Raw genomic sequence first — 57,377 nt, 5'->3', positions numbered from 1 at the left:
GTTCTGGAAGCGGCTGGTCCGCAGCGGCGCGGCGTCGATCGCGGTGTTCGTCGTCGTGTTCGCGGCGTGCTCGTTCGCCGCCGGGGTCGGCCTCGGCTGGCTGCCCGCGCTGAACGCGCCGTCGATGATCGTCAACTGGCTCTCGGCCTCGACCGCGGTCGGGCAAGCGGTGCACGGCGTCGTCGGGATGTTCGCGACGCTGCCCGAGATGGCTTTCGTCAACGTCACGCGGGTGATCGGGGCCGCGCTGCTGGTGGTGCTGTTCGTCCGCTACTGGTGGACCGCCCGCGAGGGCGGTGCGACCGCGATCCGCAACGCCGGGATCGTGCTGGCGCTGGCCGCCGTCCTGTCCCCGGCGACGCTGCCGTGGTACCTGAGCTGGGGCTTCTGCCTGCTCGCCATGATCGCCTGGAGCACCCGCGGGCTGCAGTGGATCGTCTTCGGCTCGATCTGGCTGATGGTGGCCTACTACCCCAACGGCGAGACCGCGCTCTACAACTGGGGCTTCCTGGCCGTCTGCGCGGTGTTCGGGATCCTCGCCGCGATGTCGCTGACCCGCACCGACCCGCTGCGCCTGCGGGCCCGTCGCGCGGCCCGCCGCACCCCCACCCCGGTCGCCCCGGTGGACGGGCCCGGTCCCGTCCCCGCGACCCCCGAGACCCTTGTCGACGGTGCCGGTCAACGCACGGGCTGAGGTCGCCGAGCTCGACGCCGCGGGTATCACCGACCCCGGCCTCCGGGCGGCCTACCGCGAATGCCGTGCCCTGCACGCCGCGTACGGCCGTACCTACTTCCTAGCCACCCGCCTCCTGCCGCCCGAGCGTCGCGTGGACGTGCACGCCCTCTACGGCTTCGCCCGCTACGCCGACGAGATCGTCGACGACCCCGCCGGCGCCGGCGGCGGCACACCCGAGGCCCGTCTCGACACGCTCACCGCGGCCCTGCACGACGGGCTGCGGGGCGCGGGCACCGACATCCCGGTGGTCCGCGCCGTCGTCCACACCGCGGGCCGCCACGGGCTCGACCCGGCGCTGTTCACCGACTTCCTCGACTCCATGCGGATGGACCTGACGGTCACCGGCTACGCGAACGACGCGGAGCTGGCCCGCTACGTGCACGGGTCGGCCGCCGTGATCGGGCTGCAGATGGTGCCGGTGCTGGGCACCGTCGGGCCGCGCGCGGAGGCCGAGCCCGCCGCGGCGATGCTCGGCGTCGCGTTCCAGATGACGAACTTCCTGCGCGACGTCGGCGAGGACATCGACCGCGGACGCGTCTACCTGCCGGCCGACGAGCTGGCCGCGTTCGGCGTCGACCGCGAGCTGCTGACCTGGTGCCGCCGTCAGCGCCGCACCGACCCGCGGGTGCGCCGGGCCATGGCCCACCTCGTCGCGCGCACGCACGGGACCTACCGGCGGGCCGAGGCCGGGATCGCGCTGCTGGAGCCGGCGTCACGGGCCTGCGTCGACGCCGCCCGGCAGCTCTACGAGGGCATCCTGGGACAGATCGAGGACGCCGACTACGACGTGCTCGGGCACCGGGTCACGGTGCCCAACCGGCGCCGCGCCGCGGTCGCCCTGCCCGCCCTGGGACGGGCGCTGGTGGCGAGGTCCCGCTCCTAGCGGGCCCGCTCCCGGCGCTTCTGATCCCGGCGGCTCCGGGCGGTCAGAACGCCATCGCCTGAGCGCGGCGCTTGACCGCGCGGTGGCGACCCTCCCGGATCATCGCGATCGGGACCCCGGGCAACAGGTCGTCGTGGGTGAACAGCCAGCGCAGGATGTCGTCGTCGTCGTAGCCGCCGTCGCGCATCACCACGATGGTGCCCGGCAGCCCCCGCACGACCTCGGAGCCGTCGAGGAAGTCCGCCGGGACGACGACCTCGCCGTCGACGCGGTAGGACAGCAGCTTTCCCTCGCGCACCAGCTGGTGGACGCTGGACTTCGGGATCGACAGCCGCTCGGCGACGTCGGGGACAGCCAGGGTCTCCGCGTCGGTGACGACGTCGGGGAGACCGGACACCTCACTCACGGTCGACACTGTGCCACAGCACGGATTCCTGCTGCGACGGCCTTGCGCGGAGGGCACCGGAACGGACGCTAAGGTCGGGTCGTGAGCGCCCCGTCCGGTCCGGCAGACACCCTGCTGGACAGGCGTTACCGGCTCGGCCCGGTGATCGCCCGCGGCGGCATGTCCACCGTGTACCGCGGTGTGGACACCCGGCTCGACCGGGCGGTCGCGATCAAGGTGATGGACCCCCGCATGGCGGGTGACCAGGCGTTCCGTACCCGGTTCGAGCGCGAGGCGCGCCTCGCCGCGCGGATCGACCACCCGGCCGTCGTCGGGGTGCACGACCAGGGCCGGATCTCCGGGTCCGACGGCTTCGGCGAGCCGACGCTGTTCCTGGTGCTCGAGCTCGTCGAGGGCGGGACGCTGCGCGACGTCCTGCGCTCGCGCGGCCCGATCGGCCTGCCCGCCGCGGTCCGGGTGCTGGAGCCGGTGCTGGCCGGGCTCGCGCAGGCCCACCGGCTCGGCATGGTGCACCGCGACGTGAAACCGGAGAACGTGCTGATCTCCCGGTCCGGCGAGGTGAAGGTCGCCGACTTCGGGCTGCTCACCGCGGCCGCGCAGGCCGGCGTCAGCCACGCCGGGATGATCCTGGGCACGATGGCCTACCTGTCCCCGGAACAGGTCGAGACCGGTCGCGCGGACGCCCGCAGCGACGTCTACGCCGCCGGGATCCTGCTCTACGAGCTGCTCACCGGCCGTCCGCCCTACGAGGCCGACAACCCGCTGTCGATCGCCTACCGCCACGTCAACGACGACGTCCCGCCGCCGTCGGCGACGGTGCCCGGCCTGCCGCCGGAGGTCGACCGGCTCGTCGCCCGCGCCACCGCCCGCGACCCGGGCGAGCGCCCCGCCGACGCCGACGCGTTCCTCGCGGAGCTGGGCGGGGTCGCCGAGCGGCTCGGCCTGCCGCGGGTGCCGGTCCCCCGCCCGCCGGAGAACCCCGACGCCCACGACACGGTCCCCGCGACGCCGCGACGCATCCGCCCCGACGACCTCGCGCGGCAGGAGCCCGGTCCGGGCGGCACCCGCGCGGTCACCGGGCTCGCCCCGTCCGGCCTCGCCCCGTCGGGCCTCGCACCGTCCGGCACCGCCGCGACCCCGGCCGGTGAGCCCGAGGGCATGACCCGCGCCGAGCTGCGCGGGGCGCGACGGCACAGCCGCCGGGTGTTCGCCGTCTGGATCACGGTGCTGCTGGTGCTCGGCCTGCTCGTCGGGACGGGCGCATGGTGGCTGGGCTCGGGCCGCTGGACGGCGATGCCGCAGGTGGCCGGGCTGGAGCGCGACCGGGCCGCGGCGCTGGTCGCCGAGGCCGACCTCACGCCGTCGATCACCGAGCGGGCCGACGACGACGTCGCCACCGGCACCGTCGTCGTCGCGGACCCGCAGCCGGAGACCCGGGTGCTGCGCGGCAGCACGGTCACGCTCACGGTCTCCACCGGGCGCCCGGTCGTGCCGGAGGTGCCGTCCGGGGCCACCGTCGCCGCCGCCGAGGACATCGTCCGCCGCGCGGGACTCGCCCCGGTCCGGTCGACGACAGCCGAGGACTACAGCGACACCGTGCCGCAGGGCGCGGTGATCCGCACCGACCCGGCCGCCGGCACCCCGGTGCCCGGCGGGTCGGCGGTGACGCTGGTGCTCAGCCGCGGCTCCGAGCCGGAACCCGCCCCGGAGCCCACGCCCGAGCCGGTGATCGTCGAGGGACCGGTGCCGTTCGTGATCGGTAAGGACGTCGACGAGGCCACCGAGGAGCTGCGCGCGGCCGGGTTCTCGGTGCAGGTGGAGAGCTCGTTCCCGTTCACCCGGCGCAACCCGAAGGTCGTCGGCCAGGACCCCGGGGCCGGCGACGAGGCCGACCCCGGGACCACGGTCACGCTGAACGTCCTGTGAGCCCCGGGGCTCAGCCCCGCAGCATCTCCGCGACGAGGAACGCCAGCTCCAGGCTCTGCTGGGTGTTCAGGCGCGGGTCGCACGCCGTCTCGTAGCGCCCGGCCAGGTCGGTGTCGGAGATCCGCTGTGCCCCGCCGAGGCACTCGGTGACGTCCTCGCCGGTGACCTCGACGTGGATGCCGCCCGGGTGCGTGCCCAGGCCGCGGTGCACCTCGAAGAAGCCCTGCACCTCGTCGACGATCCGGTCGAAGTGCCGGGTCTTGTAGCCCGTCGTCGCCTCGTGGGTGTTGCCGTGCATCGGGTCGCACTGCCAGACGACGGTGTGCCCGGACGCGGTGACCTTCTCCACGATCGCCGGGAGCACGTCGCGGACCTTGCCGTTGCCCATCCGGCTGATCAGCGACAGCCGCCCGGGCTGGTTGCGCGGGTCGAGACGCTCGACGTACTCGACGGCCTGGTCCGGCGTCGTCGTCGGGCCGATCTTGAGCCCGATCGGGTTCGCCAGCAGCTCCGCGAACGCGATGTGCGCGCCGTCGAGCTGGCGGGTGCGCTCCCCGATCCAGACCATGTGCGTCGACAGGTCGTAGAGGCGCGGCGTGCCGCCGGCGTCCGGGTCGCGCTCGAGGTCCAGGCGCAGCATCGCGCGCTCGTAGTCGAGCAGCAGGGCCTCGTGGCTGGCGTAGAACTCGACCTGGTGCAGGTTGTGGTCCTGGACCCCGCAGGCCTCCATGAACCGGACCGCGCGATCGATCTCGGCCGCGACCGTCTCGTACCGCACGCCCGCCGCGGACGTCCGGACGAAGTCCTTGTTCCAGTCGTGGACCTTGGTCAGGTCGGCCAGGCCGGTCGCGGTCAGCCCGCGGACCAGGTTCATCGCCGCGCTCGCGTTGGCGTAGGCGCGCACCATCCGCGACGGGTCCGGGATCCGGCCGGCCGGGTCCGGGGCCAGCCCGTTGACGATGTCGCCGCGGTAGGACGGCAGGCCCATCGCGTCGATGTCCGAGCTGCGCGGCTTGGCGTACTGCCCGGCGATCCGGCCGACCTTCACCACCGGCATCGACGCGCCGTAGGTCAGCACGACGGCCATCTGCAGCAGCGTGCGGATGGTGGCGCGGATGTGCGGCTCGGTGTTGTCGACGAACGTCTCGGCGCAGTCCCCGCCCTGCAGCAGGAAGGCCTTGCCCTGCGCGACGTCGGCGAGGCGCGAGGACAGCCGGTCCACCTCCGGCGGGAGGACGACCGGGGGCACGCTCTCCAGCACCGTCCGGACCTGCGAGACCTGCTCGGGGTCGGGCCAGGCGGGCTGCTGTGCGGCGGGGCGGGCGAGGGCGTCGTCCAGCCCGGAGCGCAGGTCCGCGGGCAGCGGCGGCAGCTCCGGAAGGACGTCGATCGGAGCGTCGACGGACCAGTTCACGACCCCCAGCCTAGGCCGTGCCGTTCTCCCGTGGCCGAGCCGGTGGCCGCCGGTATCCGGGCGGTGGCGGCCGGCGTACGAGCGGTCGCGGCCTACGTACCGGCGGGAGCGCCCAGCGGTCCGATGGGCCCGACGGCGGCCTCGATCGCCTCCCAGCGGCGCAGGTTGTGCCGCGCGTCGGCGAGGGCGTCGTGGGCCTCGGTCGGCGGCGAGGGCAGCGTCGGGCGTCCGGCGTCCTCCCAGCGCTGGCGCAGCTCCCGGGTGAAGCGGGGCAGCGCGCGCGGCAGGGCGGGCATCGCGCCCCAGAGCTGGCAGAGCACGACGTGGTCGTAGGCCGCGATCCAGGCCCACAGCTCCACCTCACCGGGTGCGCCGGTCACGAACTCCAGCAGGTCGCGCCGGATCGCGTCACGGGACCGCCAGGCCCCGTCCGCCGGCGACGGGAGCTTGGGCAGCACGTTCGCCCGCACCCACTTGCCGGCCCGGGACGGGTCGAACTCGGTGGACACGGCGTAGAACTCACGCCCGTCCTGGCCGACGATCCCGATCGAGACGAGCTCGATCGTCGTGCCGTCCTCGATGAACTCGCAGTCGTAGAAGAAACGCATTCCCGTCCTGTCCGCGCCGTGCCTGTCCGCGCCGCCCTGCCCGCGCCGACCTGTCGGCGCCGCCCCCGCTCACGCCGCTCCCGGTGGCGTCCCCGGCCAGGAGACCGTACGTGCCCGGGTCCCGCACTCCGGGGTCCGGCCGCCGGTGCCGTCGTCAGCGCTGCCGGGTGCCCAGGTGCTCGTGCTGCAGGATCCCCATCCGCAGCGCGTCGCGGTAACGGCCGTCGGCGAAGAACTCCTCGCGCAGCTCGCCCTCCACCACGAACCCGGCCTTGCGGTAGATGTGGATCGCCTTCTCGTTCTCGGTGCTGACGATGAGGAACACCTTGTGCAGGTTGAGCACGCCGAAGGCGTAGTCCAGGGCCAGCCGGGTGGCCGTCCCGGCGATCCCGCGTCCCTGCTGGGCGGGGTCGACGATGATCTGGAACTCGGCGCCGCGGTGGATGTAGTCGATCTCCACCAGCTCGACGATCCCCGACCGGACGGTCTCGTCCGGACTGCCGGACTCGATGACGAAGCGCCGCTCGCGGGTGTCGTGGACGTGCCGGTCGTAGATGTCGGTGAGCTCGACGAGCGCCTCGTAGGGCTCCTCGAACCAGTAGGACATGATCTTGGAGTCGTTCGACAGGCGGTGGACGTAGCCCAGGTCGTCGCGTTCGAGGGCCCGGAGGCGGACGGTCACGGCGCTCAGCTCGCGCGGGAGTCCGGGATGCGCGGGTCCGGCTTCTTCGCCGCCTTCTCCTTGACCGACGTCGCGTAGAGGTCGACGTAGGTCTGACCGGAGAGCTCCATCAGGTCGTACATGATCTCGTCGGTCATCGAGCGCTCGATGAACCGGTCACCGGCCATGCCCTCGTAGCGGCTGAAGTCGATCGGTTCACCGATCCGGATCCGGATCTTGCGCGGCCGCCACATGCGGGAGCCGATCGGGTTGACGCGGTCGGTGCCGACCATCGCGACCGGGATGACGGGCACGGCGGCCTCGAGCGCCATCCGCGCGACGCCGGTCTTGCCCTTGTAGAGCTTGCCGTCCGGCGAGCGGGTGCCCTCGGGGTAGATGCCGAGCAGCTTGCCCTCGCGCAGCAGACGGGTCGCGGTGTCCATCGCCGCCCGCGCCGCCGACCCGCCGGAGCGGTCCACCGGGACCTGCCCGACGCCGGTGAAGAACTGCTTCTTGAGGAACCCGACGATGCCGGGCTGGGTGAAGTACTCGCGCTTGGCGAGGAACGTGATCCGGCGCGGGACCAGCAGCGGCAGGAAGAACGAGTCGGCCACCGCCAGGTGGTTGCTCGCCAGGATCGCGCCGCCGCGATCCGGGACGTTGTCCAGGCCCTCGATCGTCGGCCGGCAGAACAACCGCATCAGCGGACCCAGCAGCACGAACTTGGACCACCAGTACAGCACCGCGCGCTGCCTCCTCGCCGACGTGGAGCCCAAGCCTACGGACGGCCTCCCGATCCCGACAACGGGGCAGGTGATCATGGGTGTCACCGGACGCGCGCACGGGCGTCGCGGTGGTGGTGCACCCTCCGCCCGCGCCGTGTCAGGATGTGGCGGCGGTCCGTGGAGAACCAGGAGTCGCGCATCGCCGGGAGGGGTCAGTCATGGACGTCGCGCACGCCCGGTCCCGGGGACCCGTCCCCGCGCCGTGGGGCGAGCGGTGAGCCGCGAACCCGACGACACCGGGGACACCACCCCCGACCGTGCCGACTCGTCCGGCGACGCCTTCGACCGGATCGTCGCGAGCTGGCGGGACGAGGGCTCGGTCCCGTCGTGGCCGGACGCCGGTCCCCCGTCGTCCCCCGTCGCTCCCGCCTCCACCGACGACGCGCCCGCTCCGGCCGTGACGCCTCCGGCCGCGGCACCCCCGGCTGTGACGCCCCCCGCCACTCCACCGGCCGCGGTGCACCGTCCCGGCCCCGAGCAGCCGATCGACGACGACCACTTCCACCCGCCCGAGCCCCCGCCGCTCCCCCGGCCGGGACCTCCCGCGCTGGTGGGAGCCGTCCTGATCGGGATCGGGCTCCTCCTGGTCGCGGTGCCGGAGACCCTGGGACTGTCCAGTCTCTACGGCCTCCCACTGGGCCTGGTCGGGATCGCCGCCGGTCTGACGTGGCTGGTGATGCGGATGTGGCCGTCGGACGACGCCGACGACCACTACACCGACGACGGCGACGACGGCGCGGTGCTCTGAGCCCGGTCCTGTGCCAACACCGTTCGGTCCTGCGCTTCTCGCCTGGCCCCTCGATCGGACGGCGCGCCGAGGCATCACGGTGACGGACGCCGCGGTCCCGGTCGCTCTCCGAGATTGTCAGGGGTCGAATGTACGTTCGATCCATGGTTCTTGGACAGACGGTTCCGGAGGGGTTGGCGGCGATGCCGCCCGGCCCGGATCTGGCCTGTCTGCTCGGGGTCCTGACCCCGGCCCTGATCCCCAACGACGACATCGACGACGTCCTGGTCGCCCAGTCCCGTCAGCTCGCCCACGAACAGGCCCGGATGCTCGCCCTGCTGGCCGAGGTCGTGTGTCGGCGCCCGTTCGCCGGGCCGGGTGAGGTCCGCCGCGGGGTGGACCCGGTGCCGTACGCGGCGGACGAGGTCCGCGCTGCGCTGGTGTGGACCCGGCGTGCCGCCGAGACCGAGACCGACTTCGCCTGGGCCCTGGTCCACCGCCTGCCGCTGGTCTTCGCCGCTCTCGACGCCGGGGACGTCGACCGTGCGCGGGCGTGGGTGTTCGTCCACCACGTCGGTGACCTGACCGACGCACAGATCCACACCGTCTGCACCGCGCTGCTCCCGATCGCCGGGCGGCTGACCACCGGGCAGCTCGGCGAACGCCTGCGCCGCATGGTCCTCGAGCTCGACCCGGAGTACTACGAGCGCCGCTACCGCAGATCCGTCCGCGAGCGCCGGGTGATCTGCTACCTCGACGCCGACGGCACCGCCACCATCACCGCCTCCGGCCTGCCCGCCGAGGAGGCCGCCGCCGCGATCGAACGCCTGGACTCCCTGTCCCGCGCCGCCCGACGCCACGGCCACCCCGGCACCCTGGACCAGATCCGCGCCGACCTGATCCTCGGCCTGATGGACGGGTCCCTGCACACCCTGACCCGAGACCGGATCATCGACGCCCTCGTCGCCCGCTACGCCGGCGGCACCTGCGACCCCACCGACGACGTGACGAGCGACATCGCGACGGTCCACCGGGGACGTGGCGCCGCGAACAGCGGTGTGGCCCACGCCAACGCGGAGCGAGCCGGATCGAGCGGAGGAGCAGCAGCCGGCAGCGGCACGGCGAGCAGCGCCACAGGGACGAGGACCGCCGGTACGAACGTCGTCTCCCGGACGGGCGACGGAGAGACGTCCGTCGACCATGTCGAACCCGGCGGCCGCGGCGATGTAGGCAGCGCAGACCCGGCGGACCACACCGTCGGCATCCCGGCCCGGACCGGACCCGTCACTCACCGGCCACCGGAGGACCAGCGCGTCGGAGTCGAGATCCGTGTCCCGCTCCCCACCCTGCTCGGACACGACGAGCGAGCCGGTGAGCTCCCCGGCCTCGGACCTGTCACCGCCGACACCGCACGCCGCACCGTCGCCCGGCAACGACGCGCCACCTGGCGGTGGGTCGTCGTGGACACCGACGGCCATCTGATCTCGGAGGGCATCACCCGGCGCCGCCCGCACGGCATGGCCCGCAACGGGCCCCGCGGCGGCGTCGTCGAGCTCCAGATCCGCGAGACCGACCTCGACCGGCTGGCCGCCGACCCCGACGCCTGCGGCGACTGGGCCGGTGTCGTCACCGACATCGCCACCCGGCACCGGGACCGCGCCGCACACGTCCCCGACCTCGACGCCGACCCCGGACGCCGCTTCCCCACCGCGGCGCAACGACGCCACGTCGAGATCCGGGACCGTGCCTGCACCTTCCCCGGCTGCCGCGCCCCGGCACGGCGCTCCGACGCCGACCACACCGTCGACCACCACCACGGCGGCCCCACCGTCGTCGACGACCTGTCCCCACTGTGCCGCCACGACCACATGCTCAAGCACGAAGGTGGCTGGCAACTCCGTCAACCCGAACCCGGACGGTTCGTCTGGCGCAGCCCACTCGGCCGGGAACACCCCGTCGCCCCGGAACCGATCCTGCCGCCACCGATCGACCACACACCCCGCGACCCGGAGCCCTACTTCGACGAACCCGCCGACGACACCGACCATCCACTCGAACCACCGAAGCCCGGCCGGGCGCCTCCACACGACCCGCACGACGGACCACGGCTCGCATCCGACCAGGACGACGGGCAACCCCGGCGCGGGCGCAGGGGGCAACCCCGGCGCGGGCGCAGCCGAGTGGCGCGCACAGACCCCGCGGACGACCCACCGCCCTTCTGACCGGGCTTCGGCCGCCCTCCGTCCCGGAGTCGGATCGGCGGCACCGGCGACACCGCGTCGACCCCGTCGGCGAGGCGGCGGTCCGGGCGGAGGCAGGGTCTGAACGGAGGCAGGGGTCCGAACGGAACCAGCGATCCGAACGATGACAGGAGTCCGAACGGTGACAGGAGTCCGAACGAAGCCAGGGGTCCGGAGCATCGGGGCGCCAGCCTGACCCCCATTACCGACCCGCAACGGCTGCGGCGGACACAGCACGCCGGGTGACCGGCTGACTCCGTCAGGCCAGGACACTCTCGCGGGCCAGGGTGGCCGCCCCGACCACGGCCGAGGCGGCGCCGAGCTGTGCCGTGCGGATGCGGGCCAGGGGCCGGTTGCCGGAGCCGGTCACGACCCGTGCGTAGTGCTCACGCGCCTCGTCGAGGAACAGGGGCGCCGACGCCGACACCCCACCGCCGACGATCACCAGATCCGGGTCGAACACGTCCGCGACCAGGGCGAGGCCCTCCCCCAGCCAGCGGCCCATGTCCTGCACGGCGCGGCGGGCCAGCGGGTCGCCCTCCCGCGCCGCGGCCGCCACGCGCTGACCGGTGACCCGTCCGGGGTCCTGCGCGGACTCGCGCGCCAGCATCGACGGCGTCGACCCCGCGGAGATCATCTCCAGGGCGGTGGCGGCCAGGGCCGTCCCACTGCAGTAGCGCTCCCAGCAGCCGCGCTTGCCGCACGGGCAGGACCTGCCCTCCGGCACCACCCGCAGGTGCCCCAGCTCCGGTGCGACACCGTGCGCACCGCGGAACAACGTCCCGTCCAGCAGCAGCGCGCCACCGATGCCGGTGCCCAGCGCGATCAGCACGCACACCGACGACCCGGCGGCGGCGCCGTAGCGGCGCTCGGCGAGCGCGGCGGCGTTGGCGTCGTGCTCGACGACTACCGGCAGACCCAGCCGGGCGGAGACCCGCTCGGCGACCGGGGCGTCGCGCCAGGACAGGTGCGGGGCGTAGCGGACGAGGCCGCGCGGGGCGTCGACGAAACCGGCCAGCGCCAGCCCGACCGCGTCGACCCGGTGCCGGGTGCGCAGCTCGTCGACGGCGGAGGCGATCGCCTCCTCGAGCGCGTCGTCGGTGCGCGGGGTGGGGGCGCGGGCGGTGTCGAGGACCTCGCCGTTCTCGTCGACGACCCCGGCGCGCACGCTCGTGCCGCCGACGTCGACCCCGACCGTCAGCGTGGAGGGCGGGGTCACCGGCGGTGCACCACGATCCGCTGCACCGGGCGGCCGGACGGCCGGTGCGGTCCGGGGCGTCGCGTGCCGGACTCCGGCCGGGCACCGGACGCCGTGTGTGCGTGGTCGGCACGGCCCGAGTGTGCGTGGTCGGCGCGGCCCGTGGGCGGGTGGGCGTTCTCGCCGCCACCGCGCTCCCGCGCCGCGTCCGCCTCGAGGACGGCCTTCAGCACCGCGAGCAGGCCGGTCGCGTGCTCGGCGAGACGCGTCGCCAGCTCGGAGCGCTCACCGCGCAGCATCGCGATCACGGCACAGACCGGGCACGCCTGACAGGCACCGGCCGATCCCGGGGCCGGGGCCGAGTCCGGATCCGGGGCCGGACCGCCGCTCTCGCCGAGCGGCTCGACCACCTCGCGCACCCGGTCGAGCAGGTGCAGCGCCGTACCCCGCAGGTCCGCGCCGATCCCGGCGTGCGCGCCGCAGGAGCCCGAGGAGGAGCCCGGCGAGGGGCCCGGGCCGTCCTCGTGCCACGGACCGTGCTCGTCGCGGGCTCCGGTACCAGCGGTCACGTCATCCACGTCCCCGGGTCGGGCCGGAACGTCACCGTCAGGTGCGCGTCCGCACCGGAGCCCTCCAGCTGGGCGTCGACCGCCTCGCAGCGGCGCAGCACCGACGGCAGGACGATCACCCGCCGGGTCATGCCGAGCCCGATCGCGAGCTCGTCGCCCACCCGGGCCAGGTCCAGGGGCGCGTCCTCGGACCCGGGCAGCGCCACCACCAGCTCGAACTCGGTGTCCTTCGACACCCCGTGCCCGGCCGTGCGGCGCAGCTCCAGCAGCGGCCGCTCCTCGCCCTCGACCGGGGGCGGAAGCGGGTCGTCGTCCCCGTAGAGCGACTCCGCCAGCTCGCGCAGCGAGGCGACACCGGTCGGCTCGGCCGCGGTGTAGCGCACCGCGTGCACCGGGATCCCCGCGCCGAGGCCGGCCAGGTCGTCGAGCACCGCGGACTGTTCCTGGTGACGCTCGCGCAGCCAGCGCGCGGCCGGTCCGCGCAGCGACGGCGGTGGCGCGGGCATCACCCGGTTCGCCACCAGCGCGTCCACCCGCAGCTCGTGCAGGGCCAGCGCGGTCAGCGTGCGGCGGGTCTCGGCGGCCACCACCCGCTCCGGGGTCAGCACCAGCCGGATGCTGGTCCGGGAGCGGTCGGCGAGCATCGCGCGCAGCCCGGCAAGGCGCTCGGCCAGCTCCCCGAGGGCCTCGACCGTGCGCTCCCAGCCGCTGCCGTCGCCGCGGGTGCCGGCCAGGTTCGCGACCAGGCCTCGCACGGCCCGGCGGTGCGCCGGGAACAGCCGTTCCAGGTAGCCCGACAGCGCCTCGGGCAGGGTGAGCAGCCGCAGCGTCTCCGCGGTCGGGCCGCAGTCGACGACGAGGACGTCGTACTCGCCGGAGTCGGCCAGGCGCTGCACCTCGGCCAGCGCCAGCAGGTCCTCGACGCCGGGCAGGACGGTCAGCTCGTCGGCGACCAGCTCGTCGACCCCGGCGCCGGCGAGCATCGTGCGCAGGTGGTCCTGCAGGTCGCCCCAGGCGCCCTCGAGCAGGGCGCGGGCGTCGATGTGCGCGGCGTGGAGAGGGCCCTCGATCTGCGTCGGCTCGGCCCCGAGCTCGACGTCGAGGGCGTCACCGAGGGAGTGCGCCGGGTCGGTGGACACGACCAGCGCGGTCCGGCCGGAGGCGGCCACCTGCGCGGCGGTCGCGGCGGCCAGGGTCGTCTTGCCGACCCCGCCCTTGCCGGTGAACAGCACCACACGCACGGCGGGAGCCTAACGATCCAACCCGGACCGGCCGACCGGCACCCACTGCGGAGCCGATCACCGCCCCGCCCGCGGAGGGTCAGCCCTTCTCGACGCGGCGCTTGAGCCCCTTCAACGCGGTGTCGATGATCACCTTCTCGGCCTTGCGCCGCAACATCCCGATCATCGGCACGTTCACCTCGACCGAGAGGCGGTAGGTGACCGTGGTGGAGGCCGCGTCGCCGACCAGCTCGTAGGTGCCGTCCTGGACCTTCTGGATCTGACCCTTCACCAGCGACCAGCTCACCGAGCGGTCGTCGGCGGCCCAGTCGTAGTCCAGCGTGTAGGTGTCCTTGATGACGCCGGCGTCCATCGTGAACCGGACCTGCCCGGCCCGTCCGTCGCTACCGGGGTCGACGACCTCGACCGCGTTGATCTGGTCGGCCCACTCGGGGTAGGACTCGAAGTCCGCGATCACCGCCATGACCGTCTCCGGCGGCGCGCTGATGGTGATGGAGGAGGTCGTCGCGTCGGCCATGACGCGCACGTTACCGGCACCTAGAACCGCAGGACGTAAGGCCGTTCGGTGTGGCGGAAGTGGCCGACGTTGACGCACTCGGTGCGCCCCAGCCGCGTCCGTGCGGACAGGGGCTGGTGCACGTGCCCGAACAGCGCGTGCGTGGGCTGCTCGGCGCGGATCCTCTCGACGAGTGCCGGGCTGGAGGCCTCGGACCGCCGGGCGACGACGTCGTAGGTCAGGTCGGGCACCTGCGGCGGGGCGTGGGTGCACAGCACGTCGAACGGGCCGAGCCCGGCCAGGTCGGCCTCGAACCGTTCCGAGGTCAGGAAGTAGGGCTGCCAGGGCCCGGAACGGCGCGGGTCGACCGCCGGCGGCAGCGGGACTCCCCCGGCGAAGCCGACGCGGACCCCGCCGATCGACACCACCGTCCCGTCGACGGCGTGCACCCCTCCCGAGGTCCGCGGCCACAGCTCGGGCATGTCGACGTTGCCGGGGATCGCCCAGACCGGCACGTCCAGCTTCTCCAGCACCCCGAATATCTCGTCGTAGTGCTCGCCGACGGCCTCGGAGACGACGGCCCGCGGGTCGTCGAACCGCGCCCAGCTGCGGCCGAGCAGGTCGAGCATCCCGGCCCGGTCGCTGTTCGCGCGGAAGCGCCCGAACGCCGCGCTGACCTCGGCGCCGAGCAGACGGCCCATGATCCCGCGCTCGGGACGGTGGTAGTCCACGAACTCCAGCAGGTCACCGAGGACGATGAGCCCGTCGGCGCCGTCCGCGGCCCGGGCGAGTGCCGCGGTGTTCCCGTGGACGTCGGAGACGACGTGGACGCGCATCGTGGCGACGCTACCCGGGCGGGACCCCGGCGGGGCGGCCCTGCTCCAGGCGGCGCTTGAGCCCGAACGCCACGGCCTTCGCGTCCCGCTGGCGGGCCACCGTCCGTGCCCGGTCCCGGCGCGCGGCCCGGGCACCGGCCTTCCCCACCGGTTCCGCGGCGGGCTCGGCGCGCAGGAAGTAGTGCAGAACCGTGCCGTCGAGGACCCGCTCCAGCCAGACCTCCATGCTGCCGACCAGGGCGCCGGTCACCGTCCAGCGGATCCCCTGCACGCCACGGTCGGTCATCACCTCCAGGTCGAGGTCCGGCCAGAGGTGACGCCACAGTGCGGGGTCGGCGAACTCCGTCGCGACCCGCTCGGGGGGCACGGCGAGGAACGTCTCGTCCACGACGTCGATCGAGGGCACGGTCCTTACCTACCAGAGGTCACGATGTCGTGTCCGACATGCCCGGATCCGTGTTCACGCGGGGCCGCGCGCGGTAGCGTTACTACCGGTAACCTGCCGACGATCGCCAGGAGGTCGATTCCGTGCGTGAGTACTCCGTGCCCGCTGTGGTGTCCGTGGGCGCCGAGGACAACCTCGCCGCCGCGGTCTTCGACAATGCGAGCGCCCACCCCGATGTGACGCTGTTCCGCCGCCGTGACGCCTCCGGTGGCTGGTCCGAGGTGTCCGCCGCCGAGTTCGCGACCCAGGTCGTGAACGTGGCCCGCGGCCTCGTCGCCGCCGGCGTGCAGGCCGGCGACCGGGTCGCGCTGCTGTCGAGGACGCGCTTCGAGTGGACCCTGTTCGACTACGCGATCCTCGCCGCCGGCGCGGTGACCGTGCCGATCTACGAGACCTCGTCCCCGGACCAGATCGCCTGGATCGTCTCCGACTCCGGCGCCGTCGGGATCGTGGTCGAGACCGACGAGCACGTCGCCTCGGTGGACAAGGTGCGCGACCAGCTCGACGGGCTGCGCACGGTCTGGCAGATCGAGGCCTCCGGCGCCTCCCCCGACGCGCCGGGTGCGGTCGAGCAGCTGACCGGGCTGGGCTCGAACATCTCCGAGGAGGAGGTGCACGCCCGCCGCAACGCCGTCGCTGCCGACGACCTCGCCACGCTGATCTACACCTCCGGCACCACCGGGCGTCCCAAGGGTTGCGAGCTCACCCACCGCAACCTGGTCACCGAGTGCCGCACGGTCGGGCGGATCTTCCCCGAGCTGCTCTCCGAGGACGGCTCGGTGCTGCTGTTCCTGCCGCTCGCGCACGTGTTCGGCAAGGCCATCCAGTGCGCGGCGATGATCAACCGGACGGTCATCGGCCACTCCCCCGACGTCAAGAACCTCCTGCCCGACCTGGGCGAGTTCCAGCCGACGTTCCTGCTCGCGGTCCCCCGCGTGTTCGAGAAGGTCTACAACGGCGCGCGCCTCAAGGCCCACGGCGAGGGCAAGGGCAAGATCTTCGACGCGGCCGCGGACACCGCGATCGCCTACAGCCGCGCCCTCGACTCGGGCGGGGCGAACCTGCTGCTCAAGGCCCGGCACGCGCTGTTCGACAAGCTCGTCTACGGCAAGCTGCGCGCGGCCGTCGGCGGCAAGGTCGTCGCCGCGGTGTCCGGCAGCGCCCCGCTGGGCGACCGTCTCGGGCACTTCTTCCGCGGCATCGGCCTGCCGGTGCTCGAGGGCTACGGCCTCACCGAGACCTCGGCCGGGATCACGATCAACACCCTCGACGCCCAGCGCGTCGGCTCGGTCGGGCGCCCCTTCCCGGGCACGGCGGTGCGGATCGCCGACGACGGCGAGATCCTGCTGTCGGGCGACATCGTCTTCCGCGGCTACTGGCACAACGAGAAGGCCACCGGTGAGGCGATCACCGACGGCTGGTTCCACTCCGGCGACATCGGCGAGCTCGACGACGCCGGCTTCCTCAAGATCACTGGCCGGAAGAAGGAGCTGATCGTCACCGCCGGCGGCAAGAACGTCGCCCCGGCCGTGCTGGAGGACCGGCTGCGCGCCCACCCGCTGGTCGGGCAGTGCATCGTCATCGGCGACCAGAAGCCGTTCATCGCGGCCCTGGTCACGATCGACCCGGAGGCCCTGCCGGGCTGGCGCGAGCGCAACGGCAAGCCGGTCGGCGAGGCGAGCTCGGCGGCGGACCTGATCGACGACCCGGAGCTGCGCGGCGAGATCGCGGCCGCGGTGGAGGAGGCCAACCAGGCCGTGTCGCGGGCCGAGCAGATCCGCAAGTTCCGGATCCTGCCCGGCGACTTCACCGAGGCCGGCGGGGAGATCACCCCGACGCTGAAGGTCAAGCGCAACGTCGTCGTCGACAAGTACTCCGACGACATCGAGGCCATCTACGACAACGCCTCGCAGAAGGGCTGAGCGCCGCTCCTCCCGACCATCCGGCCCGGCACCCCTCTCCCGGGGTGCCGGGCCGGTGTCGTCCGAGGCCTACGGCCGCCGCGCGGTCTCGCCGCCCAGGAACCCCCGGAGCCGCTCGGCCTGGGTCGGGCCGCTCCAGTCCCGCACGATCCGCTCGCGGCCGGCCGCGCCCATCCGCCGGGCCCGGTCCGGGTCGCGCAGCAGCGTGACCAGCCGGTCGGCCAGGGCGTCGCGGTCGCGGCCGCCGACCACGAACCCCGTCTCGCCCTCGGCGACGGTCTCCGGCGCGCCCCCGGAGTCCCCCGCCACCACCGGCAGCCCGCACGCGGCGGCCTCGAGCAGCACGATGCCCAGTCCCTCGACGTCGAGGCCGCCGCCGCGGGTCCGGCAGGGCAGCGCGAACACGTCACCCACGGCGTGGTGGGCGGCCAGCTCGTCCGAGGGCACCCCGCCGGTGAACACCACGTGGTCGGCGACGCCGTGCTCGTGCGCGAGGCGGGTCAGCCGCTCCCGGTACGGCCCACCGCCGACCAGCAGCAGGCGGGTGCCGGGCACCCGGGCGCGGACCCGGTCCAGAACCGAGACCAGCATGTCCTGGCCCTTGCGCGGGACCAGCCGGGACACGCAGGTGACCACCGGCGCGTCCCCGAGTCCGTAGCGCTCGCGCAGCCGTGCCCGCGCGGCCGGGTCCGGGGCGAACACCGACGTGTCGACGCCCGGGGGCAGGTGCTCCAGCGCGGCGCGCGGGCCGAAGGCGGCGGCGAACCGGGACCGGGTGTAGCGGGAGACGACGGTGACGACGTCGGCGTCGTCACCGATGCGCCGCAGCGCCTGGCGGGCACCGGGGAGCATCGACCAGCCCACCTCGTGCCCGTGCGTGCTGGCCACGACCCGGTCGATCCCGGCGCGGCGGCGCAGCACCGGCCCGAGCAGCGCCAGCGGCGCCGCGGCGCCGAACCAGACGGTCGACGCCTCGTACTCGCGGGCCAGCGCGACGGCGCGACAGGCCACGTCGGGGCCGGGGAGCATCAGCGACGTCGGGTGGCGGTGCACCGGGTGGCGCAGGGCGGCGTCGAACCCGTCCGCGCCGCGCCAGGAGGGGGCGTAGACGACGAGCTCGCCGGCGGGCAGCGCGTCGGCCAGGGAGTGCAGGTAGTTCTGGATCCCTCCGGCACGCGGCGGGAAGTCGTTCGTCACCAGGAGCGTGCGGGCCACGGGCCGGAACGCTAGTGCCCTCCCGCGCCGGGGGCTCCGGGGGACCCGGACGGCGGCCACCGCACGCGCTCTCGCGCGTCGGGGAGCGGGGCCGCCGTCCGGTCTCCTCTTGGGGGAGCGGACGATTCCGCGCCACCCACCGTTCGTTGCGCCGTCCGAGTGGTGGGGACCACTGCGCCGCGACTCCCGGTGAGCGGGTGTTGCTGTTCAGGTGAACGAGTGCGGCCATCGGCGGTTACGGATCGGCAACGAACGATTTCGGCGGAAACCGAAGGATTCCGCCGCGGACCCCGTCCGACCTGCGCGGACGCGTTTTTGTCGGTGCCCACCTCTACCGTCCGCGTCGAACGCACGAGCACTTCCCCGGGGCCGCTCCCCGAGCGGCCGGGGGACGTGACGCGGGACGTGACGAGGAGGCGGAATGATCATCGACTGTGACACCTGCGAGGTCCGCGGTACGGCCTGCGGCGACTGCGTGATCGGCGTGCTGATGGGCACCCCGGAGATCGACCGGCCGGTGCCCTACCTTCCGGTGGACGTGCCCGACCACCGGCCCGGCGCGGTGCACCTGGCCGAGCCGGCCCACCCGTCGGAGCCCCAGCGGCTCTCGGAGCCGATGTACCTGGCCGAGCCGGAGCGGCGCGCGCTGGAGGTGCTGGCCGACCAGGGACTGATCCCGCGGCTGCGGCTGGTCCAGGCGGGACGCCCGGCGCCCCCGACGACGCCCGGGTACGTGCGGGACGCGGGCTGAGGGCCGGGGCTGCCGGAGAGGCCCGAGGGCTCAGCCGTGCAGGCGCTGGAGCAGGACCGCCGAGGGCACGGTGTGCGCGCCGCGGCGGCGGACCGAGGTGACCACCTCACGATCCGACGTCGCGACCAGCAGCGGACGACCGCGCGGCTCGGCGGCGACCAGGTCGCGGACGACGTCGTCGGCCAGGACCCCGGGGTCGCTGAACAGCACCCGGACCCCGCGGGTGCCGCGCAGCGGCGCCGCGGTCACCGCGGCCCCGTCGAACACCACGGTGACCTCGATACCGGTCCGGGAGCCGAGCGCGGCCAGCTGACGTGTCAGACGGGTGCGCTGGTCGGCCAGGGTCAGGTCCGGGTAGCCGGTCTTGCTCACGTTGTAGCCGTCGACGACCAGGTGCAGAGCCGGCAGCCCGAGCATCGCGTCGAGCGCGGCGAGGTCGTCCACCGGGGCTCCCCCGGAGTCGCCCCCGACGGCGCCGCTGCGGGTACCGGCGACGGTGTCGGCCGGTCGCGGTCCGCCCCCGCCCAGAGACAGCTCGCGGCGCAGCCCGTTGACCGCCCCGCCGAGGGTGTCGAGCAGCAGTCCGAGGCGCACCTCGTCGCCCTGTCGTGCCTCGCGTGCGGCCTGGCGGGCCGCGGCGACCTCACGGGCCGCGCGTTCGGCGCGCCTGCGCTCGGAGTCGGCGCGCTCGCGCTCGCGGTCGCGCTCGGCCACCGCCTCGTCGAGACGCTGGTCCACCCCGGAACGCAGCTGCGCGACCGTGTGCTCCAGCTCGGCGCAGGTGTCGGTCGCGGTCCGCAGCCGGCTGCCCTGCTCGCTGACCCGGCGGCGCAGCTGCTGGTACTCGGTGTCGCGGTGCTGGGCGGCCGTCCGGGCCTGTTCGCGCGCCTCGGTCAGCTCACCGCGCAGCCGCTCCATCTCCACGGTCAGCTTGTCCACCCGGGAGAGCGCCTCGTCGCGTTCGGCGCGCACCTCGCCCAGCTCGCCGTGCCGCTCCGCCGCGGCCACCAGCTGCGCCGTCGACGGGTGCGCGGTGAGCAGGGCCGCCGCGGCCGCGTTCAGGCGGTCGTCGGCACGGGTCTCGAGCTCACCCGGCCGGTGCTCGGACCACCAGGCGAGGACGGCCGTCCGGAACGGCGCGCTGCCCTCCAGCTCGGCGCACAGCACCGGCCCGGCCAGACGGGCCCGCTTGGCCGGGGTGAACCGCGCGAAGCGCCGCAACGGCTGCGGGACCTCGGCCGCGGGCATCCCCCCGACCGCGGCCGCCGCGATCTCGGCGAGACGGCCCCGCAACGGATCGGGCAGGCGCGACCACAGCTCGGCGATCGACGGTTCGCCCGGCTCAGTGGGCGCCGAGTCCGTGGGCGCCGGCTCGGTGAGAGCCGGCTCGGTGAGCGCCGGCTCACCGGACGTCGCGTCCACGGGGGCCGGCTCGGTGGATCGCGGTCCGGCGGCTTCCGGCTCCCCGTCCCCGGACAGCGCCCCGTCCCCGGGCACCACGGCGTGACCGGGCTGCTCCGGTCCGCGCGTGCCGTCGGGGTACATCGGGCAAGGCTATCCGCCCTGTCGCGCACCGGCCATCGTTTCACCCGTGGGCCGCGCGTCGGGGTGAGACGGGACCCGTGCCCGCCCGGAGCCGTGGCCGGACCGAAACTGTCGGTGCCCACCCCTACTGTCCGCGACCGTGCCCGCACGACTGCCCGACGGACCCGCTCCCCAACTGTCGTTCGACGAGCTCGGCACCCCTTTACGGGAGGTGACGTTCGTCGTCCTGGACCTGGAGACCACCGGCGGCAGCAGCCGTCAGCACGCGATCACCGAGGTGGGGGCGGTGAAGGTGCGCGGCGGCGAGCGCATCGGCGAGCTCGGCACGCTGGTCGACCCGGGCATCGCGATCCCGCCCGACATCGCCCGGCTGACCGGGATCACCACCTCGATGGTCGGCGGCGCTCCCCCGCTGCCGGTCGTGCTGCCCTCGGTCCTGGAGTTCCTGTCCGGCTCGGTGCTGGTCGCGCACAACGCACCGTTCGACGCCGGGTTCCTGCGTGCCGCCTGCGAGCAGCTCGGCCAGGCGTGGCCGCGGCCCCCGGTGCTGTGCACGGCCCGGCTGGCCCGCGCGGTACTCCCCCGCACCGAGTGCCCGAGCGTCCGGCTGGGCGCGCTGGCCGCGCACTTCGGCTGCACCACCGAGCCGAACCACCGCGCGCTGACCGACGCCCGCGCCACCGTCGAGGTGCTGCACCACCTGCTCGAACGGATCGGCAACCTGGGTGTGCAGAGCCTGGAGGAGCTGCTCGCCCTGGCCAAGACGGCGTCGGCACACCGGCCGACCCAGCGCCAGCGCCAGCAGCGCCACCTGGCCCGCGACGTGCCGTCCGCGCCGGGGGTCTACCTGTTCCGCGGGACCGGCGACGAGGTGCTCTACGTCGGCACGAGCGGTGACCTGCACCGCCGCGTCCGCAGCTACTTCACCGCCGGGGAACGACGGCGGCGGATCCGGGACATGGTCGCGCAGGCGGAGCGGGTGGACACCGTGGTCTGCGCGCACGCCCTGGAGGCGGGCGTGCGGGAGCTGCGGCTGATCTCCGCGCACCGCCCCCGCTACAACCGCCGCTCGCGCAACCCGGGCCGGGTCTGGTGGGTGGCCCCGACCGCCGAGGCGTTCCCCCGGCTCTCGATCGTGGCCACCCCGCGCGAGGGCGCGCTGGGCCCGTTCGGCTCGCAGCGCGTCGCGAGCGACGCGGTGGACGTGCTGCTCGACGCCGTCCCGCTGCGCCGCTGCTCGCAGCGGATCCCGGCGCGGAACCCGACCGCGTCGCCGTGCGCGCTGCACGAGCTGGGCCACTGCGCCGCGCCGTGCGCCGGGCACCAGGCCGTCGAGGAGTACGCGCCGGCGGTGCACGCCTGGCACGACCTGGTCTCCGGCGCCGACGACGCCCCGCTGCACACGCTGGCCGCCACGGTGGCCGAGCGGTCGGCCGACGAGCGCTACGAGAGCGCCGCACGGGCCCGGGACCGGCTGGCCGGGCTGGTCGGTGGCCTGGACCGGGCCCAGACCCTGGCGACGTTCGCGGCGCTGGAGGAGGTCGTCGGCGCCCGTCCGGACGGTCGCGGCGGCTGGGAGCTGGCCGTGGTGCGGTTCGGCCGCCTGGCCGGCGCCGGGGTCGCCCCGCGCGGGGTGCGCCCGATGCCGGTGGTGGAGTCCCTGTGCGCGAGCGCGCAGACCGTGCTGCCCGGTCCGGGCCCGCTGCGCGGCGCGCCGCCGGAGGAGGTGCGGCTGGTCTACCGCTGGCTCACCACCGGCGGCACCCGGCTGGTGCGGTGCGACCCGTCGTGGTCCGAGCCGGCCCACGGCGCCGGGAGCTGGCGGGAGTGGGCGGAGAGGGCCCGCGCGGCGGCGGGCACGGACGGGGCGGCGGCGCCGTCGGAGCAGTCCCTGGGACGGGCCTGACCCCAGATCTGGACTAGCCTCGCGCGGGTCAGCGCCGGTGCTCGCCGGCCGCACCCGACCGAGGGAGACCGTCACACCATGATCACCGCGATCGTCCTGGTGCACACCGCCGTCGACCGGATCCCGGAGACCGCGCAGGCGATCGCCGACCTGGACGGCGTCACCGAGGTCTACTCCTGCGCCGGCGACGTGGACCTGGTCGCGATCGTCAAGGTCCGCGAGCACGAGCAGCTCGCCGAGGTCATCGCCGGGCAGCTCAGCAAGATCGAGGGCGTGCGGAGCACCGACACCCACATCGCGTTCCGCTCGTACTCCCGCGCCGACACCGACGCGGCGTTCTCGATCGGGCTCGACTGACGGACTAACCGCCGGCGGCCAGGCGCCTCGACAGCTCCGCCCAGCGGGCGAGCAGGTCCGCCGCCGCGCCGGAGTCCACCGCGTCCGCCGCGCGGGCCATCCCGGCCGACACCGACGCCGTCAGGTCCGGCCCCGGACGGTCGTAGGCCGCGAGCGCCCCGGCCGCATTGAGCAGCACGGCGTCGCGCACCGGTCCGGGCTTGCCGCCGACCAGCTCGCGCACCACCTCGGCGTTGACGGCCGGGCTCCCGCCGCGCAGGTCGGCCGGCGTGGCCACCGGGACGCCCAGGGCCGACGGGTCGAGCGTCTCCTCGCGGACGGTGCCGCCCTCGGCGACCCAGACCGTGCTGGTGGTGGTTGTCGTCAGCTCGTCGAGGCCGTCGTCGCCGCGCACGACCAGCACCGACATGGCGTGCGAGGCGAAGACCTGCGCCATCATCGGCGCCATCCGCCGGTCCGCGCAGCCGACCAGACCCGCCGCCGGCTGGGCCGGGTTGATCAGCGGGCCGAGCACGTTCATCGCGGTCGGGACGCCAAGCTCGCGGCGCACCCCGCCGACGTAGCGCATCGCCGGGTGGAACGCCGGGGCGAAGCAGAACCCGATCCCGATCTCGCGCACGCAGCGGGCCACCGCGTCCGGGCTCAGCTCGATCGCGACGCCGAGGGCCTCCAGCACGTCCGCCGTCCCGGCCTGCGACGACGCCGCGCGGTTGCCGTGCTTGACCACCGGCGCGCCGGCCGCGGCCGTCACCAGCGCCGCCATCGTGGAGATGTTGACGGTGTGGGCCTGGTCACCACCGGTGCCGACGACGTCCACCGCGCGCCCGGGGACGTCCACCCGCCGGGCGTGGGCGAGCATCGCCTCGGACAGGCCGAGGATCTCCTCCGACGTCTCTCCCTTGGACCGCAGCGCCACCAGGAACCCGGCCAGCTGGGCCGGGGTCGCCTCGGCCGAGAGCACCTGGTCCATCACCCAGTTCGTCTGGGCGGCGCCGACGTCGCGTCCGGCGATCAGGTGCCCGAGGATCGAGGGCCAGGTGAACTCGGGCACACCGGCGGCAGCGCTCATGCCCCGGCTCAGCCGCGCACGACGGCGCGGGCCTGGGCCTCGCGCAGCACCTGGGCGACCACCTCGGCGGTCTCCAGCGGGTCGAGCGGGTGCACCAGCACCGCGTCGGCCTGCGACCAGGTCGCCAGCCAGCGATCGTCGCGGCGGCGCACGGTCAGGATCATCGGCGGGCAGTCCTTCACGATCTCGTGCCGGAGCTGGCGGGCCAGCCCCATCCCGCCGGTGGGCTGGGCCTCCCCGTCGAGGATCGCGAGGTCGACCTCGCCGGCGTCGCACGCGGCCAGGACCTCGGCCACGCCACCCGCCTCCAGGAAGGTCACCCGCCCGACGTCGGGCGCGGGCCGCCGTCCGACCGCGTTGACGATGCCCTCGCGCACCTCCGGACGGTGGCTGTAGACCAGCACCGTCGATGTCCGCGTCGATCGGGGGGCCGCTCCGCCGCCGCCGATCTGTTCCGCCGTTCCGCTCGCCACGCGCGGAATACTAGTGCGCTCACCGCCGGCGGGAACTCACGCCCGGGATCACACGTTGACTTCACACGAGTGCCGCCGACGGGGACCGTCGGCCGCTCGTGACGTACCGATCGGTATCCCGACAGGCTGTAGAAGTTCGCGTGGGGTCATAATGCCCCGGTGACGACAGCGGCACCGAACATCAGCGCGCGGATCCACTCGCTGAACCGACCCAACCTGGTCAGCATCGGCACGATCGTCTGGCTCTCCAGCGAGCTGATGTTCTTCGCCGGGCTGTTCGCGATGTACTTCACCGCGCGGGCCCAGAACCCTCCGGGCGAGACGTGGCCACCGGCCCCGTTCGAGCTCGACGTGCCCTACGCCCTGGTGGTGACGATCGTCCTCGTGGCGTCCTCGTTCACCTGCCAGTTCGGCGTGTTCGCGGCCGAACGCGGCGACGTGTTCGGCCTGCGGCGCTGGTACGTGGTGACCCTCGTGATGGGCGCGATCTTCGTGATCGGCCAGGCGAACGAGTACCGGACCCTGATCGAGGAGGGTCTGACCATCCCGTCCGGTGCCTACGGCACCGTCTTCTACCTCGCCACCGGCTTCCACGGCCTGCACGTCGTCGGCGGTCTCATCGCCTTCGTCTACCTGCTGATCCGTACCAAGCTGAGCAAGTTCACCCCGGCCCAGGCCACGGCCGCGATCGTCGTGTCCTACTACTGGCACTTCGTCGACGTCGTCTGGATCGGGCTGTTCTCCGTCATCTACTTCATCCGGTAGCTGACGCGCACCCGATCCCGTCCGGCCCGGACAGACCGCCACGACCCGTGAAGGTTGGAAGACCCCCGCGATGACCGAGAGTCCTAGTACCAAGACCAGACCGCACGGCAAGCTGCGGCGCCGGATGGCCGGCATCCTCGCCCTGGGGGTGGCCCTGCTCGCGGTCGGCGGCGCCTACGCCGCGTTCGCGCCGGAACCACAGACCGCGAACGCGCAGCCCGACGCCGCCCTGATCGCCAAGGGCCAAGAGCTCTACAACAACACCTGCATCACCTGCCACGGCTCCAACCTGCAGGGCGTGACGAACCGCGGGCCCAGCCTGATCGGCGTCGGCGACGCGGCGGTCTACTTCCAGGTGTCCTCCGGCCGGATGCCGATGGCCCGCCAGGAGGCGCAGGCCGAGCGCAAGAACCCGCTGCCGGAGTTCGACCCCGCCAAGCCCGAGGGCCAGGCGAACCTCGAGGCGCTCGGGGCCTACATCCAGGCCAACGGCGGCGGCCCGCAGACCCCGGCCGTCACCGGTGCCGCACTGCGCGGCGACGACCCGGGCCGCGGCGGCCAGCTGTTCCGCCTCAACTGCGCGTCGTGCCACAACTTCACCGGTGTCGGCGGCGCGCTGTCGTCCGGCAAGTACGCGCCCGCGCTCGCCCCGGCGAGCGAGGAGCAGATCTACACCGCGATGCTCAGCGGCCCGCAGAACATGCCGCGCTTCTCCGACCAGCAGCTCACGCCGCAGGAGAAGCAGGACATCATCGCCTACGTCAAGTCCGTCTCCGACGGAGGCAACAACGTCGGCGGGTACGCCGCCGGAGGCATCGGGCCGACGTCCGAGGGCATCCTCGTGTTCATCGTCGGCATGGCGGGCCTGATCGGGTTCGCGATGTGGTTGGGAGCGAAGAGTTGAGCACCACCGAGTCGACGGGGGGCGGCGGACGCCCCACCAGCGAAGAGCTCGACCGGATGACGCCGGAGCAGCTGGCCCGCCTGGCCGGTGAGCTCGACGAGGTCGAGGTCGTCCACAACGCGCCCAAGTTCCCGATCCCGGGGACCCGGGCGGAGAAGCGGGCCGAGCGCTCGGTCGCCCTCTGGTTCGTCATCTCGGCGCTGTCGGGGCTGGCGTTCATCCTGGGCTTCCTGTTCTGGCCGCACGAGTACGTGGCCCCGGACCAGCCCGGCTACTTCGAGTACTCGCTCTACACCCCGGTCATCGGCTTCACGTTCGGCCTTGCCGTGCTCGCACTGGGCATCGCGGTCATCCAGTACGTGAAGAAGCTGTTCCCGGACGAGGTCTCGGTCCAGCAGCGCCACGACGGCAGCTCCGACGAGGTCGACCGCCGCACGGTCATGGCCCAGCTCGCCGCCGCCGGCAAGGACACCACCATCGGGCGCCGCAAGCTGATCCAGCGCACCGCCGGTGCCGCGGCCGGGATCTTCGGTCTCGGCCTGGGCATCGCCGCGCTCGGGCCGCTGGTCCGCAACCCGTGGAAGGGCGGCGACGACGCGGCGCTCTGGCACACCGGCTGGCGCCCCGAGGGCGACGAGACGGTCTACCTGCGCACCGACACCGGCATCCTCTCCGAGATCGCCCGGATCCGGCCCGAGGACATGGAGCCCGGCTCGATGCAGACGGTGTTCCCGTTCCGTGAGGCCGAGCGGGGCAACGAGGAGGAGCTGCTGCACGCGCAGCGCGCCTCCGACGCCCCGGTGATGCTGATCCGCCTGCGTCCCGGAACCCAGGTCAACGTCCGCCCGGGCCAGGAGGACTTCAACTACGGCGACTACTACGCCTACTCCAAGGTCTGCACCCACCTGGGCTGCCCGACCTCGCTGTACCAGGCGCAGGACAACCGGATCCTCTGCCCGTGCCACCAGTCGCAGTTCCTGGCCACGGAGAACGCGGAGCCGGTGTTCGGTCCCGCTGCTCGCCCACTCCCCCAACTGCCGATTACAGTGGACGCGCAGGGCTATTTCGTGGCACGAAGCGACTTCATCGAGCCGGTCGGCCCCGGCTTCTGGGAGCGGAAGAAGACGACATGAGTGCGATCACGACGAAGACGACGTCCTCCGGCGGGCTGGAGGCGAAGGCGGCCGAGGGCCTGGACCAGCTGGACCAGCGTTACCACCCGGCCGCCGGTCTGCGTAAACAGTTCAACAAGGTCTTCCCGACCCACTGGTCGTTCATGCTCGGGGAGGTCGCGCTCTACAGCTTCATCATCATCCTGCTGTCGGGCACCTACCTGGCGCTGTTCTTCGACCCGTCGATGGCCGAGGTCGTCTACAACGGCCCGTTCGACAACCTCCGCGGCGTGCACATGTCGCGCGCCTACGAGTCGACCCTGGAGATCTCGCTCGAGGTCCGGGGCGGGCTGTTCGTCCGCCAGGTGCACCACTGGGCGGCGCTGCTGTTCATCGCCTCGATGATCGTGCACATGATGCGGGTGTACTTCACCGGTGCGTTCCGCAAGCCCCGTGAGGCGAACTGGATCATCGGCATCCTGCTGATCTTCCTGGGCGTCTTCGAGGGCTTCTCGGGCTACTCGCTGCCCGACGACCTGCTCTCCGGCGTCGGCCTGCGGATCGCCTCGGGCATCACGCTGACCGTCCCGGTCATGGGCACCTGGGTGCACTGGGCGCTGTTCGGCGGCGAGTTCCCCGGCACCGAGATCATCCCGCGGCTCTACATCATCCACGTGCTGGTGCTGCCCGGGATCAGCCTCGCGCTGATCGCGGCCCACCTGGGCCTGGTCTGGTACCAGAAGCACACCCAGTTCCCCGGCCCCGGCCGGACCGAGAACAACGTGGTCGGCGTCCGGATCCTCCCGGTGTTCGCGGCCAAGGGCGGCGCGTTCTTCGCCGTCACCGCGGGCGTCATCGCGATGATGGCCGGCCTGTTCCAGATCAACGCGATCTGGAACCTCGGCCCGTACGACGCCTCGCACATCTCGGCCGGCTCGCAGCCGGACTTCTACATGCTCTTCTCCGAGGGCATGGCGCGGATCTTCCCGCCGTGGGAGTTCTACCTGTTCGGCGAGTACACGATCCCGTCCGCGTTCATCCCGACCGCGGCGTTCCTGCCGGTCCTGTTCGTGATCGCCGCGATGTATCCGGCGATCGAGCGCAGGTTCACCAAGGACGACGCGCTGCACAACCTGCTGCAGCGCCCGCGGGACGTGCCGGTCCGTACCGCCCTCGGCGTCATGGGCATCACGACCTACGTCTGGCTCGTGCTCTGCGGGATCAACGACTGGGTCGCGTACTTCTTCTACATCTCGCTGAACGCGACCACCTGGGCCGGACGCATCGGCCTGCTGGTGCTGCCCCCGATGGCCTACTGGGTCACCTACCGCTGGTGCCTGGGCCTGCAGAAGTCCGACCGCGCGGTGCTCGAGCACGGCATCGAGACCGGCATCATCCGCCGGCTGCCGCACGGCGAGTTCATCGAGGTGCACCAGCCCCTGGGCGGCGTGGACTCGCACGGCCACGCCATCCCGCTGGAGTACCAGGGCACCTCGGTGCCCAAGCGGATGAACCAGCTCGGCTCGGCCGGGTCGCCGGTCTCCGGCTCGCTCCTCACGCCGGACCCGAGCGACGAGACCGTCGCGCTCGAGCGGGCCCGTCACGAGCTGCACGAGCAGGAGCTCGCCGCCCGTGAGGACCGCCGTGAGCTCGCCGGACGCCCGGACGCCGGCCGTCCGCAGGAGCCCACCGAGTAGGCATCACACGCACGACGCGAAGAGCCCCGCCGGGACGTTCCGGCGGGGCTCTTCGCGTTCCCGGCTCTCCGTTGCAGGTTCTCCCGGCCCGTTTTCTCGTTCGGCGAGAAGTGCTGCGCGTCCCGTGTGGCGTGCGCCGCACCGCCTTGCTACGATCAAGACATGCGCACCGTCGAGCACACCCCTGCTCCGCGCGCCGAGGTAGTAGCCTCGCGCGTCGGCTGATCCAGGCCACCGACGCGCTCGACGCCGCCACCCGGCGTCCCTCCTGATCGAGACCTGGCTCGCGTTCATCGCATCTCTCGCGCAACGCACGGAGCCATCATCATGAGCATCACCGCCGATCGCCCGATCACCTTCTCCCCCGACATCGCCGACATCGCGACCCGGATGCCGCGCCGGCACACCGTCGTCACCCGTGACGGCATGGACGGCGTCATGGCCGTCGCCACCGCGCTGCAGACCTGCGGCCGGTCGCTCAGCGAGTTCTCGGTCGATGTCCGCGACGGTGTCGCCTACAGCTCGATCTCCTGCACCATGTCGCTCACGCCCGCCGAGTGCGAGGCCTTCGGCGAGCGCATGCTCGACATGGCGTGCGTCATCGCGGTCGACCCGTACTAGTCACCGGGCGGCGTCGGCCGCGCCCAGCCCCCGGGCCGCATCCAGCATGGCGTCCCGTTCGGCGAGCTTGACCCGCTCGGTGCCACCGCGCTCCTCGCCGAGCCGGATCTCCTCGGCGTCCACGCGCAGCCAGGACTCCCAGTCGACCGGCTCGATCCCGTGCTCGGGCAGGCGGTCCAGGATCGCGTCGCGGTCCGGGTGGATCGGGGCGGCGAGGCGGGGCAGGTCGCTCAGCACCGACGCGGCCGTCTCCGCGCCGTCGCCCTTGTTCGTGCCGATCACGCCGGTCGGGCCGCGCTTGATCCAGCCGGCGACGTAGCTGCCGGGGACGGGCTCGTCCCCGAGCATCACCCGGCCGTCCTCGTGGGGGACGGTGCCCGACTCCGCGTCGAACGGCAGCCCGGCGATCGGCTCACCGGCGTAGCCGATGGCGCGGACGACGAGCCCGGCCTCGATCGTCTCGTGACGGTCGGTGGCACGGACCTTCTCGGCGTCGAGCCGGTTGTGCACCAGCTCGATCCCGGCCGCGTGCCCCTCCCCCAGGACCCGCACCGGGGACCGCAGGAAGCGGAGGTGGATCCGGCGGCTCCCGCCGGCGCCGGGCGGGTTCTGCGCCCACTCGGTGAGCATCTCCAGGTTCTGCCGCATCCGGCGTTCGGCCGGTTCCTCGACGCCCGCGGCGAGCACGCCGTCGTCGTGCACGAGGACCTCGACGTCGTCCAGCTTCCCGATCTGACGCAGCTCGGCCGGGGTGAACTTGACGTGCTGCGGGCCGCGGCGGATCACCACGTGGACGTCGGTGATCGCGCTGGCGCGCAGGGTGTCGACGACCTCGTCGTGGGCGTCGGTGCCGGCCAGGTCGCCGGCCGGTCGGGCCAGGACCCGGGCCACGTCCAGGGCGACGTTGCCGGCACCGACCACGACCGCCCCGGGCCGTGACAGGTCGGGGGCGAGACCGGTGAAGTCCGGGTGCCCGCAGTACCAGCTGACGAAGGCGCCGGAGCCGAAGTTGCCGGGGAGGTCCTCGCCCTCGACGCCGAGCTCGCGGTCCACCGAGCTGCCCGAGGCGTAGACGACGGCGTGGTAGTACTCGCGCAGCACCTCGTCGGGGATGCCGTCCTCGCCGACCCGGACGTTGCCCAGGAACCGGACGCGGCCGGCGTCGTCGAACGTGGTGACCAGCGCGCGGATCACCGACTTCATCTTGAGGTGGTCCGGGGCGACGCCGTAGCGGACCAGTCCGTACGGCGCGGGGAGCCGGTCGATCACGTCGACCGTGACGTCCGGGTGCTCCTTGATCAGGGCCTCCGCGGTGTAGAGCCCCGACGGGCCCGCTCCGATCACCGCGATCCGGGGTGCCTGCGTCATCGTCGTCCTCCGACGGGACGCCCGGTGGTGGTGGGTGGCGTCCTCGTGACGACGCTAACACCGTCGATCACGTGCCGTTCAGGTCCAGATCCCGTTCCCGGTGATCCGCGCCGCCGGCCGTCCGTCGGGCAGCAGCAGCTCCGTGCGCAGCGTCCAGAACCGCCGTCCGTCACGGACCTGTTCGGTGCGAGCCCGCAGCGGCACGTCCACCTGGGCCGGGCGCAGGTAGTCGACGGTGACCGACAGCGGGCGCGCGAGCCCACTCCCGGCGACAGGGCCCCGGCCGGTCAGGAACACGCTCTGCGCACCCTGGGCGAGACCGGCCAGCACCGCCCCGTGGGTGGTGCCGTTGAGGTTCGTCGCCGACGTCCCGGGCGTGAACACGACCTCGGGTCCGCCGTCGTCGCCCGGCTCGGTGGTCAGGTTCTCCGGGCGCAGGCGGTCCGGGTCGAACGGGAGGACGTGGGCGCGGAAGTCGTCCGGGTCCCCCGCTCCGGCCCGGGTCCCTCCGCCGGCCGGGGCGGCGGCACCGGTGGCCAGCCCGCCCGGGCGGTCCGGGACGGCGGTGATCGCCATCGTGGCGACGGCGTGCGCGACGAGGGTGCCGGTGTCGTCGCGGACCTCGGCCCGCCCGATCCCGACCTCGTCGTCGAGGTGCAGCAGCGTCAGCTCGGCGGTGACGGCCGTCGCCTCCGGCGACGCGGGCCCGACCTGGTCGATCCGCAGGTCCAGGGTCGGCGCCCCGGCGACGAGCTTCGCGGCGGAGAACACGAGGTAGCCGATCCCGGAGTCGGCCAGCATCGCCACCAGCAGCGGGGCGATCCGCCCGGTGCCGGTGTCGCGCGTGGCGTCGGTCAGCGGGGCACGCAGGGCGATGCCGGCGCCGTCGACCCGGACCGGGCGCATGCCGAGCCCGCTCTCGACGGGTGCGTACCGCATCCGGTCCGACACCGAGGGTCGGTGCGGGCTGTCCTGGTCGGTGGTGGCGGCCATCGGATCATCGTCCGACACGACCGTCCCCAGTGGTCCACCGGGCGACGTGCTCTCCCTCACCGGGCTCTCACGCACCGCCTCAGGCCGGGACCGCGTCCTCCGTGACCGTCTCGCCGGTGGAGTCGGTGGAGTCGGTGGAGGCGGGGCCCGGGCTGCGGAACGTGGTCCGGTAGTCGGCCGGGGACACACCCACGGCGCGTCGGAAGTGGTGGCGCAACAGGGCCGCGCCACCGAACCCGGCCCGGTGCGCGACGGCGTCCATCCCGAGGTCGGTCTCCTCCAGCAGGTGCTGGGCGTGCAGGACGCGCTGGCGGGAGAGCCAGCGGTGCGGCGTCGTCCCGGTCTCGGCGGTGAACCGCCGGGCGAACGTGCGCTCGGACATCGCCGCACGTCGCGCCAGTGCCGCGACCGTGTGGTCGACCTGCAGGTTCTCGGTCATCCACTCCAGCACCGAGGACAACGAGTCCGTCGCGCACTCCGGGACCGGCTGCTCGATGAACTGGCGCTGCCCGCCCTCGCGCTGCGGCGGGACGACCATCCGCCGGGCGATGCCGTTGACCACGGCGCTGCCCATCTCGCGGCGCACCAGGTGCAGGCAGGCGTCGATCCCCGCGGCGGTCCCGGCGCCGGTGATCATGTCGCCGTCGTCGACGAAGAGGGCGTCCTCCTCCACGACCGCCTCCGGGTGCGCCTCCCGCAGCTCCTGGGCGTGCTTCCAGTGCACGGTGCACCGCCGCCCGGACAGCAGGCCGGCCGCGCCCAGTACGAAGACCCCGCTGCAGATCGACAGCATCGTCGCTCCGCCGGCCGCCGCGGACCGCACGGCGTCGAGCACCTCGGGGTCGTAGTGCCGCAGCCCGGTCGCCCCGATCGCGACCAGGTCCGCCCCGGCGAGGGCGTCCAGGCCGTACCGGGGCACCACGTCGACGCCGCCGCCGGTCGTGATCGGGACGCCGGCCTCCGGGCCGCAGACCTTGAAGTCGAACACCGGCAGGCCGTCGTCGGAGCGGTCGAGACCGAAGACCTCGGTCAGCACACCGAACTCGAACACCGCGAGCTCGGGCAGGACGAGGACGGAGACGCTTCTCAACACGCCGACGACGGTAGCTGGCAGGAACTTGTGCGTCCATGGCTCTCCTGCCACTTCTGGCGGGATCGCGACGAGCGCAGGATTATTGCCATGACCACAGCAGCGTGCCCGTCCCCCTCCACCACCCGATCCGCGACCACCGACGCTCGGCTCACGGGTACCCGCGTCACCACGTTCGTCCGGACCGCCTGGCTCCGGTGGTGGGAACGCCGGGACGTCCTGATACCGGTCGGCCCGGAACCCGCGGGGCCGTGGGCCGCGGCGGACCGCCCGGACCGGGACCGCGCCCGGATACGGGTCGAGCTGGCGCGGGGATAGCCCCTGATCGGCGGGACCGGCACCGTCACGACACCTCTGTCGCGTTCCGCCGGTTGCGGCGATCACCCGTACCAGGCCTGCAGACGCTCGGCCTCCTGCCCGACCGCCTCCCGGTCGCGGGACGGCAGCTCGGTGAACGGCTCCCACGTGATCCGCCCGTGGCGGTGTGCCCAGGTCCCGGCGACCCGCCCGTCCACCAGGAACGTCGGGGTCGAGCGCGGCATCGTCGTCGCGAACACCCGCGACCGGAACACCGCCGGCACGATCCGCGCCCGCGCCGCGTGCCCGAGCAGCAGCACCGCGTCGAACGGACCGAGGAACCGCACCGGTGCGGGAACGCCCGCGTCCGGGAGCGGGGCACGTGGGACGTCGACGAGCTCGACGCCGCGCTCGTCACGGAACCGGCGCAGGTCCATCTCCTCCAGCACCGCCCGGACGAGGCCGACCGGGAATCCGGCGAACCGTGCGACGTCCGGTGCCGAGGCCGGCCCGAACGCCCGCAGGTACCGGCGGACGAGCTCGGCGCGAGCGGTACCGGGATCGACCGCCGGCGGCCGCGGGGCGAGCCCGTAGACGTGCGCCCGCGGCGTCGTCCACGTCCCGGCCGGGGGCACGCGGACCAGGTCCACCCAGTGCTGCAGTCCGGGGAACGCGTCCGCGCGCAGGCCGTCGGCGTCCAGACGGGCGGTGATCTCGGCCTGGCGCAGCGGGCCGTCGGCGAGGTACCCGCGGACGGCCTCGGCCGCGGCGGCGATGTCGCCGCCGGACAGGGCCGTACGCAGGCGCAGCCAGTCGGCGCGCTGCGGCTCCCGCACGGCCTCGACGAACACCGGACGGTCCCGCGCGGAGAGCATGTGGATCGTGGAGCGCATCGCCCAGGCCTGCACGATCCGGCCACGCGTCAGATCGTCGGTCAGCATCGCGCGCTCGAACCCCTCGACCCGCGCGTGCAGCCCCAGGTACCCCGACGGCGCGTGCTGCGTCTGCAGCCCGCACACCCGCTCCAGCGCCCGGGCGGGGGTCAGCGAAACCCGCTCCAGGAGCAGCTGACGCGCCAGCAGGGCGCGCAGGCAGGCGTCGTCGGTCAGTACCCGCTCGCGTCCCGGCACCGGCGCAGTGTGGCGCACCGCCCCGACGGTCGTGCGCGGATATCGCCGCCCGGGCAGCGATATCCGCGCACGGGCCGCTAGGCCGACCGGCGGGTGGTGTCGGCGACCTCGGCGGTGGTGGGGCGGCGCAGGCCCAGGTGGTCGCGCAGGGTCGTGCCGGCGTAGGCGGTGCGGTAGGCGCCGCGGTCCTGCAGCTCCGGGACCACGGCGGCGACGAACTCGTCGAGCCCGCCGGGCACCAGGTGCGGGATGAGGATGAACCCGTCCGAGGCGTCGGCCTGCACGGCGTCGTCGATCTGCGCCGCGACCTGTGCGGGCGTCCCGACGAACGACTGCCGCGCCGTCGTCTCGATGATCAGCTCGCGGATGGTGAGCCCGCCGCCGGGGGCGCTGCCCTTCGTCGACGCGGCCAGGTCGCGCCAGTCGTTCGCCACCTTGAGCGTGTCCTTCTCGTGCCGCACCCGGCCGCGGGTGATCGACGCGGCCTCGGGGTCGGGGTCGGGGTCGGGCAGCGGGCCGTCCGGGTCGTAGGCGGACAGGTCGCGGCCCCAGACCTGTTCCAGGAACGCGATCGCGGTCTGCGGCGAGACCTGCGCGCGACGGACGTGCTGCGCCTTCTCCTCGGCGTCGGCGGCGGTGTCGCCGATGACGAAGGTCGCCGCGGGCAGGATCGTCAGGTCGGCGTCGGTGCGCCCGTAGCGGGGCAGCCGGTCCTTCATGTTGCGGTAGAACTCCTGCCCGGCCTCGATCGTCGAGTGCCGGGAGAAGATCGCGTCGGCGGTGGCGGCGCCGAACTCGCGCCCCTGGTCGGAGTCGCCGGACTGGATCAGCACCGGGTGGCCCTGCGGCGTCGGCGGCAGCGTGAACCGGCCGTGGAAGTCGAACTGGGCCGACGTGTGCCGGACCTCCTCCCCCGCGGACAGCCACAGCTCCTTCGCCGCGGCCAGGATGTCGCCGGCGCGCTCGTAGCGGTCCGACGGGTCGAGGAACCCGCCGCGGCGGAAGTTCTCGCCGGTGAACGCGTCCGAGCTGGTCACCAGGTTCCAGGCCGCGCGCCCGCCGGAGAGATGGTCGAGCGACGCGAACTGGCGGGCCAGCTCGTAGGGCTCGTTGAACGTGGTGTTGATCGTCCCGCCGAGCCCCAGGTGCGTGGTGACGGCGGCGATCGCGTTGAGCACCGTGAACGTGTCCGGGCGCCCGACGACGTCGAGGTCGTGGATCCGCCCGCGGTGCTCGCGCAGCCGCAGGCCCTCGGCGAGGAACAGGAAGTCGAACAGCCCGCGCTCGGCGGTCTGCGCGAAGTGCACGAAGGAGGAGAAGTCGGTCTGGCTCCCGGACTCCGGGTCGCTCCAGACCGTGGTGTTGTTGACGCCCGGGAAATGCGCCGCGAGGTGGACCTGCTTCTTGCTCATCAGCGAACTCCCTCGTACATGTTCCGTGGCCGCGTCAGACCGAACCGCTCCCGCAGGGTCCCCTCCGGCGCCGGGGTCCACGCGTCGCCGAGGGCGGGCAGGACCTCGTCGACGATCCGGTCCAGGCCCGACGGCAGGGCCAGCGGGACGAGCGTGAACCCGTCGGCGGCGTGGCGTGCCCCGCGCAGCAGGGTGGCGAGTCCGGCCGCGTCCCCGACGTGGCGCAGTCCGCGGGGCGCGGTGTCGGCGCCGGCCGGGGCCAGCGCGTCGAGCTCGGCCAGGTCACCTCCGACCAGGGTCTCGACGTCGAGCAGCACCGTCACCGCGTCCGGGTCCCGCCCGGAGTCGGCGACGGCGGTGCGGATCTGGTCGCGCAGCTCCCCCGCCGCCTCGACGGTGGGCGCGGCGATCCGGACGATGTCGGCCCACCTCGCGGCGACCGCCACCGCGTGCGGGTCGTCGCCGCGCAGCACGATCGGCGGGTGCGCCTGCGGCGAGCGCGGGGTGATCGACGGGCCCTTCACGGAGAAGAACTCGCCGGAGAAGTCGACGTAGTGCAGCTTCTCGCGGTCGACGAACCGTCCGGTCGGCTCGTCGCGGATCTCCGCGTCGTCCTCCCAGGAGTCCCAGAGCCGGACGACGACGTCGATCGCCTCCGACGCCTCGCGCCAGAGCTCATCGGGACCCGCGGCGTCCTTGCGCCCGAACAGGTCCGCCTCGGCCTGCGTGCGCGACACCGCGGGCTCCCACCCGGCCCGTCCGGCCGAGACGAAGTCCAGCGTCGCGATCGCCTTGGACAGGTGGAACGGCTCGGTGTGGGTGACGGTCGCGGTCGGCACCAGCCCGATCCCGGGCACCACCGGCGCGACCCGCGCGGCGATCGCGACGGCGTCGAGCGAGCCGCGCAGCGCGTCCGGGTCGTCGGACGGGGGCACGAACGAGTCCGTGAGCGCGACGAGGTCCAGGCCGGCCCGGGCCGCGGTGCGTACCAGCGCCAGATGGTGCTCGGCGGTGAACAGCCCCGCGGCGTCGGATCCGGGCAACCGCCAGGCGCCGGGATGACGCCCGGCCCCGCCCAGCTCGACGGCCAGATGCATGCGTTCGCTCACCGTGTCTCCGATCCCCACCGCGTGCCGGTCATATCAGGGCCAACGCGGTCCCGACGACGGGATGTTCCCCGCCCACGGAGGCGGCAACCCGGCGGCGACCCCGCGCTCACCCCGCGGGCCGGTGCAGGGTGCTGTGTTCCGCACCGGCCGTGGAGTAGCCGCGGGCGGCGTAGTCGAACGCGTCGAGCTCGGTCGTGTGCTCGCGTTGCTGGTAGTACGAGCGGATCTCGCGGATCAGGCCGTCGGTGATCGTGAACCACTCCGCGCCGCGCGTAGCGACCCGCTCGCTGCCCCCGGGCGGGCGCCAGAACATCGTCCACTCGATGACGGCCTCGTCGGAGCCCACGAGGGCGTGGTCGACGACCCAGCGCGCGTCGATCCGGGCCTGCACCTTGCGCCAGTACCGGGCCAGGTGCTCGGCGCCGGCGACCGGGGCGGACCCGACGTTCGGGGCCAGGAACCAGTGCACGACGTCGGGGTGCAGCGTGGCCGTCATGGCCTCGACGTCGCCGGTGCTGCAGCCGTCGTAGTAGCGGGTGATCAGCTCGAGAGGGTTCATCCGCGGCGCAGCTCGCTGGCCGTGCACCCGTAGCGGGCGCGGAACGCGCGGCTGAAGTGGGAGGCGTCGGAGAACCCCCAGCCGAACGCCAGGTCGCTGATCGTGCGGTGCCGCAGGGCCGGGTCGCAGATCTCGGCCCGGACGGCGTCGAGGCGCTCGGCCCAGATCCACTCCGCGATCGAGTACGGCTCGGTCGCGAACGCCCGGTGCAGCGTGCTCACCGACGTGTGCAGGGCCGCGGCCAGCGCGGCGACGGTCAGCCCGGGGTCGCGCAGCCGGGCCCGGGCGCACGCCTTGGCCTGCTCGCGGCGCGCCTCCGCGGACGGCTCCGGCGCCGGCTCGTCACCGCCCAGCGAGCTCAGCCCGGCCACCACGATGTGCTCGACGCCGCGCGCCACCGCCGTGGCCGCGGCGGGTTCCAGGACGGCGACGTCGGCGGCCAGCGTGCGGATCATCTCGATCGTCAGGTGCCCGGCGCCCCGGGAGCCGCCGACCCGCCGCGCGGTCAGGTCCGGGGTGTCGCGCAGCTGCGAGCGCAGCGGCGGGCCGGGCAGCATCAGCACGTACTGGGCGAAGTCGTCGTCGAACGCGAGCTCGTAGGGGCGGGTGGAGTCGTAGAGGGCGAAGTCGCCGGCGCTCAGCTCCGCGGTCCGCCCGTCCTGGGTGATCCGGCCGGTGCCCGCGGTCTGGATGCTGACCAGGAAGTAGTCCTCGGCGGCCGCCGCGATGAGCGACGGCGTCCGGGTCACCCGCTGCGCGGTGGCCGCCACCCGGGACAGCTCCAGCGTGGCCAGGGAGTCGACCCGGATGTCGCCGACGACGTCCCCGCCGGGCGCGTCACAGGACAGGCGCACGTAGGCGTCGGACACGGCCTCGTTCCAGTACGCGAGACGCTCGCCGGACCCGGCGTCGTCCGTGCTCAGGAGCCGTCCCATGCATCGACGGTAGGGAGCACCGGTCGGCTCGGCAAGATCGTGCGTCGCAGGAACCAGCAGGACGACACGCACGGACCAGCGCTCACGTGTGGCTGCCGCCACTCTCGGACGGCATGAGCATCGACCACCCCCGCTTCCGCGCCGCCGCCGTCCAGGCCGCGCCCGCGTTCCTGGACCTCGACGCCGGCGTCGACAAGGCCGTCTCCCTGATCGCCGAGGCCGCGGGCAACGGCGCGAAGCTGATCGGCTTCCCGGAGACATGGCTGCCCGGCTACCCCTGGTTCATCTGGCTCGACGCGCCGGCCTGGGGCCTGCAGTTCTTCCCCCGCTACCACGACAACTCGCTGGTCTACGGCTCGCCGCAGGCGGACAAGCTCGCCGCCGCGGCCCGCGAGCACGACATCACCGTGGTGATGGGCGTCTCCGAGCGGCAGGCCGGCAGCCTCTACATCGCGCAGTGGATCATCGGGCCGGACGGGAAGACCATCGCGACTCGGCGCAAGCTCAAGCCCACCCACGTCGAGCGCACGGTGTTCGGCGAGGGCGACGGCTCGGACCTCTCGGTCTACGAGACCCCGCTCGGGCGCCTCGGCGGGCTGTGCTGCTGGGAGCACCTGCAGCCGCTGTCGAAGTACGCGATGTACGCCCAGAACGAGCAGGTGCACGTCGGCGCGTGGCCGAGCTTCTCGCTCTACAAGGGCGGCGCCTACGCGCTCGGCCCGGAGGTGAACACCGCCGCCAGCCGCGTCTACGCCGTGGAGGGGCAGTGCTTCGTCCTCGCCCCGTGCGCCACGGTCTCGCAGGACATGGTCGACCTGCTGTGCACCGACGAGACCAAGCAGGCGCTGCTGCAGGTGGGCGGCGGGCACGCCGGCATCTACGCCCCGGACGGGCAGCTGCTCACCGAGCCGCTGGCCGAGGACGCCGAGGGCATCGTCTACGCCGACCTCGACCTGAGCCTGATCTCCCTGGCCAAGGCCGCCGCCGACCCGACCGGGCACTACTCCCGACCGGACGTCACCCGCCTGCTGCTGAACAAGACCCCCGGTGATCGCGTGGTCCCGTTCTCGACCCCCGGCGTCGAGCTGGACGGCGAGGTCCCCGACGCGGCCCCGACCCGATCCCCGGTCGAGGCCTGAGACGGCACCGGGGCCACGGGTCCCGGTGACACAGCTCTGCGCGCGGCCGGTGATCAGCTCCCGGCCGCGCGCAGGTCCGCCTCGATCGCGGCGACGCACGCGCGCAGCTCGGGCAGGACGTCGTCACGCAGCTGCCCGGCCGTCCCCCGGGAGGCGTGCGTGGACACGTTCGCCGCGGCGACGACCCGTCCGGAGCGGTCGTGGACCGGCACCGCGATCGACCGCAGACCGGCCTCCAGCTCCTGGTCGACGACGCAGACACCGTCGGCCCGGACCTCGTCCAGCACGGCGCGCAGGGCATCGGGGTCGGCCAGGGTGCGGTCGGTGAGCGCCTCCGGGCGTAGCTGCGCCAGGTAGGCGTCGAGCTCGGGTGCGGGCAGCGCGGCGAGCAGCACCCGGCCCATCGAGGTGGCGTAGGCCGGGAAACGGGTGCCGATCGTGATCGTCACCGTCATGATCCGCGACGTCGGGACGCGGGCGACGTAGACGACGTCGTAGTGGCCGCCGGACGAGTCGTCGAGCACCGACACCGACGCCGACTCCCGCACCCGGGAGACCAGCGACTCCAGGTGCGGGGCGGCGACCTCGGGCAGGCCCATCGACGACAGGTAGGAGTAGCCCAGCTCCAGCACCCTCGGGGTCAGCGAGAACAGCCGTCCGTCGGTGCGCACGTAGCCCAGGTCGACGAGCGTGAGCAGGAACCGCCGCGCCGCGGCCCGGGTCAGGTCGGTGGCGCGGGCGACGTCGGACAGCGTCTGCTCGGGGTGCTCGGCGTCGAACGCGCGGATCACCGCGAGGCCCCGGACGAGGGACTGGACGTGGTCGGGCCGCGGCGCCGTCACCGCACCCGCCCGGCCAGCACCCGGTCCACCAGGTCGCCGGCGTGGTGCGGCGCGTCGTGGTCCCCGGCGGCGAGCGCCAGGTTGCGCGCCATCGCGTCCGGGTGCACCGCCAGCCCCTCCAGGCACGCACGCAGGCGCGACGCCGCACCCGACGACGCCCGCAGCAGGTCGGCCAGCGTCACCCACTCCGCGTGCCACGCCCCGGCCGCGCGCTGGTGCTCCTGCTCCATCGACGCCAGCAGCGTCGCGACCAGACCCGGTGCCCGCCGCGCCGAGGCCCGCGCGGTCACCGCGGCGATCGGGTTGCGCTTGTGCGGCATCGACGACGAGTCCCCCGGCGCGGCCTCGGACACCTCCCCCAGCTCGGTGCCCGACAGCAGGACGACGTCGGTCGCAGGCTTCGCGCACGCCCCCGCCGCGACGCCCAGCGCCCCGGCGAGCTCCCCGATCCGGGTCCGCTCGGTGTGCCACGGGACACCCTGCGGTGCCAGCCCCAGCCGGGCGGCGAGCCCGTCGGCGACGGCCGGGCCGTGCGGGTAGGACGCGGCGAGGGTTCCGGCGGCGCCACCGAACTGCACCGGCAGCTCCCCGAGCAGGCCGGCCAGCCGGGCGGCGGCGCGGTCGAGCCCGGAGCACCAGGACGCGGCGACGGCACCGAACGTCGTCGGCAGCGCCTGCTGACCCAGCGTGCGGGCCGCACACGGGGTGTCGCGGTGCGCGGTGGCGAGCGCGGCCGCGGCGTCGGCGCTCCCGCGCAGGTCCTCGACGACGCGGGACCCGGCACGGCGGGTCAGCAGGACCAGGGCGGTGTCCATGACGTCCTGGCTGGTGGCGCCGGGGTGCACGGCCCGCCCGGCCCCGTCCCGGACCTTCTCCACGGCCGCGCGCAGGCGCCGGACCAGCGGGATCACCGGGTTGCCGCCCTCGACGGCCTCCGCGCCCAGCTCCGCCGGACCGACCCGGATCGCGCCGAACGCGGGCTCGACCGCGTCCGCGTCGTGCTCGTCGACGATCCCGGCGTCGGTGGCGGCGTTCGTCAGCGCCAACTCGACCTCCAGCAGGGCCGCGATCCACGCCCCGCCGTCGAGCACACCGGCCACGCGGTCGGCGCCGTAGAGGGGGTCGAACAGCTCGTTCGCCATGCGTACGAGCGTACGACATGCGTCCACCCCGCATCCTGGACACGGCCGTCAGCGACAATGCCCGGGTGCTCACTCACATCCTGCTCGACCTCGACGGCACCCTCGTCGACTCCGCCCCCGGCATCCTCGGCTCGCTGCGCGAGGCGTTCGACGAGATCGGCGCCGAGTACGACCCGTCCACCCTCGACGAGCGCCTGCTCGGCCCGCCGCTCTACGACTCGCTGCCCCCGATCGTCGGCGCCGAGGCCGCGGCCGCGGTGATGCCGGTCTACCGGCGGATCTACTCCGAGGAGGGCGGCCTGGAACGCTCGACGCCCTACCCCGGCATCGAGGAGCTGCTGCGCGCGCTGGCCGAGGCCGGCGTCGCGACCGCGCTGGCCACGAGCAAGGTCGAGGTCTCGGCGCGCAAGATCCTGGCGAACCAGGGCTGGACCGACCTGTTCACCGAGATCGTCGGCGACACCCGCGACGCCGCCCGCCCCACCAAGGCCGCCGTCGTCGCGGAGGCGCTGCGCCTGCTGGGCCACCCCTCGGGGTCCGACACGCCGCTGATGGTCGGCGACCGCTTCCACGACGTCGTCGGCGCCCGCGAGCACGGGCTGGACTGCCACGGCGCCGGATGGGGCTACGGGCAACCGGGTGAACTGGCCGAGGCCGGGGCCGTCGCGATCCACGCATCCGCGGACGAGCTGAGAGCCGCCCTCCTCAGCTGAGGACACGCCGCTCCGACCCCTCCGATCGGCCCGTGTCCGCTGTCGGGGACGACCGATATACACAGGTCATGACGGTCGTCGCGCTCTTCCGGTACCCGGTCAAGTCGATGCTCGGGGAGTCCATCCCGCGGGCCACCATCACCGAGCGCGGGCTCCTCGGCGACCGCGCCTACGCGATCCTCGACACCGAGACCGGGATCATCGCCAGCGCCAAGGTCCCGAAGCGGTGGAAGGACCTGCTGAGCTTCTCCGCCCGGTTCGTGGCCGAGCCGGTCGTCGGGGACGCGGCGCCGCCGGTGGAGATCACGTTCCCGGACGGCTCGACGCTGCGCAGCGACGACGAGGGCATCGACAAGGCGCTCTCGACGGCGCTCGGCCGCGACGTCACGCTGATCTCGGTGCCGCCGGAGGGCAGCTACTTCGAGGAGCTGTGGCCCGACATCGAGGGCCTGACCCCGCAGCAGCTCGCCCCGCGCCAGCTGATCGAGGACACCACGATCCGGCACGAGGACTCCGGCGAGGTGATCAGCAAGTTCGACATCTCCGCGTTCGGCGCCCCGGGCACGTTCTTCGACCTGTCGTCGCTGCACGTGCTCACCGAGTCCACCCTGGACCGGCTGCAGGAGCTGTCTCCCGACGCGACGTACGACGCGCGCCGCTACCGCCCGAACATCGTGCTGCGCGGCGACGACGCGGGCTTCGTGGAGAACGACTGGCCGGGGTCGAGCAGCACCATCGGCGACACGGCGCGGATCGCGTTCTCGTTCGCCACCATGCGCTGCGTGATGACGACGCTCGGGCAGGGCGACCTCTCCGACGACCCGGACACGCTGCGCGGGATCGCGAAGAACAACCGGATCGAGATCCCGCAGATCGGCGGGACGTGGGCGTGCGCCGGGGTGTACGCCGAGATCGCCGAGCCGGGCGACATCGCCGTCGGCGACCCGCACACCACGCCGGTCCCGGACCCGGTGCCCGCCGGCTGAGCCCTACCGGGCGATCCGGCGCCACGACCGCTCCGGTTGTGATGTCCCGTCCAGCTGTCCTACGTTTGGCCCGTGACCGCCGGACTCGAGGGACTGCAGCGCAACGTCCCCCTCTCGATGCAGATCGCGGAGAGGATGCGCGACCGCATCGACTCCGGCGACTGGCCGGTCGGGATGCGCATCCCCGCCGAGAGTGCGCTCGTCGCCGAGCTGGGCGTGAGCCGCAACAGCGTCCGGGAGGGCCTGCGGTCGCTCGTGCACGCCGGGCTGCTCGACGCCCGCCCCGGCGACGGCACCTACGTGCGCGCCCGCAGCGAGCTGCGGGCCGTGCTGGAGCGGCGCGCCCGCCGCGGCCGTCCGGGCGACGCCGCCGAGGTCCGGTCGATGCTGGAGTGCCAGGGCGCCCGTCTCGCGTCGAGCCGGGCCACGCCGTCCGACCTCGAGTCGATCCGCGCCGCACTGGACGAGCGCGACCGGGCGTCCGACGCGCGCACCTTCGCCGCCGCGGACGTGGCGTTCCACCGGGCCGTCGTCGCCGCCTCGGGCAACGCCCTGCTCGCCGAGCTGCACGAGAACCTCGACGGTCTCGCCGAGCACATCGAGGCCGTCTCGGCGACGCCGGACTTCGCCACGTTCCTGGCGGAGAACCACGAGCTCAACGCCTGCCACACCGACCTGCTGGACGCGATCGCCGACGGCGACGCGGACCGCGCCGAGTCCCTCGCCGCGGAGATCGTCCGCCGCTCGTACCCGGCGGCGACCTCGTGACCGCCCACGCCACCACCACACCCCGGGGCACCCGCCTCTCACTGGCCCTGGTCGGACTGCTCCTGATCGGGGCGAACCTGCGGGCGGGCATCACCGCGGTCGGGCCGGTGCTCGACGACCTGCGCCTCGACCTCGGGTTGAGCAGCTCGACGGCGTCCGCGCTGATCAGCGTGCCGCTGGTCGCGTTCGCGGTGCTGTCGCCGGTCGCGCCCGCGGTGGCGCGGCGCTTCGGCGTCGAGCGTGTCCTGGGCGCCTCGCTGGCCCTGCTCGCGGTCTCGATCGTGGTGCGGTCCGCGCCGTGGGGCGTCGGGACCCTGTCGGGTGTCGTATCGCTGTGGGTCGGCACGGCCGGGCTCGGTGTCGCGGTGGCGTTCCTCAACGTCGTGCTGCCGGTGCTGGTCAAGCGCGACCACCCGGACCGCATCGGAGCGATGACCGGGCTCTACTCCTCGGTGCAGAGCGCGGCCGCGGCCGTCGCGGCCGGGCTCGCCGTGCCGATCGCCGGGACCGTGCAGCACGGCTGGCGGCTCTCGCTCGGGATCTGGGCCGGTCTCGCCCTCATCGGGCTGGCGGTGTTCCTGCCGCGGATGCGCCGCCGCGCCGCCGTCACCCCTCCCCCGGCTCCGACCGGGTCACCGGGCGCACCCGCCCGTCCGATCTGGCGCTCGGCACTTGCCTGGCAGGTCACGGTGTTCATGGGCCTGCAGTCGACCGTCTACTACACGCTGATCACGTTCCTGCCCTCGATCGAGCAGGCCGTCGGGACGAGCGCCGCCGCCGCGGGCTGGCACCAGTTCGTGCTGCAGATCCTGAGCATCGCCGGCGCGCTGTCGTCGGCGGCGTTGATCCAGCGCCTGCCCGACCAGCGCCCGCTCGCACTCGCCTACGCGCTGCTGTGCGGGGTGGGTGTCGCCGGGATCCTGCTGGTCCCGCCGCTGGCGGTGCTGTGGGTGGCCGCGATCGGAGTCGGCGTCGGCGGCGGGGTCGTGTTCGCGCTGTCGCTGTTCGGGCTGCGCACCGCCGATCACCACCGGGCCGGGACGCTGTCCGGCATGGCGCAGTGCCTGGGCTATCTGGTGGCCGCGGCCGGACCGCCGGCGATCGGGGCGCTGCACGACGCCACCGGCTCGTGGACCCCGCCGCTGCTGGTGGTCCTCGCGATGCTGGCCGTCGCGCTCGTCGCGGGTGTGCTCGCCGGCAGGAACCGCGTCCTGGCCTGAGTGTGCGCGATGCGTACATCTGTCCGTTCCTCGCACAGTGCGGTATCGTGATCGCCCATGGAGACGACGAGGTCGGACGCGAGGGAGCCCCGATGATGGACAAGGTGGTGGCCTCCGCCGCAGAGGCCGTGGCGGACATCGGCGACGGGTCGTCGCTCGCGGTCGGCGGATTCGGCATGTCCGGCGTGCCGACGGTGCTGATCGAGGCCCTGATCGACCAGGGTGCGACGGACCTGGAGACGATCTCCAACAACCTCGGCGTCGACGGCTTCGGGCTGGGCAACCTGCTCGCCGCGGGCCGGATCCGGCGCACGATCGGCTCCTACGTCGGCAACAACAAGGAGTTCGCCCGCCAGTACCTGGCCGGTGAGCTCGAGCTGGAGCTCACCCCGCAGGGCACCATGGCCGAGCGGCTGCGCGCCGGCGGCAACGGCATCCCGGCGTTCTACACCCCGGCCGGCGTCGGCACGCTCGTCGCCGAGGGCGGCCTGCCGTGGCGCTACAACGCCGACGGCTCGGTCGCGGTGAACTCCCCGGCCAAGGAGGTCCGCGAGTTCGACGGCGAGCACTACGTCCTCGAGCGCGCGCTGACCCCGGACTTCGCGCTGGTGCACGCGTTCAAGGGCGACCGGCACGGCAACCTCGTCTACCGCCGGGCGTCGCGGAACTTCAACCCGGACTGCGCCTCCGCCGGGCGGATCACGATCGCGCAGGTCGAGCACCTGGTGGAGCCGGGCGAGATCGACCCGGACGAGGTGCACACCCCCGGCATCTTCGTGCAGCGCGTGGTGCACGTGCCGGACGTCGAGAAGAAGGTCGAGATCAGGACGGTGCGGGAGTCATGAGCGAGAAGATCGAGGGCCTGAGCAAGGACCAGATCGCGGCCCGGGTCGCGCAGGAGCTGCCCGACGGCTCCTACGTCAACCTCGGCATCGGCATGCCGACGCTGGTCCCCGGGTTCATCCCGTCCGACCGGACGGTGGTGCTGCACTCCGAGAACGGCATCCTCGGCGTCGGCCCGTACCCGACCGACGACGAGGTCGACCCGGACCTGATCAACGCCGGCAAGGAGACCGTCACGACGCTGCCCGGTGGGAGCTACTTCGGCTCCTCGGACAGCTTCGGGATGATCCGCGGCGTGCACCTCGACGTCGCCGTGCTCGGCGCGATGGAGGTCAGCGTGGCCGGTGACCTGGCCAGCTGGGCCATCCCGGGCAAGATGATCAAGGGCATGGGCGGGGCGATGGACCTCGTGCACGGCGCCCGTCGCGTGATCGTGATGATGGAGCACACGACCAAGGACGGGTCGCCGAAGATCCTCGACGAGTGCGCGCTGCCGATCACCGGCCTGAAGTGCGTGGACCGGATCGTCACCGACCTGGCCGTCATCGACGTCACCGACGACGGCCTCGAGCTCGTCGAGTGCTCGCCGGGCGTCACGGAGGACCAGGTCCGCGAGCGCACCGGCGCCGTCCTGCGCTGACGCGCCCGTGCGCGGATATCGCTGCCAGGGCGGTGACATCCGCGCACGACCGTCGTCAGACCCGGCGGCCGAGGGTGACCGGCATGCTCGTCAGCCCGCGGACGAGGGTGCTGCGTCGGTGGGTGAGCTCGGTCGGGTCGACGGCCAGGGCGATGTCCGGGCGGGTCGCGACGAGCGAGCCGATCGCGACCCGGCCCTCGTTGCGGGCGAGCTGGGCGCCGAGGCAGAAGTGCAGGCCGTGGCCGAAGAACACGCCGCCGGTCGGGGCCTCGCGGCCGATGTCGAGCGCGGCGGCGTCGGCGGCCCAGCTCTCGTCGCGGTTGGCCGCGGCCAGGCCGAGCATGACCATCGAGCCGGCCGGGATCGTCGTCCCGGAGTAGACGACGTCCTCACTGGCGAACCGGATCGGCGCGTTGGCCACCGGGGAGTCCCAGCGCAGGAACTCCTCCACCGCGGAGTCGATCAGGTCCGGATCGGCCTGCAGCCGGGCCAGCTCGTCGGGGTGGGTGAGCAGGGCCAGGACGCCGTTGCCGATCAGGTTGACGGTCGTCTCGTGCCCGGCGATGAGCAGCAGCGTCGCCATCGCGACGAGCTCCTCCGACGACAGGCGGTCGCCGTCGTCCTCCGAGACCTGGGTCAGCGACGAGAGCAGCGCGTCGTCGGGCTCGGTGCGCTTGCGCTCGATGAGCTCGGCCAGGTAGCCCGAGAGCTTGCCCATCGACTCCATCTTCGCCTGGTCCGGCGAGTCGTCGACGAGGACCGAGGACCAGGCCCCGAACTCGTCGCGGTCCTCCGCGGGGACGCCGAGCAGCTCGCAGATCACCTGGACCGGCAGCTGGAACGCGTAGGCGCGCATGAGGTCGACGGTGCCGTCCTCCGGCAGGTCCGCCAGCAGCTCGTCGGCGATCTCCTGCACGCGCGGGCGCAGCTCGGCCATCCGCCGGACGGTGAACGCGCGGCTCACGAGCTTGCGCAGACGGGTGTGGTCCGGCGGGTCCATCAGGATCATCATCGGCGTCGGCGCGGCCGGCATCGCGGCGCGCTGGTCCTCGGGCAGGGTCCAGCGCCAGTCCTTGCTCAGCCGCGGGTCGACGAACGCCTCGCGGACGTCGTCGTGCCGGCTGATCAGCCACATCACGCCGTCGGGGAGGTCGAGGCGGCGTACCGGCTCCTCCTCCCGCAGCTCCGCGTAGGCCGGGTACGGGTCGGTCCAGAAGGCTCCGTCGAACAGCGCGTGCTGCTCGGTGCCGGTGGTGGTCAGCGCCATGTCCTCCATGGTGCCATCGGTGTAAGCGCGCGCTTACGCCGAGAGGCGCGTGACGGACACCACATCGAGGTCGAGGGTGACGTCCGGCGGTGGCGCGGTCCCGGTGACGACGGCGGCCCCGAGCGCGGCCAGCGCGGGCGCGGACTCGATCCCGGACCCGCCCTGACCGGCGAAGAAGTGGAAGCCGGGATGCTCCGGCCACGCCCCGACGACGGGCGCGCGGTCCGGCACGAACGAGCGCAGCCCGGCCCAGGCGGTGCGCACCGAGTGCAGCGGCAACGTGGTCGCGGCACGCACCCGGTCCAGGGCGAGCGCGACGTCGAGCTCGTCCGGCCGGGCGTCACCGGGCTCGGCGGGGGTCTCGTCGGCCGGGGAGACGAGCACCGCGCCGGCCTCGGCCTTGAGGTAGAAGCGCTCGCCCACGTCGACGACCATCGGCAGCGGCGTTGCGGACGGCCCGTGCAGCACCGACGGGTCCGGCACGGGGCAGACGGCGATCGTGCGCCGGTGCGGCACCAGCCCGATCCCGGGCACGCCCGCGCGGGCCGCGACGACGTCGGTCCAGGCACCGGCCGCGTCGACGATCCCGGCGGCGGTGACGTGGTGCGTCCCGGCCGCGATCCGCCAGCCCGCGCCGTCCCGGGTGATCGTCTCCACGGGGGCGCCGCGCAGCACCGTCCCACCGCGGCGACGCAGTCCGCGCAGGTAGCCGGCGTGCAGGGCGATCGCGTCGGCGTCGGCCGCGGCCTCGGTGAGCGCGGCCGCCCGGGGCGTGCGCAGCACCGGGCAGCGCTCGACGGCCTCGGCCACCGGCAGCGGGACCGGTGCACCCGGCTCGCCGGCCTGCTCGGCGAGCACGGCGTCCATCGCCGCCTCGCCGTCGTCGTCGACGGCCACCCAGAGCACCCCGCGCGGGGTGAGCAGCGGCGGGGTGCCCAGCTCGTCGGCGAGGGCGACGAAGCGGGGGCCGCTGGCGGTGATCAGGGCGCGGAACGGGCCGGAGCCGTGGCCGGGGACGTAGGTCGCGGCGGAGCGGGCCGTCGAGTGCAGCGGCAGGTCGGGCTCGGCCTCGATCAGGGTGACGCGCCGGGTCGCGGCGAGCTCGTAGGCGATCGAGACGCCCGCGATGCCGCCGCCGACCACGGCGATGTCGGTGCTGTTCCGGCCGCTGGTCACGGGCCCACCGTAATTCGGTGGCGACGTCCGCCCGACGCGGTCTACCTTCTCGCCCATGCGGATTTTCTTCCTCTGAGCAGCCGGGGGCGTCCTGTCCCCGACCGTCGGCCGCCTCCTGTGCGCGCCGACCGCTCACACGCCGTCCTGATCCGACCGCGCGCGGTCCGGGCTCGTCTCCCCGTCGAGCCGTACGACCGCGCCGTCGGGACCCGGTGACGTCCGCCCCGCTCCTGCGCGGGAGCCCACGTACCCGGAGCCCGGGCCGCGCGCCCTTCCCCTTCGTGGAGGTCCGTATGCGACACCGTTCGTCCGCACGCCCGTCCGTGACCGCCGTCCCGGCCGTCCCGTCCGTCTCTCTCACCTCGGACGGTCCGACCATCTCGGCCGTGGCGACCACCGACCGTCCGGTCAACCGCGCCGAACGCCGCGCCGCGGCACGCGGGCGGGACCTGCCGGCTGACGCCGGTGGCCCGTCCGCGTCCCGCACGTCCGGTCCGCGCAGCTCGGGTCCCGGTGTGCAGTCGAAGCCGGCGCACACCCGCCTGGACTTCGCGGCCCGCAAGAGCGGCTGATCACCCCGCACGCGGGGTGGGACGACGTCGGTGTCGCTGCGCCCGTGGCGCAGCGACATGAGCGTCGTCTCACCCCGTGGCCTGTGCCCGCCCGCTGCGGCGTGCCAGGGTGACCGGGTGTCGATCTCCGGTGCGCACGCCCCCGCGGTCACGGTCTGGTGGGCCCACCCGCTCGACCCGGACGCCCACCCGGGCCTGGTCTCGGTGCTCGACGCGCACGAGCGCGAGCGGATGGCGGCACTGCGCCAGGAGGCCGACCGCGCCCGCTACCTCGCCGCGCACGCGCTGACCCGGATCGTGCTGGGCGAGCACCTGGGTGTCGACCCGGCCGCGGTGCTCCTGGACCGGACCTGCCGGTGCGGGCAGCAGCACGGCAAGCCCCGCCTGGCCCAGCGGCCGGACTCCCCCGGGTTCTCGCTGACCCACTCCGGGAGCCTGGTCGGCGTCGCGCTCGGGCCGGGGCCGGTCGGCGTCGACGTGGAGCACCGGCGCAGCCTGACGTCGCTGGAGGGGCTGGCCGAGCACGTCCTGTCCCCGGCCGAACGCGGCGGGCCGGCGCTCGACACGACGACGTTCCTGGTCACCTGGACCCGCAAGGAGGCCCTGCTCAAGGCCACCGGCGACGGCCTGTCCAGCCCGATGGACGCGATCACGCTGAGCGGTCCGCACGAGGCACCCCGGGTGCACGCCTGGGTCGGCGAGCCGCGCGGACCGATGTGGCTGGCCGACCTGAGCACCCCCGAGCCCGACCACCCGGCCGCGCTGGCCGGGTTCGGCGACGCGGCACCGGCCGTCACGACGGCCGACGGGGACGCGGTCCTCGCGGGCTGAGTGCACCGGCCGTCCCGCGGGCGGCCCACCGGCGACTCGGCTCTCCCGCCGAGGCCCGCGCGAAAGTGTCGGTGCCCGGGGCGACAATGGGACCGTGGCCGATGCAGCGCGCTGGGTCCTGCACCTGGACATGGACGCGTTCTTCGCCTCGGTCGAGCAGCTGACCCGCCCGACGCTGGCCGACCGCCCGGTCCTCGTCGGCGGGGCAGGCCCGCGCGGTGTGGTCGCCGGGGCCAGCTACCAGGCCCGGGTGTACGGGGCCCGGTCGGCGATGCCGATGGGCCAGGCCCGCCGGCGCTGCCCGCACGCGACGGTGCTGCCACCTCGGTTCGCGCTCTACCAGGCGCTGTCCCGCGAGGTGATGGACGTCCTGCGGGCGGCGAGCCCGGTGTTCGAGCCGGTCTCGGTGGACGAGGCGTTCCTCGAGCCGCCGGACCTCGCCGGCGCCGACCCGGAGACCGTCACCGCGTTCTGTGTCGAGCTGCGCCGGGCCGTCCGGGAGCGGACGGGGCTGCCGGCCTCGGTCGGGGCCGGGTCGGGCAAGCAGCTGGCGAAGATCGCCTCCGAGCTGGCCAAGCCGGACGGGCTGCGGGTGATCCCGGCCGCCGACCAGGACGCCGTGCTGGCCCCGCTGCCGGTGCGCTCGCTGTGGGGCATCGGGCCGGTGTCCGGGGAGGCGCTGCGCAAGGTCGGGATCGACACCATCGGCAAGCTCGCCGCCACCGACGCGCGCGAGGTCGTCGGGCTGCTCGGCTCCGCGATGGGCTCCGAGCTGCACCGACTGGCCCGCGGCGTCGACGACCGTCCGGTCGCCCCGCGCGGCGCGGCCAAGCAGATCAGCGCCGAGACCACGTTCGAGACCGACCTCACCGCGATGACCGCCGTGCACACGGCGGTGGAGAAGATCACCGCCGCGGTGCACCGGAGGCTGCTGGCCGACGGCCGCGCGGCCCGCACCGTCACCGTCAAGGCCCGGACCGCGGACTTCACGACCACCACCCGCTCGGAGACGACGGCGTTCGCCAGCCGGGAGCTCTCGACGCTGGCGGCGATGGCGCGCCGGCTGGCCGACACCGCCGTCGGGGAGGGCGGGGTGCGCCTGCTCGGGGTGTCGGTGTCGGGGTTCAGCGACGCGCCGCCGCTGGCGCTGTTCGACGCCGTCCCGTCCGCGCAGGGCTGGACGGCGGCACCGGTGGCCGCGCCGCCCCCGGCCGGGGAGCCCCTGCCGATCCCGTCCGGGGTCGCCGTCGACGATCCCGCGGAGCTCGAGGTCGACGCCGTGGACGGCCCGGACGGCCTGGACGTCGTGACCTCGGACGACCCGGCGATCCGCGTCGGCACGGGACCCACCCGGCCCGACGCCGACGACGCGCCCGACCCCGACCGTCCGTGGCGGGCCGGGGACGACGTCCACCACGCCGAGCACGGGCACGGGTGGGTCCAGGGCAGCGGGCACGGCCGGGTCACCGTCCGGTTCGAGACCCGCGAGACCGGGCCGGGCCCGGCCCGCACGATGGCCGCCGACGACCCCGCCCTGTCCCGAGCCGAGCCCCTCCTGAGCTGGCGAAGCCTGGGCGAAACTGGCGATAGGCTTACCTAATTCGTTCGGCTACTGTTTGGGCGTTTGGTTCCTTCCCCCGAGAGGCCACGCCCGTGATCCCGAGACTCCTACGCCTGGCCACGGCGGCCGCCGCCGTCGTCGCCCTCACCGTGGGTTGCAGTTCCGGCGGGGGCACCGACGCCCCCGCCGCGCAGGCGCCCACCGGGGACACGTTCCCGGTGACCGTCGCACACAAGCTCGGCAGCACCGTCATCCCGGCCGCACCGCAGCGGGTCGTCACGGTCGGGCTGCGCGACCACGACTTCGTGCTCGCCCTGGGCGTGAAGCCGGTCGGCGTCGCCGAGTGGTATCCCGAGCTCAAGGGCGGTATCGGGCCGTGGGCCCGGGAGGCGATGGGGCCGGAGAACCCGCCGGTCGTGGCGACCATCGACGCGGTGAACATCGAGGCCGTCGCCGCCCAGTCGCCGGACCTGATCATCTCCGTGTACGGCGCGGCCGACAAGGCCGTCTACGACAAGCTCTCCCAGATCGCGCCGACCGTGGCCGCGCCGGAGGGCACCGAGGACTACGCGCTGTCCTGGCAGCAGGAGCTCGACCAGGTCGGCAAGGCCCTCGGCCGCAGCGCGCAGGCGAGAACCCTCACCGCCGACACCGAGAGGAAGCTCGCCGACGCGAAGGCCGCGCACCCGGAGTTCGCCGGGAAGTCCGCGATCTACGGCGGGCTCGGCGGCGAGCCGGGCGCCTACACCTCCACCGACCAGCGGGGCCGGTTCCTGACCTCGCTCGGGTTCCGGATCCCGGAGTCGGTGGACAAGCTGGCCACCGCCGAGGAGGCCTACTTCGTCGGGATCAGCAAGGAGAACTACCGCGAGTTCGACACCGACGTCGCGGTGCTGATCGGCGACACGGCGGACCCGGCGGCCGCGGTCCGGGCCGAGCCGCTCTACGGTCGGCTCGCCAACGTCACCCAGGGCCGGGCGTTGTTCCTCGACGAGCTCAACGGCGCATGGTCGGCGGCGCTGTCCTACGACAGCCCGCTGAGCCTGCCGTACGTGGTCGACGGGTTCGTCCCCGCGCTGGGTGCGGCCGCGGACGGGAACCCCGCCACGGCGGTCCCGGCCGAGCCGTCGCTGGCCACGGCGAACGCGGCGAACGCGGGCTGACCGTTCCCGCACGTCACGGCTCCGGACGTCACAGCTCCGGACGTCACAGCTCCGCACCTCACGACCCGCACGTCACAGAGCCCCGGCCCGTTCTCGGGCCGGGGCTCTGTCGTGCCCGGGGGTCAGCCCCGGGCGCCGAGCAGGGCCAGCACCGCCCGTCGCCAGTCGCGGGCCAGGCCGGTCACCCATCCCTCGTCGAGCAGCTCGCCCGCCCAGGCCCACTGCGCGCTCAGCTCCGGACCGCCCGGCAGGTCGGCGACCATCACCGTCACCGACAGCGCGTGCCCGAGCGGCATGTCCGGGTCCATCGCGACCTCGGCCGCCTCCTCCTCGCCGGCGACCGGCTCCCACGCGGCCGGGTCTCCACCCCCGCCGACCCCACCACCGTCCCCGCCGTAGGAGAACCGGCCCAGGTAGTTGAACTCGATCTCCGGTGAGCCGAGCGCGGCCAGCACCGGACCGGTGGCGGGGTGCAGGTGGCGCAGCATCCCGTAGCCGAGACCGCCGTCGGGGATCGCGGCGCGGGCGTCACGCACCCGGGCGACCGCGCGTACCGCGGACGCCGGGTCCCGCTCGACGCCGGCCAGGGTCTCCGGGCCGGTGCCGGCCCGCAGCGGGTGCACCCCGGTGAACCAGCCGACCGTGCCGGAGAGCCGGGCACCGGGCACGACCTGCTCCTCCCGCCCGTGGCCCTCCAGGTCGACCAGCACGCCGCCGCCGGCGGGCGCACCGGTCCGGTGCTCGCCGACGGCCAGGGCGAGCGCGGCGAGCAGGACGTCGTCGACGCCCGCCCGCAGCGCCGCGGTGACCGGGCCGAGCAGCGCCGCCGTGGCCGCGGGCGGCAGCGTGACCCGCAGGTCCCGCTCGGTCGCCACGGTGTCGCGCGCCGGGTCCCGCGGGCGGCGCAGCGGCAGGTCCGGACCGCCTCCGTCGGCGGACGGGCCGCCCAGCACGCCCGTCCAGAGCTCCAGCTCCGTCTCCCGCGCGGGCGTCGCCCCGGCCAGTCCCCACGCCCAGGCCCCGAACGGGGTCCCGGGCGTGTCCGGCACGGTCGCCGGGCCGCCCGCGCGGTGGGAGTCCCAGGCCGCGGCCAGGTCGGCGGGCAGCACCCGCCAGGACACCCCGTCGACGACCAGGTGGTGCAGGCACAGCAGCAGCCGTCCCGGGCGGTCCGGGCCGGCGTCGAAGAAGACGACGCGGGTCATCACCCCGGCCTCGGGGTCGAGGGCGTCGCGGGCCGCCGACGCGTGCTCGGTGATAAGGGCGCGCCGCGTCGCCGCGTCGCACCCGGCGACCTCGACCCGCCGCACCCAGCCGCTCACGTCGGGCTCGGCCGGGATCTGCAGCGACCACCGGTCCCGACCGGCGGGCACCCGCGGTCCCTCCCGCACGAGCCGCGCGCCCAGCACCTCGTGCCGCGCGGCGAGGCCGGCGACGAGGGCGTGCAGGGTCGGCTCGTCCAGGCCCGCGGGGGTCGCCAGCAGGGCGACCTGGTGGTAGCGGTCGAACGGATCGCCGAGCTCGCGCAGGTCGTGCATCACCGGCGTCAGCGGCACCGTGCCGGTGCCCGACCGGTCCGCGGTCCGGGGTGCGGCGTCGGTGTCGAGGGCGGTCGCGACCCCGGCCAGCGCGGCCGGGGTGCGGGCGGTGAACACCTGGCGCGGCGTCACGAGCAGCCCGGCCGCCCGCGCCCGCCCGACGAGCGCCATCGCGACGATGCTGTCCCCGCCCAGGTCGAAGAAGTCGTCGTCGGCACCGACCCGCGGCAGCTCCAGCACCGCGGCGACGACCGCGCACAGCGCCGTCTCCCGCTCGGTGCGCGGCTCCCGCCCGGTCGCCCGCGGACGCGGTGCCGGCAGCGCGGCCCGGTCGAGCTTGCCGTTGGCCAGCACCGGCAGCCGCTCCATCACCACGACGGCGGTGGGCACCATGTGCTCGGGCAGCAGCGTCGCGACGTGCGCGCGCAGCCGGTCCGGGTCGGGCTCCGACGCCCCGGGCACCGGCTCGACGTGCGCGACCAGCATCGGGCGCGGGCCGGGTGCGACGCCGGCCACCGCCCGTCCGACGTCGGGGTGGGTCTGCAGCGCGGCCGCGACCTCGCCCGGCTCCACCCGGTGCCCGCGGATCTTGACCTGTTCGTCGGCGCGGCCCCGGTAGTGCAGCAGCCCGTCCTCGTCGTAGGAGGCGAGGTCACCGGTGCGGTACATCCGCTCCCCCGCCGCCCACGGGTCGGCCACGAACCGCTCCGCCGTCGCACCGGACCGGCCCCGGTAGCCCCGCGCCAGCCCGGCCCCGCCCAGGTACAGCTCGCCCGTCGCGCCCGGCGGCACCGGACGCAGGCCGCTGTCGAGCACGTAGGCCCGGGCGTGCGCGACCGGGCGCCCGACGACCGGGGTCTCCGACCACCCGACCGGCGCGACCAGGGCGTCCACCGTCGCCTCGGTGGGTCCGTAGAAGTTCAGCGCGGTCGTCGCGGGCAGGGCGCGCAGGCGTTCCCACAGCCCCGGCCCGACGGCCTCGCCGCCGAAGCCGAGCACCGCCGGGCCCGGGGTCCCCGGCGCGCACAGCCCGGCGTCGAGCAGCCGGTCCAGGTGCGACGGGGTGAGCTCGACGAAGTCGGCGTCGCGCAGCAGCGCGACCATCGCGTCCGGGTCGGCGCGCACCTGCTCGTCGACGACGTGCACGCAGTGCCCGTCGAGCAGCCACAGCTGCGGCTGCCAGGACGCGTCGAAGGAGAACGACCACGCGTGCGCCACCCGCAGGTGACGTCGCCCGGTCGCCCGCCGGGCCGGCAGGTGCACCTGCTCGCGGTGGCTGGCGAACAGGTTCACCAGCCCGCCGTGGGTGACCACCACGCCCTTCGGCTCACCGGTCGAGCCGGACGTGTGGATCACGTACGCGGGGTGCCCGGGCCGCAGCGGGGCGGTCCGGTCGGCGTCGGTCAGCGGACCGGTACCGGCGGTGCCCCCGAGCGGCCCGGCCCGGTGAACGGCGAGGTCGACGGCGAGGTCGAGGTCGAGGTCGAGCACCGGGACCCCGTCCGCCGGTACCCCGGCCGGGGCCGTGGTGACCAGCAGCATCGGCGCGGCGTCGGCGAGCACCGCGCGCAGCCGCTGCGGCGGGTAGGCCGGGTCCAGCGGCAGGTAGGCCGCGCCCGCCTCCAGCACGGCCAGGATCGCGGCCAGCGCGTGCGCGGTGCGCGGCAACGCCACAGCGACCACCCGCTCCGGGCCGGCACCCCGCTCGACGAGCACCCGGGCCAGCGCGGTGACCCGCGCCGAGAGCTCGGCGAAGGTCCAGGAGACGGCGTCGTCCCCGGTCCCGGAGACGACGGCGAGCGCATCCGGCGTGGCCGCGGCCTGCGCCGCGAACAGCGACGCCACCGTCTCCGGTGCGGTGCGGACCGCGCCCGGGCCGGGAGTGACCGGGCCGGGGGTGACCGGGGCCGGGTCGATCCACCGGGCCGTGTCGTTCCACTCCACCAGCACCCGGTGCCGCTCGGCGGCGTCGAGGACGTCGACGGTGCCGACCGGCCGGTCCGGGTCCTGCGCCCACGCCGTCAGCAGCGCGAGCATCCCGCGGCCGAAGCGGGCCGCGGCGGCGTCGGTGAACAGGTCCGGGCGGTACTCGGCGGTCAGCCGGACCGCCTCGACGGGCGTGGTCTCCGAGCCCTCGACCTCCACCTCCCACGTCAGCGGGTAGTGCGTGGCGTCGACGGCGTCGCGCTCGCGCAGCACCAGACCGGCCGAGGGCGCCGGGTCACCGCCGGGGTAGGACTCGAACACCATCAGGGTGTCGAACAGCTCCCCCACCCCGCCCTGCCGGGTGATCTCCGGCAGGCCCAGGTGCTGGTGGTCTCCCAGCTCGGTCACCCCGTGCTGGATCCGGGCCAGGACGGCCGAGAACGGCTCGTCCGGGCGGATCCGGGCGCGCACCGGCACGGTGGTGATGAACAGCCCCACCATCGACTCGGCGCCGTCGAGCTCGGCCGGGCGCCCGGACACCGTCGCCCCGAACACGACGTCGTCGCGCCCGGAGAGCCGTCCGAGCAGCACCGCCCACGCGCCCTGGACCAGGGTGTTCAGCGTCAGCCCGCGTTCGCGGGCCAGCTCG

54 protein-coding genes (2 of these 54 running past the window's edge) are annotated in these 57,377 nt (G+C 74.2%); 26 read left to right on the top strand and 28 right to left on the bottom strand.

From position 1 onward, the window contains the following. Positions 1-694, top strand: partial view of a polyprenol phosphomannose-dependent alpha 1,6 mannosyltransferase MptB gene (gene mptB / locus EV383_RS10010; protein WP_242622998.1) — the final stretch only. Its footprint begins 980 nt before the window's first position; 694 of the gene's 1,674 nt are visible here — the last part of the coding sequence; the start codon falls outside the window, past its left edge; the stop codon is at positions 692-694. After that, positions 672-1,619: a phytoene/squalene synthase family protein gene (locus tag EV383_RS10005; protein WP_130289661.1), complete on the top strand. Its 948-nt coding sequence runs from the start codon at positions 672-674 to the stop codon at positions 1,617-1,619. Before mptB ends, EV383_RS10005 begins: the two co-directional genes overlap by 23 nt. A 43-nt stretch (positions 1,620-1,662) precedes the next feature. Here the strand turns inward: EV383_RS10005 and EV383_RS10000 are convergent, their stop codons facing one another. After that, positions 1,663-2,025, bottom strand: a complete 363-nt coding sequence (locus EV383_RS10000) for an Rv2175c family DNA-binding protein (RefSeq protein WP_130289660.1) — start codon at positions 2,023-2,025, stop codon at positions 1,663-1,665. Between the two features lie 81 nt (positions 2,026-2,106). On the opposite strand from EV383_RS10000, the gene pknB reads away from it, so the two are divergent. Further along, the gene (pknB, locus tag EV383_RS09995; RefSeq protein WP_130289659.1) at positions 2,107-3,951 is read left to right on the top strand and encodes a Stk1 family PASTA domain-containing Ser/Thr kinase; all 1,845 of its coding nucleotides are present in this window, start codon (positions 2,107-2,109) and stop codon (positions 3,949-3,951) included. Between the two features lie 10 nt (positions 3,952-3,961). On the opposite strand, the gene EV383_RS09990 is transcribed toward pknB, so the two are convergent. From EV383_RS09990 to EV383_RS09975, 4 genes are all read right to left on the bottom strand, one after another. Next, positions 3,962-5,365, bottom strand: a complete 1,404-nt coding sequence (locus EV383_RS09990) for a class II 3-deoxy-7-phosphoheptulonate synthase (protein ID WP_130289658.1) — start codon at positions 5,363-5,365, stop codon at positions 3,962-3,964. 92 nt (positions 5,366-5,457) lie between these two features. Next, positions 5,458-5,973: a polyadenylate-specific 3'-exoribonuclease AS gene (locus EV383_RS09985; protein WP_130289657.1), complete on the bottom strand. Its 516-nt coding sequence runs from the start codon at positions 5,971-5,973 to the stop codon at positions 5,458-5,460. Between the two features lie 154 nt (positions 5,974-6,127). Further along, positions 6,128-6,655: a spermidine N1-acetyltransferase gene (speG, locus tag EV383_RS09980; protein WP_207223479.1), complete on the bottom strand. Its 528-nt coding sequence runs from the start codon at positions 6,653-6,655 to the stop codon at positions 6,128-6,130. A gap of 5 nt (positions 6,656-6,660) precedes the next feature. Next, on the bottom strand, positions 6,661-7,377 hold the full coding sequence (locus tag EV383_RS09975) for a lysophospholipid acyltransferase family protein (protein ID WP_130289655.1): 717 nt from the start codon (positions 7,375-7,377) through the stop codon (positions 6,661-6,663). 256 nt (positions 7,378-7,633) lie between these two features. Here EV383_RS09975 and EV383_RS09970 point away from each other — a divergent pair, with 256 nt between their 5' ends. Continuing rightward, on the top strand, positions 7,634-8,167 hold the full coding sequence (locus tag EV383_RS09970) for a DUF308 domain-containing protein (protein ID WP_130289654.1): 534 nt from the start codon (positions 7,634-7,636) through the stop codon (positions 8,165-8,167). A 143-nt stretch (positions 8,168-8,310) separates the two neighbouring features. Next, positions 8,311-10,368 (top strand): HNH endonuclease signature motif containing protein, encoded by a 2,058-nt coding sequence (locus EV383_RS32600; protein WP_165438294.1) that lies wholly within the window; start codon positions 8,311-8,313, stop codon positions 10,366-10,368. Between the two features lie 277 nt (positions 10,369-10,645). Here the strand turns inward: EV383_RS32600 and EV383_RS09960 are convergent, their stop codons facing one another. From EV383_RS09960 to EV383_RS09935, 6 genes are all read right to left on the bottom strand, one after another. Beyond that, on the bottom strand, positions 10,646-11,605 hold the full coding sequence (locus tag EV383_RS09960; RefSeq protein WP_130289652.1) for an ROK family glucokinase: 960 nt from the start codon (positions 11,603-11,605) through the stop codon (positions 10,646-10,648). After that, on the bottom strand, positions 11,602-12,153 hold the full coding sequence (locus tag EV383_RS09955; protein ID WP_130289651.1) for a hypothetical protein: 552 nt from the start codon (positions 12,151-12,153) through the stop codon (positions 11,602-11,604). Before EV383_RS09955 ends, EV383_RS09960 begins: the two co-directional genes overlap by 4 nt. Next, positions 12,150-13,394: an ArsA family ATPase gene (locus EV383_RS09950; protein WP_130289650.1), complete on the bottom strand. Its 1,245-nt coding sequence runs from the start codon at positions 13,392-13,394 to the stop codon at positions 12,150-12,152. The genes EV383_RS09955 and EV383_RS09950 overlap by 4 nt, the downstream gene beginning before the upstream one ends. 79 nt (positions 13,395-13,473) lie before the next feature. Further along, positions 13,474-13,911 carry an SRPBCC family protein gene (locus tag EV383_RS09945; RefSeq protein ID WP_130289649.1) on the bottom strand — a complete coding sequence of 146 codons (438 nt, stop codon included), beginning with the start codon at positions 13,909-13,911 and terminating at the stop codon, positions 13,474-13,476. A 20-nt stretch (positions 13,912-13,931) separates the two neighbouring features. Beyond that, a complete protein-coding gene (locus EV383_RS09940) occupies positions 13,932-14,726 on the bottom strand; it encodes a metallophosphoesterase family protein (RefSeq protein WP_130289648.1) in 795 nt (264 codons plus the stop codon). A gap of 10 nt (positions 14,727-14,736) precedes the next feature. Next, positions 14,737-15,132, bottom strand: a complete 396-nt coding sequence (locus tag EV383_RS09935; protein WP_130289647.1) for a polyketide cyclase / dehydrase and lipid transport — start codon at positions 15,130-15,132, stop codon at positions 14,737-14,739. A 122-nt stretch (positions 15,133-15,254) separates the two neighbouring features. Here EV383_RS09935 and EV383_RS09930 point away from each other — a divergent pair, with 122 nt between their 5' ends. Further along, positions 15,255-17,093, top strand: a complete 1,839-nt coding sequence (locus tag EV383_RS09930) for an AMP-dependent synthetase/ligase (RefSeq protein WP_130289646.1) — start codon at positions 15,255-15,257, stop codon at positions 17,091-17,093. Between the two features lie 69 nt (positions 17,094-17,162). Here EV383_RS09930 and EV383_RS09925 read toward each other — a convergent pair whose 3' ends face one another. Next, positions 17,163-18,308: a glycosyltransferase family 4 protein gene (locus tag EV383_RS09925; protein WP_130289645.1), complete on the bottom strand. Its 1,146-nt coding sequence runs from the start codon at positions 18,306-18,308 to the stop codon at positions 17,163-17,165. Between the two features lie 421 nt (positions 18,309-18,729). On the opposite strand from EV383_RS09925, the gene EV383_RS09920 reads away from it, so the two are divergent. Continuing rightward, positions 18,730-19,059 carry a hypothetical protein gene (locus EV383_RS09920; protein ID WP_130289644.1) on the top strand — a complete coding sequence of 110 codons (330 nt, stop codon included), beginning with the start codon at positions 18,730-18,732 and terminating at the stop codon, positions 19,057-19,059. Positions 19,060-19,089: 30 nt separating this feature from the next. Here the strand turns inward: EV383_RS09920 and EV383_RS09915 are convergent, their stop codons facing one another. Continuing rightward, entirely contained in the window at positions 19,090-20,604 is a 1,515-nt protein-coding gene (locus EV383_RS09915; RefSeq protein ID WP_242622997.1) for an NYN domain-containing protein, read from the bottom strand. 139 nt (positions 20,605-20,743) lie between these two features. Here EV383_RS09915 and EV383_RS09910 point away from each other — a divergent pair, with 139 nt between their 5' ends. Then, positions 20,744-22,510 (top strand): DEDD exonuclease domain-containing protein, encoded by a 1,767-nt coding sequence (locus tag EV383_RS09910; protein WP_242622996.1) that lies wholly within the window; start codon positions 20,744-20,746, stop codon positions 22,508-22,510. 78 nt (positions 22,511-22,588) lie between these two features. Next, positions 22,589-22,867, top strand: a complete 279-nt coding sequence (locus EV383_RS09905) for an Lrp/AsnC family transcriptional regulator (protein ID WP_130289643.1) — start codon at positions 22,589-22,591, stop codon at positions 22,865-22,867. Positions 22,868-22,871: 4 nt separating this feature from the next. On the opposite strand, the gene trpD is transcribed toward EV383_RS09905, so the two are convergent. Then, complete coding sequence (gene trpD, locus EV383_RS09900) at positions 22,872-23,936, bottom strand: anthranilate phosphoribosyltransferase (protein WP_207223478.1); 1,065 nt, start codon at positions 23,934-23,936, stop codon at positions 22,872-22,874. An 8-nt stretch (positions 23,937-23,944) separates the two neighbouring features. Beyond that, a complete protein-coding gene (locus tag EV383_RS09895; RefSeq protein ID WP_130294169.1) occupies positions 23,945-24,340 on the bottom strand; it encodes a response regulator in 396 nt (131 codons plus the stop codon). Between the two features lie 228 nt (positions 24,341-24,568). Here EV383_RS09895 and ctaE point away from each other — a divergent pair, with 228 nt between their 5' ends. The 5 genes from ctaE to EV383_RS09870 all read left to right on the top strand — a co-directional run bounded on the left by ctaE (position 24,569) and on the right by EV383_RS09870 (position 29,508). Then, on the top strand, positions 24,569-25,174 hold the full coding sequence (gene ctaE / locus EV383_RS09890; RefSeq protein WP_207223477.1) for an aa3-type cytochrome oxidase subunit III: 606 nt from the start codon (positions 24,569-24,571) through the stop codon (positions 25,172-25,174). A gap of 70 nt (positions 25,175-25,244) precedes the next feature. Further along, a complete protein-coding gene (qcrC, locus tag EV383_RS09885; protein ID WP_130289642.1) occupies positions 25,245-26,078 on the top strand; it encodes a cytochrome bc1 complex diheme cytochrome c subunit in 834 nt (277 codons plus the stop codon). Next, positions 26,075-27,211, top strand: a complete 1,137-nt coding sequence (qcrA, locus tag EV383_RS09880; protein WP_242622995.1) for a cytochrome bc1 complex Rieske iron-sulfur subunit — start codon at positions 26,075-26,077, stop codon at positions 27,209-27,211. Before qcrC ends, qcrA begins: the two co-directional genes overlap by 4 nt. Next, a complete protein-coding gene (gene qcrB, locus EV383_RS09875; protein WP_130289641.1) occupies positions 27,208-28,887 on the top strand; it encodes a cytochrome bc1 complex cytochrome b subunit in 1,680 nt (559 codons plus the stop codon). Before qcrA ends, qcrB begins: the two co-directional genes overlap by 4 nt. 327 nt (positions 28,888-29,214) lie before the next feature. Beyond that, positions 29,215-29,508, top strand: a complete 294-nt coding sequence (locus EV383_RS09870) for a hypothetical protein (protein WP_130289640.1) — start codon at positions 29,215-29,217, stop codon at positions 29,506-29,508. On the opposite strand, the gene EV383_RS09865 is transcribed toward EV383_RS09870, so the two are convergent. The 3 genes from EV383_RS09865 to EV383_RS09855 form a co-directional block, all read right to left on the bottom strand. Next, a complete protein-coding gene (locus tag EV383_RS09865) occupies positions 29,509-30,876 on the bottom strand; it encodes an FAD-dependent oxidoreductase (protein ID WP_130289639.1) in 1,368 nt (455 codons plus the stop codon). A gap of 78 nt (positions 30,877-30,954) precedes the next feature. Then, the gene (locus EV383_RS09860; RefSeq protein WP_130289638.1) at positions 30,955-31,869 is read right to left on the bottom strand and encodes a PaaI family thioesterase; all 915 of its coding nucleotides are present in this window, start codon (positions 31,867-31,869) and stop codon (positions 30,955-30,957) included. Between the two features lie 79 nt (positions 31,870-31,948). Continuing rightward, positions 31,949-32,962, bottom strand: coding sequence for a helix-turn-helix domain-containing protein (locus EV383_RS09855; RefSeq protein WP_130289637.1), 1,014 nt, complete (start codon positions 32,960-32,962; stop codon positions 31,949-31,951). A gap of 87 nt (positions 32,963-33,049) precedes the next feature. Between EV383_RS09855 and EV383_RS09850 the strand changes: the two genes are divergently transcribed. Next, on the top strand, positions 33,050-33,277 hold the full coding sequence (locus tag EV383_RS09850; protein ID WP_130289636.1) for a hypothetical protein: 228 nt from the start codon (positions 33,050-33,052) through the stop codon (positions 33,275-33,277). A 62-nt stretch (positions 33,278-33,339) separates the two neighbouring features. Here EV383_RS09850 and EV383_RS09845 read toward each other — a convergent pair whose 3' ends face one another. From EV383_RS09845 to EV383_RS09825, 5 genes are all read right to left on the bottom strand, one after another. Next, complete coding sequence (locus tag EV383_RS09845; RefSeq protein WP_130289635.1) at positions 33,340-34,386, bottom strand: winged helix DNA-binding domain-containing protein; 1,047 nt, start codon at positions 34,384-34,386, stop codon at positions 33,340-33,342. A gap of 77 nt (positions 34,387-34,463) precedes the next feature. After that, complete coding sequence (locus tag EV383_RS09840; protein WP_130289634.1) at positions 34,464-35,798, bottom strand: LLM class flavin-dependent oxidoreductase; 1,335 nt, start codon at positions 35,796-35,798, stop codon at positions 34,464-34,466. Continuing rightward, the gene (locus EV383_RS09835) at positions 35,798-36,907 is read right to left on the bottom strand and encodes an LLM class flavin-dependent oxidoreductase (protein WP_207223476.1); all 1,110 of its coding nucleotides are present in this window, start codon (positions 36,905-36,907) and stop codon (positions 35,798-35,800) included. Before EV383_RS09835 ends, EV383_RS09840 begins: the two co-directional genes overlap by 1 nt. Before the next feature lie 106 nt (positions 36,908-37,013). Next, complete coding sequence (locus tag EV383_RS09830) at positions 37,014-37,466, bottom strand: nuclear transport factor 2 family protein (protein WP_130289633.1); 453 nt, start codon at positions 37,464-37,466, stop codon at positions 37,014-37,016. After that, positions 37,463-38,401, bottom strand: coding sequence for an AraC-like ligand-binding domain-containing protein (locus EV383_RS09825; protein WP_130289632.1), 939 nt, complete (start codon positions 38,399-38,401; stop codon positions 37,463-37,465). Before EV383_RS09825 ends, EV383_RS09830 begins: the two co-directional genes overlap by 4 nt. Before the next feature lie 113 nt (positions 38,402-38,514). On the opposite strand from EV383_RS09825, the gene EV383_RS09820 reads away from it, so the two are divergent. Next, positions 38,515-39,540 carry a carbon-nitrogen hydrolase family protein gene (locus EV383_RS09820; RefSeq protein WP_130289631.1) on the top strand — a complete coding sequence of 342 codons (1,026 nt, stop codon included), beginning with the start codon at positions 38,515-38,517 and terminating at the stop codon, positions 39,538-39,540. Positions 39,541-39,593: 53 nt separating this feature from the next. Here the strand turns inward: EV383_RS09820 and EV383_RS09815 are convergent, their stop codons facing one another. Further along, complete coding sequence (locus tag EV383_RS09815) at positions 39,594-40,382, bottom strand: IclR family transcriptional regulator domain-containing protein (RefSeq protein ID WP_130289630.1); 789 nt, start codon at positions 40,380-40,382, stop codon at positions 39,594-39,596. Further along, positions 40,379-41,524, bottom strand: a complete 1,146-nt coding sequence (locus EV383_RS09810; RefSeq protein ID WP_130289629.1) for a lyase family protein — start codon at positions 41,522-41,524, stop codon at positions 40,379-40,381. Before EV383_RS09810 ends, EV383_RS09815 begins: the two co-directional genes overlap by 4 nt. Positions 41,525-41,589: 65 nt before the next feature. Here EV383_RS09810 and EV383_RS09805 point away from each other — a divergent pair, with 65 nt between their 5' ends. From EV383_RS09805 to EV383_RS09780, 6 genes are all read left to right on the top strand, one after another. After that, positions 41,590-42,237: an HAD hydrolase-like protein gene (locus EV383_RS09805; protein ID WP_130289628.1), complete on the top strand. Its 648-nt coding sequence runs from the start codon at positions 41,590-41,592 to the stop codon at positions 42,235-42,237. 68 nt (positions 42,238-42,305) lie between these two features. After that, complete coding sequence (locus EV383_RS09800; protein ID WP_130289627.1) at positions 42,306-43,223, top strand: MOSC domain-containing protein; 918 nt, start codon at positions 42,306-42,308, stop codon at positions 43,221-43,223. 72 nt (positions 43,224-43,295) lie between these two features. Further along, on the top strand, positions 43,296-43,991 hold the full coding sequence (locus EV383_RS09795) for a FadR/GntR family transcriptional regulator (RefSeq protein ID WP_130289626.1): 696 nt from the start codon (positions 43,296-43,298) through the stop codon (positions 43,989-43,991). Beyond that, entirely contained in the window at positions 43,988-45,211 is a 1,224-nt protein-coding gene (locus tag EV383_RS09790; RefSeq protein WP_130289625.1) for an MFS transporter, read from the top strand. Before EV383_RS09795 ends, EV383_RS09790 begins: the two co-directional genes overlap by 4 nt. Positions 45,212-45,303: 92 nt before the next feature. Beyond that, positions 45,304-46,056, top strand: coding sequence for a CoA transferase subunit A (locus EV383_RS09785; protein WP_207223775.1), 753 nt, complete (start codon positions 45,304-45,306; stop codon positions 46,054-46,056). After that, on the top strand, positions 46,053-46,694 hold the full coding sequence (locus EV383_RS09780; RefSeq protein ID WP_130289624.1) for a CoA transferase subunit B: 642 nt from the start codon (positions 46,053-46,055) through the stop codon (positions 46,692-46,694). The genes EV383_RS09785 and EV383_RS09780 overlap by 4 nt, the downstream gene beginning before the upstream one ends. A 55-nt stretch (positions 46,695-46,749) precedes the next feature. Here the strand turns inward: EV383_RS09780 and EV383_RS09775 are convergent, their stop codons facing one another. Both EV383_RS09775 and EV383_RS09770 read right to left on the bottom strand, forming a co-directional pair. After that, complete coding sequence (locus tag EV383_RS09775) at positions 46,750-47,961, bottom strand: cytochrome P450 family protein (RefSeq protein WP_130289623.1); 1,212 nt, start codon at positions 47,959-47,961, stop codon at positions 46,750-46,752. Positions 47,962-47,994: 33 nt separating this feature from the next. After that, entirely contained in the window at positions 47,995-49,137 is a 1,143-nt protein-coding gene (locus EV383_RS09770; protein ID WP_165438293.1) for an NAD(P)/FAD-dependent oxidoreductase, read from the bottom strand. A 386-nt stretch (positions 49,138-49,523) separates the two neighbouring features. On the opposite strand from EV383_RS09770, the gene EV383_RS09765 reads away from it, so the two are divergent. The 4 genes from EV383_RS09765 (at position 49,524) to EV383_RS09750 (ending at position 53,264) form a co-directional block, all read left to right on the top strand. Continuing rightward, complete coding sequence (locus EV383_RS09765; RefSeq protein ID WP_130289621.1) at positions 49,524-49,709, top strand: hypothetical protein; 186 nt, start codon at positions 49,524-49,526, stop codon at positions 49,707-49,709. 117 nt (positions 49,710-49,826) lie between these two features. Next, a complete protein-coding gene (locus EV383_RS09760; RefSeq protein WP_242622994.1) occupies positions 49,827-50,540 on the top strand; it encodes a 4'-phosphopantetheinyl transferase family protein in 714 nt (237 codons plus the stop codon). A gap of 94 nt (positions 50,541-50,634) precedes the next feature. Further along, entirely contained in the window at positions 50,635-52,140 is a 1,506-nt protein-coding gene (locus EV383_RS09755) for a DNA polymerase IV (protein WP_278044821.1), read from the top strand. Positions 52,141-52,193: 53 nt separating this feature from the next. Then, positions 52,194-53,264 (top strand): iron-siderophore ABC transporter substrate-binding protein, encoded by a 1,071-nt coding sequence (locus EV383_RS09750; protein WP_165438292.1) that lies wholly within the window; start codon positions 52,194-52,196, stop codon positions 53,262-53,264. Between the two features lie 122 nt (positions 53,265-53,386). Here EV383_RS09750 and EV383_RS09745 read toward each other — a convergent pair whose 3' ends face one another. Further along, positions 53,387-57,377, bottom strand: the final stretch of a protein-coding gene (locus EV383_RS09745; RefSeq protein WP_130289619.1) for a non-ribosomal peptide synthetase. 16,541 nt of this gene lie beyond the right edge of the window; 3,991 of the gene's 20,532 nt are visible here — the last part of the coding sequence; its start codon lies off the right edge, out of view — the gene reads right to left on this strand; its stop codon occupies positions 53,387-53,389.

This window comes from Pseudonocardia sediminis, assembly GCF_004217185.1.
GTDB classification, from domain to species: Bacteria; Actinomycetota; Actinomycetes; order Mycobacteriales; family Pseudonocardiaceae; genus Pseudonocardia; species Pseudonocardia sediminis.
Note: the sequence above shows the minus strand (reverse complement) of the source record. Positions and strands in the feature narration are given on the sequence as shown.

Coding starts and splice junctions, on each gene's coding strand:
- qcrB (WP_130289641.1), top strand. CDS start 27,208: ATGAGTGCGATCACGACGAAGACGACGTCCTCCGGCGGGCTGGAGGCG.
- EV383_RS09825 (WP_130289632.1), bottom strand. CDS start 38,401: ATGGGACGGCTCCTGAGCACGGACGACGCCGGGTCCGGCGAGCGTCTC.
- EV383_RS09785 (WP_207223775.1), top strand. CDS start 45,304: ATGATGGACAAGGTGGTGGCCTCCGCCGCAGAGGCCGTGGCGGACATC.
- trpD (WP_207223478.1), bottom strand. CDS start 23,936: ATGAGCGCTGCCGCCGGTGTGCCCGAGTTCACCTGGCCCTCGATCCTC.
- EV383_RS32600 (WP_165438294.1), top strand. CDS start 8,311: ATGGTTCTTGGACAGACGGTTCCGGAGGGGTTGGCGGCGATGCCGCCC.
- EV383_RS09810 (WP_130289629.1), bottom strand. CDS start 41,524: ATGGCGAACGAGCTGTTCGACCCCCTCTACGGCGCCGACCGCGTGGCC.
- EV383_RS09860 (WP_130289638.1), bottom strand. CDS start 31,869: ATGGCCGCCACCACCGACCAGGACAGCCCGCACCGACCCTCGGTGTCG.
- EV383_RS09985 (WP_130289657.1), bottom strand. CDS start 5,973: ATGCGTTTCTTCTACGACTGCGAGTTCATCGAGGACGGCACGACGATC.
- EV383_RS09840 (WP_130289634.1), bottom strand. CDS start 35,798: ATGAGCAAGAAGCAGGTCCACCTCGCGGCGCATTTCCCGGGCGTCAAC.
- EV383_RS09820 (WP_130289631.1), top strand. CDS start 38,515: ATGAGCATCGACCACCCCCGCTTCCGCGCCGCCGCCGTCCAGGCCGCG.
- EV383_RS09830 (WP_130289633.1), bottom strand. CDS start 37,466: ATGAACCCTCTCGAGCTGATCACCCGCTACTACGACGGCTGCAGCACC.
- EV383_RS09850 (WP_130289636.1), top strand. CDS start 33,050: ATGACCACAGCAGCGTGCCCGTCCCCCTCCACCACCCGATCCGCGACC.
- EV383_RS09945 (WP_130289649.1), bottom strand. CDS start 13,911: ATGGCCGACGCGACGACCTCCTCCATCACCATCAGCGCGCCGCCGGAG.
- EV383_RS09915 (WP_242622997.1), bottom strand. CDS start 20,604: ATGTACCCCGACGGCACGCGCGGACCGGAGCAGCCCGGTCACGCCGTG.
- EV383_RS09775 (WP_130289623.1), bottom strand. CDS start 47,961: ATGGCGCTGACCACCACCGGCACCGAGCAGCACGCGCTGTTCGACGGA.
- EV383_RS09940 (WP_130289648.1), bottom strand. CDS start 14,726: ATGCGCGTCCACGTCGTCTCCGACGTCCACGGGAACACCGCGGCACTC.
- EV383_RS09905 (WP_130289643.1), top strand. CDS start 22,589: ATGATCACCGCGATCGTCCTGGTGCACACCGCCGTCGACCGGATCCCG.
- EV383_RS09780 (WP_130289624.1), top strand. CDS start 46,053: ATGAGCGAGAAGATCGAGGGCCTGAGCAAGGACCAGATCGCGGCCCGG.
- EV383_RS09920 (WP_130289644.1), top strand. CDS start 18,730: ATGATCATCGACTGTGACACCTGCGAGGTCCGCGGTACGGCCTGCGGC.
- EV383_RS09865 (WP_130289639.1), bottom strand. CDS start 30,876: ATGACGCAGGCACCCCGGATCGCGGTGATCGGAGCGGGCCCGTCGGGG.
- EV383_RS09800 (WP_130289627.1), top strand. CDS start 42,306: ATGACGGTCGTCGCGCTCTTCCGGTACCCGGTCAAGTCGATGCTCGGG.
- EV383_RS09870 (WP_130289640.1), top strand. CDS start 29,215: ATGAGCATCACCGCCGATCGCCCGATCACCTTCTCCCCCGACATCGCC.
- qcrC (WP_130289642.1), top strand. CDS start 25,245: ATGACCGAGAGTCCTAGTACCAAGACCAGACCGCACGGCAAGCTGCGG.